This is a genomic window from Pseudomonas sp. ICMP 460 (assembly GCF_002723595.1).
Classification (GTDB): Bacteria; Pseudomonadota; Gammaproteobacteria; order Pseudomonadales; family Pseudomonadaceae; genus Aquipseudomonas; species Aquipseudomonas kitaguniensis.
In genome coordinates, this window is sequence record NZ_LKBR01000033.1 from 1 (window position 1) to 50,964 (window position 50,964).

At 59.6% G+C, this 50,964-nt stretch carries 48 protein-coding genes; 15 read left to right on the forward strand and 33 right to left on the reverse strand.

Annotated features, from left to right (window positions below; all coding sequences use genetic code 11):
* Positions 1 to 950: 950 nt before the first annotated feature.
* The 7 genes from AO240_RS19940 to AO240_RS19970 all read right to left on the reverse strand — a co-directional run bounded on the left by AO240_RS19940 (position 951) and on the right by AO240_RS19970 (position 7,898).
* The gene (locus AO240_RS19940; RefSeq protein WP_099238595.1) at positions 951 to 2,270 is read right to left on the reverse strand and encodes an OprD family porin; all 1,320 of its coding nucleotides are present in this window, start codon (positions 2,268 to 2,270) and stop codon (positions 951 to 953) included.
* Between the two features lie 138 nt (positions 2,271 to 2,408).
* Positions 2,409 to 3,242 carry a phosphodiesterase gene (locus AO240_RS19945; RefSeq protein ID WP_099238669.1) on the reverse strand — a complete coding sequence of 278 codons (834 nt, stop codon included), beginning with the start codon at positions 3,240 to 3,242 and terminating at the stop codon, positions 2,409 to 2,411.
* Between the two features lie 10 nt (positions 3,243 to 3,252).
* Entirely contained in the window at positions 3,253 to 4,284 is a 1,032-nt protein-coding gene (locus tag AO240_RS19950; RefSeq protein ID WP_099238597.1) for an ABC transporter ATP-binding protein, read from the reverse strand.
* Complete coding sequence (locus AO240_RS19955) at positions 4,281 to 5,075, reverse strand: ABC transporter permease (protein ID WP_099238599.1); 795 nt, start codon at positions 5,073 to 5,075, stop codon at positions 4,281 to 4,283. Before AO240_RS19955 ends, AO240_RS19950 begins: the two co-directional genes overlap by 4 nt.
* Positions 5,072 to 5,890 (reverse strand): iron ABC transporter permease, encoded by an 819-nt coding sequence (locus AO240_RS19960; RefSeq protein ID WP_099238601.1) that lies wholly within the window; start codon positions 5,888 to 5,890, stop codon positions 5,072 to 5,074. Before AO240_RS19960 ends, AO240_RS19955 begins: the two co-directional genes overlap by 4 nt.
* A complete protein-coding gene (locus AO240_RS19965; RefSeq protein ID WP_099238603.1) occupies positions 5,891 to 6,895 on the reverse strand; it encodes an ABC transporter substrate-binding protein in 1,005 nt (334 codons plus the stop codon).
* Positions 6,879 to 7,898 (reverse strand): LacI family DNA-binding transcriptional regulator, encoded by a 1,020-nt coding sequence (locus tag AO240_RS19970; protein ID WP_099238605.1) that lies wholly within the window; start codon positions 7,896 to 7,898, stop codon positions 6,879 to 6,881. Before AO240_RS19970 ends, AO240_RS19965 begins: the two co-directional genes overlap by 17 nt.
* Before the next feature lie 222 nt (positions 7,899 to 8,120).
* Here AO240_RS19970 and AO240_RS19975 point away from each other — a divergent pair, with 222 nt between their 5' ends.
* The 5 genes from AO240_RS19975 to AO240_RS20005 all read left to right on the forward strand — a co-directional run bounded on the left by AO240_RS19975 (position 8,121) and on the right by AO240_RS20005 (position 13,690).
* On the forward strand, positions 8,121 to 8,369 hold the full coding sequence (locus AO240_RS19975; RefSeq protein ID WP_099238607.1) for a hypothetical protein: 249 nt from the start codon (positions 8,121 to 8,123) through the stop codon (positions 8,367 to 8,369).
* Positions 8,370 to 9,434: 1,065 nt separating this feature from the next.
* Entirely contained in the window at positions 9,435 to 10,532 is a 1,098-nt protein-coding gene (locus tag AO240_RS19985; RefSeq protein WP_099238611.1) for a carboxynorspermidine decarboxylase, read from the forward strand.
* 28 nt (positions 10,533 to 10,560) lie between these two features.
* Positions 10,561 to 11,805, forward strand: a complete 1,245-nt coding sequence (locus tag AO240_RS19990) for a saccharopine dehydrogenase family protein (protein ID WP_058415438.1) — start codon at positions 10,561 to 10,563, stop codon at positions 11,803 to 11,805.
* A gap of 1,173 nt (positions 11,806 to 12,978) precedes the next feature.
* Entirely contained in the window at positions 12,979 to 13,314 is a 336-nt protein-coding gene (locus AO240_RS20000; RefSeq protein WP_099238614.1) for a DUF6124 family protein, read from the forward strand.
* A gap of 91 nt (positions 13,315 to 13,405) precedes the next feature.
* The gene (locus tag AO240_RS20005; protein ID WP_256586009.1) at positions 13,406 to 13,690 is read left to right on the forward strand and encodes a signal peptidase II; all 285 of its coding nucleotides are present in this window, start codon (positions 13,406 to 13,408) and stop codon (positions 13,688 to 13,690) included.
* A gap of 53 nt (positions 13,691 to 13,743) precedes the next feature.
* Here the strand turns inward: AO240_RS20005 and AO240_RS20010 are convergent, their stop codons facing one another.
* The 3 genes from AO240_RS20010 to glsB all read right to left on the reverse strand — a co-directional run bounded on the left by AO240_RS20010 (position 13,744) and on the right by glsB (position 15,818).
* A complete protein-coding gene (locus AO240_RS20010) occupies positions 13,744 to 14,487 on the reverse strand; it encodes a zeta toxin family protein (protein WP_256586010.1) in 744 nt (247 codons plus the stop codon).
* Positions 14,484 to 14,774 carry a hypothetical protein gene (locus AO240_RS20015; RefSeq protein WP_099238617.1) on the reverse strand — a complete coding sequence of 97 codons (291 nt, stop codon included), beginning with the start codon at positions 14,772 to 14,774 and terminating at the stop codon, positions 14,484 to 14,486. Before AO240_RS20015 ends, AO240_RS20010 begins: the two co-directional genes overlap by 4 nt.
* Before the next feature lie 135 nt (positions 14,775 to 14,909).
* Complete coding sequence (gene glsB / locus AO240_RS20020) at positions 14,910 to 15,818, reverse strand: glutaminase B (RefSeq protein ID WP_099238619.1); 909 nt, start codon at positions 15,816 to 15,818, stop codon at positions 14,910 to 14,912.
* A 158-nt stretch (positions 15,819 to 15,976) separates the two neighbouring features.
* Between glsB and AO240_RS20025 the strand changes: the two genes are divergently transcribed.
* Complete coding sequence (locus AO240_RS20025) at positions 15,977 to 16,330, forward strand: hypothetical protein (RefSeq protein ID WP_099238621.1); 354 nt, start codon at positions 15,977 to 15,979, stop codon at positions 16,328 to 16,330.
* Positions 16,331 to 16,519: 189 nt separating this feature from the next.
* Here the strand turns inward: AO240_RS20025 and AO240_RS20030 are convergent, their stop codons facing one another.
* Positions 16,520 to 17,161, reverse strand: a complete 642-nt coding sequence (locus tag AO240_RS20030) for a ribonuclease T2 (protein ID WP_099238623.1) — start codon at positions 17,159 to 17,161, stop codon at positions 16,520 to 16,522.
* 90 nt (positions 17,162 to 17,251) lie between these two features.
* Positions 17,252 to 18,232 (reverse strand): Gfo/Idh/MocA family protein, encoded by a 981-nt coding sequence (locus AO240_RS20035; protein ID WP_099238625.1) that lies wholly within the window; start codon positions 18,230 to 18,232, stop codon positions 17,252 to 17,254.
* A gap of 128 nt (positions 18,233 to 18,360) precedes the next feature.
* Between AO240_RS20035 and AO240_RS20040 the strand changes: the two genes are divergently transcribed.
* On the forward strand, positions 18,361 to 18,723 hold the full coding sequence (locus AO240_RS20040; protein WP_099238627.1) for an NUDIX hydrolase: 363 nt from the start codon (positions 18,361 to 18,363) through the stop codon (positions 18,721 to 18,723).
* Between the two features lie 277 nt (positions 18,724 to 19,000).
* On the opposite strand, the gene AO240_RS20045 is transcribed toward AO240_RS20040, so the two are convergent.
* The 4 genes from AO240_RS20045 to AO240_RS20060 form a co-directional block, all read right to left on the reverse strand.
* Positions 19,001 to 19,330 carry a hypothetical protein gene (locus AO240_RS20045; protein WP_058411689.1) on the reverse strand — a complete coding sequence of 110 codons (330 nt, stop codon included), beginning with the start codon at positions 19,328 to 19,330 and terminating at the stop codon, positions 19,001 to 19,003.
* A gap of 91 nt (positions 19,331 to 19,421) precedes the next feature.
* Entirely contained in the window at positions 19,422 to 21,914 is a 2,493-nt protein-coding gene (locus tag AO240_RS20050) for a TonB-dependent siderophore receptor (RefSeq protein ID WP_099238629.1), read from the reverse strand.
* Positions 21,915 to 22,080: 166 nt separating this feature from the next.
* Positions 22,081 to 23,097 (reverse strand): ABC transporter substrate-binding protein, encoded by a 1,017-nt coding sequence (locus tag AO240_RS20055; protein ID WP_099238631.1) that lies wholly within the window; start codon positions 23,095 to 23,097, stop codon positions 22,081 to 22,083.
* Positions 23,098 to 23,229: 132 nt separating this feature from the next.
* Positions 23,230 to 23,679: a hypothetical protein gene (locus tag AO240_RS20060; protein ID WP_058411633.1), complete on the reverse strand. Its 450-nt coding sequence runs from the start codon at positions 23,677 to 23,679 to the stop codon at positions 23,230 to 23,232.
* A gap of 408 nt (positions 23,680 to 24,087) precedes the next feature.
* On the opposite strand from AO240_RS20060, the gene AO240_RS20065 reads away from it, so the two are divergent.
* The 3 genes from AO240_RS20065 to AO240_RS20075 all read left to right on the forward strand — a co-directional run bounded on the left by AO240_RS20065 (position 24,088) and on the right by AO240_RS20075 (position 25,057).
* Positions 24,088 to 24,324 carry a hypothetical protein gene (locus AO240_RS20065; RefSeq protein ID WP_099238633.1) on the forward strand — a complete coding sequence of 79 codons (237 nt, stop codon included), beginning with the start codon at positions 24,088 to 24,090 and terminating at the stop codon, positions 24,322 to 24,324.
* 124 nt (positions 24,325 to 24,448) lie between these two features.
* Positions 24,449 to 24,679, forward strand: a complete 231-nt coding sequence (locus tag AO240_RS20070) for a hypothetical protein (RefSeq protein ID WP_099238635.1) — start codon at positions 24,449 to 24,451, stop codon at positions 24,677 to 24,679.
* A gap of 141 nt (positions 24,680 to 24,820) precedes the next feature.
* Positions 24,821 to 25,057 carry a DUF2789 domain-containing protein gene (locus tag AO240_RS20075; RefSeq protein ID WP_058411636.1) on the forward strand — a complete coding sequence of 79 codons (237 nt, stop codon included), beginning with the start codon at positions 24,821 to 24,823 and terminating at the stop codon, positions 25,055 to 25,057.
* Positions 25,058 to 25,063: 6 nt separating this feature from the next.
* Here AO240_RS20075 and AO240_RS20080 read toward each other — a convergent pair whose 3' ends face one another.
* The 15 genes from AO240_RS20080 to iolC all read right to left on the reverse strand — a co-directional run bounded on the left by AO240_RS20080 (position 25,064) and on the right by iolC (position 41,789).
* A complete protein-coding gene (locus AO240_RS20080) occupies positions 25,064 to 25,267 on the reverse strand; it encodes a hypothetical protein (RefSeq protein WP_099238637.1) in 204 nt (67 codons plus the stop codon).
* A gap of 115 nt (positions 25,268 to 25,382) precedes the next feature.
* Positions 25,383 to 27,065: a methyl-accepting chemotaxis protein gene (locus AO240_RS20085; protein WP_371918662.1), complete on the reverse strand. Its 1,683-nt coding sequence runs from the start codon at positions 27,063 to 27,065 to the stop codon at positions 25,383 to 25,385.
* A gap of 96 nt (positions 27,066 to 27,161) precedes the next feature.
* Positions 27,162 to 27,566: a TraR/DksA C4-type zinc finger protein gene (locus AO240_RS20090; RefSeq protein ID WP_058411639.1), complete on the reverse strand. Its 405-nt coding sequence runs from the start codon at positions 27,564 to 27,566 to the stop codon at positions 27,162 to 27,164.
* A gap of 371 nt (positions 27,567 to 27,937) precedes the next feature.
* Complete coding sequence (locus AO240_RS20095) at positions 27,938 to 28,960, reverse strand: ABC transporter permease (protein WP_024076018.1); 1,023 nt, start codon at positions 28,958 to 28,960, stop codon at positions 27,938 to 27,940.
* A gap of 58 nt (positions 28,961 to 29,018) precedes the next feature.
* Positions 29,019 to 30,572 carry a sugar ABC transporter ATP-binding protein gene (locus tag AO240_RS20100; protein WP_099238641.1) on the reverse strand — a complete coding sequence of 518 codons (1,554 nt, stop codon included), beginning with the start codon at positions 30,570 to 30,572 and terminating at the stop codon, positions 29,019 to 29,021.
* 67 nt (positions 30,573 to 30,639) lie between these two features.
* Complete coding sequence (locus AO240_RS20105) at positions 30,640 to 31,575, reverse strand: sugar ABC transporter substrate-binding protein (RefSeq protein ID WP_099238643.1); 936 nt, start codon at positions 31,573 to 31,575, stop codon at positions 30,640 to 30,642.
* Positions 31,576 to 31,623: 48 nt separating this feature from the next.
* Positions 31,624 to 31,809 (reverse strand): hypothetical protein, encoded by a 186-nt coding sequence (locus tag AO240_RS29050; RefSeq protein WP_082648980.1) that lies wholly within the window; start codon positions 31,807 to 31,809, stop codon positions 31,624 to 31,626.
* A gap of 127 nt (positions 31,810 to 31,936) precedes the next feature.
* Complete coding sequence (locus AO240_RS20115; protein ID WP_099238645.1) at positions 31,937 to 32,965, reverse strand: Gfo/Idh/MocA family oxidoreductase; 1,029 nt, start codon at positions 32,963 to 32,965, stop codon at positions 31,937 to 31,939.
* A gap of 26 nt (positions 32,966 to 32,991) precedes the next feature.
* Positions 32,992 to 33,852, reverse strand: a complete 861-nt coding sequence (locus AO240_RS20120; RefSeq protein WP_058411644.1) for a sugar phosphate isomerase/epimerase family protein — start codon at positions 33,850 to 33,852, stop codon at positions 32,992 to 32,994.
* Between the two features lie 301 nt (positions 33,853 to 34,153).
* Positions 34,154 to 35,179 carry a Gfo/Idh/MocA family protein gene (locus AO240_RS20125; protein ID WP_099238647.1) on the reverse strand — a complete coding sequence of 342 codons (1,026 nt, stop codon included), beginning with the start codon at positions 35,177 to 35,179 and terminating at the stop codon, positions 34,154 to 34,156.
* 19 nt (positions 35,180 to 35,198) lie between these two features.
* Positions 35,199 to 37,130 (reverse strand): 3D-(3,5/4)-trihydroxycyclohexane-1,2-dione acylhydrolase (decyclizing), encoded by a 1,932-nt coding sequence (iolD, locus tag AO240_RS20130; RefSeq protein ID WP_099238649.1) that lies wholly within the window; start codon positions 37,128 to 37,130, stop codon positions 35,199 to 35,201.
* Between the two features lie 149 nt (positions 37,131 to 37,279).
* Positions 37,280 to 38,101 carry a TIM barrel protein gene (locus AO240_RS20135; protein ID WP_099238651.1) on the reverse strand — a complete coding sequence of 274 codons (822 nt, stop codon included), beginning with the start codon at positions 38,099 to 38,101 and terminating at the stop codon, positions 37,280 to 37,282.
* A 25-nt stretch (positions 38,102 to 38,126) separates the two neighbouring features.
* The gene (iolB, locus tag AO240_RS20140) at positions 38,127 to 38,915 is read right to left on the reverse strand and encodes a 5-deoxy-glucuronate isomerase (RefSeq protein ID WP_099238653.1); all 789 of its coding nucleotides are present in this window, start codon (positions 38,913 to 38,915) and stop codon (positions 38,127 to 38,129) included.
* Complete coding sequence (gene iolE, locus AO240_RS20145) at positions 38,915 to 39,805, reverse strand: myo-inosose-2 dehydratase (protein WP_099238655.1); 891 nt, start codon at positions 39,803 to 39,805, stop codon at positions 38,915 to 38,917. The genes iolB and iolE overlap by 1 nt, the downstream gene beginning before the upstream one ends.
* 46 nt (positions 39,806 to 39,851) lie before the next feature.
* Entirely contained in the window at positions 39,852 to 41,789 is a 1,938-nt protein-coding gene (gene iolC, locus AO240_RS20150) for a 5-dehydro-2-deoxygluconokinase (protein ID WP_099238657.1), read from the reverse strand.
* Between the two features lie 284 nt (positions 41,790 to 42,073).
* On the opposite strand from iolC, the gene AO240_RS20155 reads away from it, so the two are divergent.
* Entirely contained in the window at positions 42,074 to 42,994 is a 921-nt protein-coding gene (locus tag AO240_RS20155; RefSeq protein ID WP_058411651.1) for a MurR/RpiR family transcriptional regulator, read from the forward strand.
* A gap of 270 nt (positions 42,995 to 43,264) precedes the next feature.
* On the opposite strand, the gene AO240_RS20160 is transcribed toward AO240_RS20155, so the two are convergent.
* Positions 43,265 to 44,170, reverse strand: coding sequence for a hypothetical protein (locus tag AO240_RS20160; protein ID WP_099238659.1), 906 nt, complete (start codon positions 44,168 to 44,170; stop codon positions 43,265 to 43,267).
* Positions 44,171 to 44,579: 409 nt separating this feature from the next.
* On the opposite strand from AO240_RS20160, the gene AO240_RS20165 reads away from it, so the two are divergent.
* Both AO240_RS20165 and AO240_RS20170 read left to right on the forward strand, forming a co-directional pair.
* On the forward strand, positions 44,580 to 45,263 hold the full coding sequence (locus AO240_RS20165) for a response regulator transcription factor (RefSeq protein ID WP_003173528.1): 684 nt from the start codon (positions 44,580 to 44,582) through the stop codon (positions 45,261 to 45,263).
* On the forward strand, positions 45,241 to 46,632 hold the full coding sequence (locus AO240_RS20170; RefSeq protein ID WP_099238661.1) for a HAMP domain-containing sensor histidine kinase: 1,392 nt from the start codon (positions 45,241 to 45,243) through the stop codon (positions 46,630 to 46,632). Before AO240_RS20165 ends, AO240_RS20170 begins: the two co-directional genes overlap by 23 nt.
* Before the next feature lie 219 nt (positions 46,633 to 46,851).
* On the opposite strand, the gene AO240_RS20175 is transcribed toward AO240_RS20170, so the two are convergent.
* Entirely contained in the window at positions 46,852 to 47,268 is a 417-nt protein-coding gene (locus AO240_RS20175) for an SRPBCC family protein (RefSeq protein ID WP_099238663.1), read from the reverse strand.
* Positions 47,269 to 47,518: 250 nt separating this feature from the next.
* Here AO240_RS20175 and AO240_RS20180 point away from each other — a divergent pair, with 250 nt between their 5' ends.
* Both AO240_RS20180 and AO240_RS20185 read left to right on the forward strand, forming a co-directional pair.
* Positions 47,519 to 49,663 carry a TonB-dependent siderophore receptor gene (locus AO240_RS20180; RefSeq protein ID WP_099238665.1) on the forward strand — a complete coding sequence of 715 codons (2,145 nt, stop codon included), beginning with the start codon at positions 47,519 to 47,521 and terminating at the stop codon, positions 49,661 to 49,663.
* Between the two features lie 294 nt (positions 49,664 to 49,957).
* Positions 49,958 to 50,629 carry a LuxR C-terminal-related transcriptional regulator gene (locus AO240_RS20185; RefSeq protein WP_099238667.1) on the forward strand — a complete coding sequence of 224 codons (672 nt, stop codon included), beginning with the start codon at positions 49,958 to 49,960 and terminating at the stop codon, positions 50,627 to 50,629.
* Positions 50,630 to 50,964: the final 335 nt, after the last annotated feature.

Sequence of the window (50,964 nt, forward strand, 5' to 3'; positions counted from 1 at the left end):
CTCCCACATAAGCCCACTCCCACACAAGCCCGGTGCCCACAGTGAACTGCGCAGGTTATTGATCCGCGCGCTGGACAGTCGGCCTGATCCTGCAGGCGAACTCGGCCAACTGTGGGAGCCGGCTTGCTCGCGATGCAGGCGCCTCGGACCATCAGTTACACCGGGTTGAGGCCATCGCGAGCAAGCCCGGCTCCCACATAAGCCCACTCCCACACAAGCCCGGTGCCCACAGTGAACTGCGCAGGTTATTGATCCGCGCGCTGGACAGTCGGCCTGATCCTGCAGGCGAACTCGGCCAACTGTGGGAGCCGGCTTGCTCGCGATGCAGGCGCCTCGGACCATCAGTTACACCGGGTTGAGGCCATCGCGAGCAAGCCCGGCTCCCACATAAGCCCACTCCCACACAAGCCCGGTGCCCACAGTGAACTGCGCAGGTTATTGATCCGCGCGCTGGACAGTCGGCCTGATCCTGCAGGCGAACTCGGCCAACTGTGGGAGCGGGCTTGCTCGCGATGCAGGCGCCTCGGACCATCAGTTACACCGGGTTGAGGCCATCGCGAGCAAGCCCGGCTCCCACATAAGCCCACTCCCACACAAGCCCGGTGCCCACAGTGAACTGCGCAGGTTATTGATCCGCGCGCTGGACAGTCGGCCTGATCCTGCAGGCGAACTCCCACATAAGCCCACTCCCACACAAGCCCGGTGCCCACAGTGAACTGCGCAGGTTATTGATCCGCGCGCTGGACAGTCGGCCTGATCCTGCAGGCGACTCGGCCAACTGTGGGAGCGGGCTTGCTCGCGATGCAGGCACCTCGGTGTGCCTAAGTGATCGGTTGATCGTTCCCACAAAAGCAACTCGGCCAACTGTGGGAGCGGGCTTGCTCGCGATGCAGGCACCTCGGTGTGCCTAAGTGATCGGTTGATCGTTCCCACAAAAGCGCGCTGTGCTTTTACATCAGTGGAATCGAGTAACTCACGAACAGCCGATTCTGGTCCTGGTCGCGTGCCACTTCGCTGCGTGATACGCCGTTGCGCCAGCCGAAACCGAGGTTCTTGAACGTGCCGCTTTGCACCACGTAATCCAGCGAAATATCGCGCTCCCATTCGCTGGCATTGTTGCCGGCGGTGGTGAGGATATGGTCGCCCTTCAGGTACATCACCGACGCTTTCAGGCCCGGCAGGCCGAGTGCAACAAAGTCGTAGGCATATTGCGCGAAGGCCGTGCGTTCACCGGCCTGAATGAATGTTTGCACGGTGCGGTCGGTGTACAGGTACAGGCTGGCACCGCCCTCGCCTTTGTTGACCAGGCCGCCCTGGTTGAGTTGGGCGAAGTTGCTGTCGTCCGAGACTTGCTGGTAACCCGCAGTAATCGCGTGCGGCCCCAGCGAGTAAATGAACGCGGCGCTCCACGTGTTGTTGTCGATTTCGCCATTACCGTTCTTGGTATAACCGCCCAACTTATAACCTTCGGCGCGGCCGGCGACGCTGCTGTTTTTGCCGTCAGACGTGGTTTTGAAGTAACGCAAATCGGTTTTTAATGAACCGTAGTCACCCAGCGGCAGTACATGGATCAAACCGGCAAAGTGCTGCGTGTAATAGTCTTCGAGGTTGGCGTAATAGTACTGGACCATCAGGTCCTTGTTGACTTGATAGTCGCCGCCAGCGTAGTTGAATTTATTGCTTTCCTGGGTGCCGCCCGCCGCTGCCAGGCCACTGCGGTCGCTGGAGCCACGCCCGGTGGTGTGCTGCAATTGGCCGCCGATCAGTGTCAGGTTGTCGATGTCTTTACTGGTGACTTGCGCGCCTTCAAACGACTGCGGCAACAGCCGGCCATCGTTGCTCACCAGAATCGGCAGGTTTGGGCGCAGGTAGCCGTAACGCGCTTCGGTTTTGGCGAAACGCGCCTTGGCCGTCGCCCCTGCACGTGCCCAACTGTCCGCTGCCTTGCCATCGTCGGTGGGGATCATCGAACTGCCGACATGGCGGCCAGTGCCGCTGTCGAGGTTCACGCCGAGCATGCCGATGGCGTCGAGGCCAAAGCCAACCGTGCCGTCGGTAAAACCCGATTGGTAGTTGAGGATAAACGCCTGGCCCCACTCTTCGGTCTTCGACGGCGCAGCGGCGCCATCACGGTTGTCGTTATTAAAGTAGAAGTTGCGCATGTTCAAACTGGCTTTGCTGTCGCTCAAAAAATCAGCCGAGGCCAAGGGGCTCAGGGCAATGCCCACGCCGCCAGTCAGTACGCTTAACACAGTCAAAGTAGCTTTCATCAGGACGAACTCCGGCGCGGAATCCAAGTTCCGGGCGCATAAAACAGACAGCAGGAAGCACACGGCCATCGTTAAGTTGGCCGGTGCGTTAACTAACGTTCAAGTACTCAGTTGTGCGAAGTGAACCTCCGTAAAACTTCAGTCAATCAATCCATGAGCGTCATAAAACGGATACGGCCCCGGGTAGTCTCCGAACACGCCGTTGTGGCTGATCAAACCGTGTTGCGCCTCCCAGCGGTGCAACAAATAACCCGCCGGTTCCAGGTTGAAATGCGCGGGTGCAGCGTTTTGCAGGTCGAGCACAATCTGGTGCGAGGTGCCGGGGCATACGCAACTGAAGCTGCCGCCAAAACGCCGCTGCAGTGGCCGGTGCAAATGCCCACAGAGCAAGCGTTCCACTTGCGGGTGGCGGGCGACGACGTGTTCAAACGCGTCGGCGTTGATAAACGGTTGCAGGTCCATGTGCCCGATGCCGCTGATAAACGGCGGGTGATGCAGCACCAGCAACGTCGGTGCCTCGGGGCGCAGCGCCAACTGTTGGTCGAGCCACTGCAATTGGCTGTGCAACAACTGCCCGCCGTGGCCACCGGGAATGGTCGAGTCGAGGCCGATCAGGCGCAGCGGGTAATCGTCCACCACCCAATCCAGCGGGCCGTCTGCCGATGCCGGCAAGTAAGCGTGATCGGCAAACGCCGCCAGCAACGGCGCGCGCGCATCGTGGTTGCCGGGCACCAGGTAGCACGGCATGTGCAGGCGCGCGAGTTCGGGGTGCAGCACGGCGTATTCATCGGCGCGGCCGAAATCCACCAGGTCGCCGCTGATCACCACGATGTCAGGGCGCGGGTGACTCGCGTTCAAGTGGTCGACGGCGTGGCGCAGCGCGCCCAGCGTATCGACCACGCCATAGGTCAGGCGGTTGCCGGCTTTGAGGTGCAGGTCGCTGATCTGCGCAACCAGAAATGGACGGTTCACAAGCAAAGTCTCACGCATTCAGGGTAAACAACATGTGCGGCGCGATGGCCAAGGCAATCGGCGCGCCCACGGCGTAAAAGTGGTTGTCGCTGCTGTCCACCAGCAGCGGTTGCGGGCCGCCCACGTCCACCAACAAACGGCTTTGCGCGCCCTGAAAAAACTGCGCCAGCAGGTGGCCGTGCAAGTGCCCCTCGCCGTCCATCACGCGCAGGTGTTCGGGGCGGCAGTACACGGTGGCGGGCTGCTCGAACGCCTGCCACGGCAGTTCGCCGCCGCAGACTTTCAGGCCATGCGCGGTGCGTTCAAGCACCGCGAAGGCATTCAGGTTGCCGACAAAACCTGCCACGAACGCGTTAGCCGGTTGCTGGTAGATTTGCCGCGGGCTGGCCAGTTGCGCGACACGCCCCTGCTCCATCACCAGAATGCGGTCGCCCAGCGCCATGGCTTCGCCCTGGTCGTGGGTCACAAACACGGCGGTGATCCCGAGGCTGCGCAACAGTTGGTCCAACTCGCTGCGCAGGCGCTCGCGCAGTTGTGCATCCAGCGCCGCCAGCGGTTCATCCAGCAACAGCACCATGGGGCGCGGCGCCAGGGCACGCGCGAGTGCCACGCGTTGGCGTTGGCCGCCCGACAGCTCATGAATGCTGCGTTTGGCGTGGTTGTGCAGGCCTACCAGTTCGAGTAACTCATCGCAGCGCTGGTTGCGCTCCTGCGCCGCCACACCGCGAACCTTCAAGCCATAGACGATGTTGCCGGCCACATCCAGGTTGGGAAACAGCGCGTAATTCTGGAACACCATGCCCACGTCGCGGCGCTCGATGGGCAGGCGCGTCACGTCCTGGTCACCAAAAAATACCTGGCCGACATCCGGGCGTTCCAGCCCCGCAATCAGGCGCAAGGTGGTGGTTTTGCCACAACCGGACGGGCCAAGAATCGCCAGGGTTTCACCGCCCTTCACGGTCAAGTTCAGGTCATGCACGGCCACAGTGCCGTCGGCGAATGCCTTGCGACAGCCTTGCAGGCGGATAGTGATAGCGGTCATCGACGCTCTCCACGGGACAAACGGGCGCTGATGGCCTGCAACGCAATCAGCAGCGGCACGATCATCAACAAAAAAATAAGGGTGTAGGCGCTGGCAATTTCCAGCCGCGCCGAGGCGTAACTGTCGGCCAGACCCACCGGCAGCGTTTTGGTCATGGGCGTGTGGAGCATCCAGGTCAGGTTGAATTCACCCAGGCTCAGGGTGACCACCATCAACACCCCGGCCAGAATGCCCGCGCGGCAGTTCGGTACCACCACGCTGAAAAAGCGTTTGATCGGCCCCGCGCCAAGGCTGGCCGCCGCCTCTTCCAACAGCGGCAGTTGCTGGCGCTGCATCACCGCCATGACCGGGCGTACCAGAAACGGCAAAGTGAACAGCACATGGCCGACCAGGATGAATAACCAACTGCTGCGAAACGTGCCGAACTGGCCGTAGGTCAGCAGCAACGCCAAGGCGCTGGCCAGGCCCGGCATCGCCACCGGCAGCACCATCAATTCCTCGAAGGCGCGACTGAAACGGTTGTTCATGCGCACCAAGGCATAGGCCGCCGGCACGCCCACCACACACACGCACACCGCGCACGCCAGGGCCAGTTGCAGCGACAGCCAAACGGTCGGCGAATACGCCTGCCACACTTGAATCAACCAGTCGAAGGTCAAGCCGCTGGACACACCGACGAAGAAGTTGCGCGTCAGCCCGGCGAGCAATGACATCAGCACCGGCACCAACATGAAGGCGCACACCAGCAAGGTAAACAGCAGTTGCAGCACAAACAGCGATGAGCGCTTCACAGGACTGTCCCCGCGTTTTTCACCAGGCGCCGGGTCAGCAACAACACGGCCCAGGTCACCGCGCCGAGCACCACCGACAGCGCGGCCGCGACGGCAAAGTTGGCGTAGTTGGTGAACACGTTATAGATGGCCACCGGGGTCACATTCAGCCGTGTGCCCAAGGTAAACGCGGTGCCGAAGGCGCCCATCGAGGTGGCGAAACAGATGGCCCCGCAGGATGCCAACGCCGGCGCCAGGCCCGGCACGATCACGTCGCAAACCACGCGCCAGTGCCCTGCCCCCAACGAATGCGCGGCTTCTTCAAGGCTGCGGTCGAGGCTTTCGCACGCGGCCATCACCGTGAGGATTACCCGCGGAATCGAGAAGTACAGGTAGCCGACAAACAGCCCCGCCAGCGAGTAGGCAAAGATCCAGCGCTCACCCGCCAATTGCAGGCCGAGTGCCGCAAACAAGCCTTGACGCCCGGCCAACAGGATCACCAGAAACCCCACCACCACGCCGGGAAACGCCAGCGGAAACGTGAGCAACGCCACCAGCGCCGAACGCCCGAAAAACTGCTGGCGCGCGAGGAATACGCCGCTGATGCCGCCCACCAATAACGCAGCGAGTGTGACCACCAGCGCGAGTACCAGGGTTTGCCCGAGGCTGCCCAAATACTGCGCGCTGCTGAGTACCTGCCAATAGCCGCTGCCGTGGCTGTCGCGACTTTCAGTGCCGAGTACGATCAGGTGCGCCAACGGCAACAGCCAAAACGCGAGCAGCACTGCAAACGCCGGGGCCAAGGCCCAGGCTGCGTGTTTTGCCGATGCGGCCACTTACTTGACCTCGTTCAGGTAACGGGCGGCGAAGGCTTCCTGCACAGCGGCCATTTTTTGATAATCGACCACACCGGCGCGCGCGTAATCGCTGTCGGGCAAGAACTGCGCGGCGACCTCGGCGGGCATTTTTACCGGGCGCACCGGGCGCAGATACGCTTTGGCCCACAAGGCCTGGCCTTGATCGGAGAGCACAAAATCCAGCACCTTTTCGCCATTCGCGCGGTGCGGCGCGTTGGCCACCAGGCTCATCACGTACGGCACGCTGATGCTGCCTTCCCTGGGGATCACGAAGGCCACGTTGGCGCCGTCTTTATAGCGTGCGCGGTAGGCGTTGAAGTCGTAGTCGACGAGGATCGGCAGCTCGCCGGAGAGCACCCGCGCATAGGCGGTTTGCTTGGGCACGATGGGCGCATTTTTCGCGAGTTTCTGGAAGTACTCGATGGCCGGGGCGAAGTTGTCGAGGTCGCCGCCCATGGCACGGTTGATCGCCACCGCCGAGACGTAACCAACAAACGCGCTGGACGGGTCGAGGTAACCGACCATGCCTTTGTATTCAGGCTTGAGCAGGTCGGCCCAGCTTTGCGGAACCGGCAAACCGCCCAGCGCATCGACGTTGACCATGATGCCCAAGGTGCCGGAGTGGATCGCGAACCAGTGGCCGTCAGGGTCTTTCAAACCGGCGGGGATCTGCTCCCAACCCTTGGGCTTGTAGCCCTCGACCACGCCAGCCTTTTGCGCCTGCAAGCCGAAGGTCACGCCGTAGTACACAACGTCGGCGACCGGTGCGGCTTTTTCGGCAACCAGTTGCGCCAGCGACTGGCCGGAGTTCTTGTTGTCGAGCGGCACTTGCACGCCGGTGTCGGCGCTGATCGCCTTGAGCTGCGCGCCCCAATCGGCCCAATCCGGCGGGCAGTTGTAGCAAATCGCGGTCTCTGCGGCCTGGGCCAAACTGGCCGCGCCGCACAGCAGCACGGCGGCCAGGGTTTTACTGAATGCGCGCATCGAGGGTCTCCTCATGGGGTTGAGTACTTTCGCCGGGCCGGATGTGGCAAGGCAGGCAATGGGAAATCGGAGCGTTGCCGGCGATCTGCGCCAGCAACTGGTCAATCACGGTGCTGGCGAGCAAGGCGATGGGCTGCACCACGCTGCACAGCGTGGGGTGCATCTGGGTGCCGAGGGCGATGCCGTCAAAACCCATGACCGAGAGTTGCTCGGGCACATTCCAGCCGTTACGGCGCAGTTCGGCGATCAGGCTGATCGCCAGAAAATCGTTGGAGCACACCAGCGCGGTGGGTGCGTCGGGGCCACTGAGGTACGGCGCGATGGCGGCGAATTCGGCCTGGGTATGCGCGGGCATTTCGATTACCGCGCGGCTTTTCAGGCCGTATTCCTTCATCGCATCGCAGTAACCTGCGTAGCGCAAACGCGCGCGGTCGGACTGCAAGGCGGGGCCGGCGACCATGCTGATGCGGCGGTGCCCGGCTTCCAGCAAGTAGCGCGTGGCGAGTGCCATACCGGCGCGGTTGTCGACCGACACCGCACTGTAGTTGGGGTTGCTTGGTTGGTGGTAAGCCAGCACGAACGGGGTTTGTTCGGTGTTCAGGCTGCTGAGTACGCTGTTGCTTTCGGCATCGGTGACCGTCAGCACCAGGCCATCGACGCGCTGGCGCAGCAGCTCTTCGACCACAATGCATTCGCGCTCGCTGCTGTAGTCGGTGGTTGCCAGCAACAGGCTGTAACCGCGTAACCGCGCGGCACGTTCCATGGCCTGGAATTGTTCGGCGAACACCGGGTTGAGCAAGTTGGGCACCACCACGCCGATCAGCTGGGTGGTTTGCAGGCGCAGTTGGCGGCCAAGCAAATTCGGCCGAAAGCCCAGCTCCCGCGCGGCGGAAAACACCTGCTCACGGGTGGCCGGTCGCACCTGGTCGGGGGAAGCAAAAGTGCGGGCGGCGGTAGCGCGGGATACGCCGGCCAGCCGCGCAACGTCTTTTAAATCAGTCATTGTTACTCGCTTGAGATCGATCTCATTGGCGAGGACAGTAACGGCGGAATATGGCAGGAAGGTGGTGAGCAGATGACAGTTTGATTGCAGCGCGCTTGATGTACACCGATCAAACTGTGGGAGGGGGCTTGCTGCCGATGGCGGTGTGGCAGTGCCAGAAGTGCTGGCTGACAGACCGCTATCGGGAGCAAGCCCCCTCCCACAGAGACAGTACCCAGTCAGATGTTTGTGCAACTGGCTGAGGCCCTTCTGAATCAGCACTTTTTTATTTGGGTAAACACAAATCCCAAGACTGATGAAGAGCAAGCCCCCACCACAGGGACAGTTCCCAGTCAGATGTTTCTGCAGCTGGCTGAGGCCCTTCTGAATCAGCACTTTTTTATTTGGGCGAACACAAATCCCAAGACTGATGAAGAGCAAGCCCCTTACCACAGGGACAGTGCCCAGTCAGATGTTTCAGCAGCTGGCTGAGGCCCTTCTGAATCAGCATTTTTTTATTGGGCAAACACAAATCCCAAAACTGATGAAGACCAAACTGTGGGAGGGGGCTTGCTCCCGATGGCGGTGTGGCAGTGCCAGATGCGCCGGCTGACAGCCTGCTATCGGGAGCAAGCCCCCTCCCACAGAGACAGTGCCCAGTCAGATGTTTGTGCAGCTGGCTGAGGCCCTTCTGAATCAGCACTTTTTTATTGGGCAAACACAAATCCCAAGACTGATAAAGAGCAAGCCCCCTACCACAGAGACAGTGCCCAGTCAGATGTTTGTGCAACTGGCTGAGGCCCTTCTGAATCAGCACTTTTTTATTTGGGTAAACACAAATCCCAAGACTGATGAAGAGCAAGCCCCCACCACAGGAACAGTGCCCAGTCAGATGTTTGTGCAACTGGCTGAGGCCCTTCTGAATCAGCGCATTTTTTATTGGGTAAACACAAATCCCAAGACTGATGAAGAGCAAGCCCTACCACAGGGACAGTGCCCAGTCAGATTTTTGTGCAACTGGCTGAGGCCCTTCTGAATCAGCGCATTTTTTATTGGGAAAACACAAATCCCAAGACTGATGAAGAGCAAGCCCTACCACAGGGACAGTGCCCAGTCAGATTTTTGTGCAACTGGCTGAGGCCCTTCTGAATCAGCACTTTTTTATTTGGGCAAACACAAATCCCAAAACTGATGAAGAGCAAGCCCCTACCACAGGGACAGTGCCCAGTTAGCTGTTTTTGCAACTGGCTGAGGCCCTTCTGAATCAGCACTTTTTTATTTGGGTAAACACGAATCCCAAGACTGATGAAGACCAAACTGTGGGAGGGGGCTTGCTCCCGATGGCGGTGTGGCAGTGCCAGAGGTGCCGGCTGACAGACCGCTATCGGGAGCAAGCCCCCTCCCACATTGGGTCGGCGTGTATCCAAAGAAAGTCATACTCGGGCGCTACCCTTGGAAACCAGGCGCGCAAATTCCGCCCGCTAACCTTTCGATCTGATCCAAGTGCGGGCACAATGCGTGTCCTTTTTTGGCAGGCACCGCCGCAGGCTCTCAAAAATGATCAAAACGCCGTACTACCTCATCGATAAACAGAAGCTTCTGGTCAACATGCAGAAGATTGCTTACGTGCGCGAGCAGTCCGGCGCCAAGGCCCTGCTGGCGCTGAAGTGCTTTGCTACCTGGTCGGTGTTCGACTTGATGCAGGAATACATGGACGGCACCACCTCGTCGTCGCTGTATGAGTTGAAGCTCGGTCGCCAGAAGTTCGAAGGCGAAGCGCACGCCTACAGCGTGGCCTGGGCCGACGATGAAATCGAAGAAATGCTGGCTAATTGCGACAAGATCATCTTCAACTCGATCAGCCAATTGCAGCGCTTTGCCGAACGTTCCGAAGGCAAGACGCGCGGCCTGCGCGTGAACCCGCAAGTGAGCAGCTCCGACTACCTGCTGGCCGACCCGGCGCGCCCGTTCAGCCGCTTGGGCGAATGGGACCCGGTGAAGATCGAAGGCGTGATCGAACACATCTCCGGCTTCATGTTCCACAACAACTGCGAGAACGGCGATTTCAGCCTGTTCGACAAGATGCTCGGCACCATCGAAGAACGCTTCGGTGAGCTGCTGCACAAGGTCAACTGGGTCAGCCTCGGCGGCGGCATCCATTTCACCGGCGAAGGCTACGCGCTGGATGCGTTCTGCGCGCGCTTGAAAGCCTTCTCGCAAAAGTACGACGTGCAGGTTTACCTTGAACCCGGCGAAGCCGCGATCACCAACAGCGCCTCGCTGGAAGTGACCGTACTCGACACCCTCTACAACGGCAAAAACCTCGCCGTGGTAGACAGCTCCATCGAAGCCCACCTGCTGGACCTGCTGATCTACCGCCTCAACGCCAAGCTGGCGCCGAGCGAGGGCGAACACACCGTCATGGTGTGCGGTAAATCTTGCCTGGCCGGCGACATCTTCGGTGAGTATCAATTTGATCGTCCGCTGGCCATCGGCGATCGGCTGTCGTTTATCGACACGGCAGGCTACACCATGGTGAAGAAAAACTGGTTCAACGGCCTGAAAATGCCGTCCATCGTAGTGAAACAACTCGACGGTACAGTCGAGGTGGTTCGTGAATTTGGTTATGAAGACTACCTGTCCAGCCTTTCGTAAGCTGGCGGATATAGGAGAGCTAAAGCAATTGAAAAAGAACGTTCTTATCATTGGTGCAGGAGGTGTCGCCAAGGTGGTGGCCCACAAGTGCGCGCAGCACAACGACGAACTCGGTCGTATTGCTATCGCGTCGCGCAACATCTCCAAATGCCAGGCCATCATCGACAGCGTCAAGGCCAAGGGTAGCCTCAAGGTACCCGCCGACATTCAGGCCTTTGCGCTGAACGCCCTGGACGTGGAAGCGACCAAGGCCCTGATCCGCGAGACCGAGTCGCAGATCGTCATCAACGTAGGTTCCGCCTTCCTTAACATGTCGGTACTGCGTGCCTGCATCGACACGGGCGTTGCGTACCTCGACACCGCCATCCACGAAGAGCCGGGCAAGGTCTGCGAGACCCCGCCGTGGTACGGCAACTACGAATGGAACCACCTGGAAGAGTGCAAACAGAAGAACATCACCGCCATTCTTGGCGTGGGCTTCGACCCGGGTGTCGTCAACGCGTATGCCGCGCTGGCGCAGCAACAGCATTTCGACCGTATTGATTCGATCGACATTCTCGACGTCAATGCAGGCAGCCATGGCAAATATTTTGCCACCAACTTCGACCCGGAAATCAACTTCCGCGAGTTCACCGGGCAGGTGTGGAGCTGGCAGAACAGCCAGTGGACCAGCAACACCATGTTCGAAGTCAAACGCACCGACGACCTGCCGGTAGTCGGTTCGCAGAACCTGTACCTCACCGGCCACGATGAAGTGCACTCGCTGTCGAAAAATCTCGACGTGCCCAACGTGCGCTTCTGGATGAGCTTCGGTGAGCACTACATCAACGTGTTCACGGTACTGAAAAACCTCGGCCTGCTCTCTGAAAAGCCGGTCAAAACCGCCGAAGGCCTGGAAGTCGTACCGTTGAAAGTGGTCAAGGCCGTACTGCCCGACCCGTCTTCGCTCGCCCCCGGCTACACCGGCAAAACCTGCATCGGCGATTTGGTCAAAGGCAGCAAAAACGGCCAGCCGCGCGAGATGTTCATCTACAACGTGGCGGATCACGAAGAAGCCTTCGCTGAAACCGACAGCCAGGGCATCTCCTACACCGCAGGCGTACCACCGGTAGCCGCCGCGCTGCTGGTTGCGCGTGGCGAGTGGGACGTGAAACACATGGCCAACGTCGAGGAACTGCCGGCTGAGCCGTTCCTGAAAGCGCTGGACGTGATGGGCTTGCCGACTCGAATCAAAGACGAGAACGGCGACCGCGCCTGGGATGCGATTGCCTGACAGGCGATGGCAGACCGAACAAAAACTGTGGGAGGGGGCTTGCTCCCGGTGGCGATGTGTCAGTACCAGAGATGCTGGCTGACAGACTGCTATCGGGAGCAAGCCCCCTCCCACAGGGACAGTGCCCATTCGAATGTTTTTCCAACTGCCCGAATCGGCGCACTTTTATCTGGTCAAACACAGCCCCCCCCCCAAGACTAGTGAAGATCAAACTGTGGGAGGGGGCTTGCTCCCGATGGCGGTGTGTCAGTACCAGAGATACTGGCTGACAGACGGCTATCGGGAGCAAGCCCCACCTCACATGTACAGTGCCCATTCAGATGTTTTTCCAACTGACCGAATCGGTGCACTTTTATTTGGTCAAACACAAACCCCCAAGACTAGTGAAGGTCAAACTGTGGGAGGGGGCTTGCTCCCGATGGCGGTGTGTCATTACCAGAGATGCTGGCTGACAGACTGCTATCGGGAGCAAGCCCCCTCCCACAGGGACAGTGCCCATTCGAATGTTTTTCCAACTGACCGAATCGGCGCACTTTTATCTGGTCAAACACAGCCCCCCCCAAGACTAGTGAAGATCAAACTGTGGGAGGGGGCTTGCTCCCGATGGCGGTGTGTCAGTACCAGAGATGCTGGCTGACAGACTGCTATCGGGAGCAAGCCCCCTCCCACAGGGACAGTGCCCATTCAGATGTTTTTCCAACTGACCGAATCGGCGCACTTTTATTTGGTCAAACACAACCCCCCAAGACTAGTGAAGATCAAACTGTGGGAGGGGGCTTGCTCCCGATGGCGGTGTGTCAGTACCAGAGATACTGGCTGACAGACTGCTATCGGGAGCAAGCCCGCTCCCACAATTGAATGCCGTGCGCGCCCTGCTCTCGGACATTTCCCACGACCGTTTCAGGTTGTGGCTCGGAACTCGGCTGTCTAACCTCTGTGCCGTCGCTGCCAATTCAGCGATCGGATTTGACCGTCCGACCTCCCAACTGCATCTGTGCCATATCGAATCAGACGTTTTTTCTACGCCTGTTGTATCGTGTCGCGGCAGCTGTACGCGGGATACCTTCGGGTATGCCGGGATTCTTTGGGACCGGTCGGTCAACCCGCGTATAGCTGCCACCCTCTTTCGTATGACCGCGAATCGTGGCAGCTCCATTCCCGGAGAGATTCACCATGATTAAAGACAGCCCAAATCCCCCAGGCCAGCAAGACTTCGACACCAGCACCCTGCACGAAGTGGCGTACCGCGCGATCAGCCACTACCTCAACCCCGGCAAACCCCAACCAGAACCCAGCGACGGGCTCTTCACCGTGCGCGCCGACCTCGGCACAGAAACCTTGCTGGTCAACGCGTCCCAGGACCTGGCGTCCATCTGCGACATCGCCAACCATATGGCATTTGAAATCGATGGCTCACAACGCAACGTCGCGCTCGGCATCTGCCGAATGCTCGAAGGCGTGCAACTGCTGGTAGACAAGGCGCTGAACGTAGCCCACCCCGCGGCTTAAAGCTCGTTCCCAAGCAGAGCGTGGGAACGATCATTGGACGCAGTAAAGCGCCTGAGCTATCTTCGGGCGCTCTATTTCAGACGCGGAACAGTTGATTTTTATCGTCGGGGTTGCCGTGGTGGTGGCTTGGGCGATGGGGTGGTCGCTTGCCAACTGGAACCAACCGCTGCGTAAAGTCTTACCGCTGTACGCCATCGCGTTAGGTGGTATCGCCAACTTGATCGACCGCGTGTTCCGCGACGGGCATGTGGTTGATTACGGGGTGCTTAACGTTGGGCCAACGCATACCGGCGTGTTCAATATTGCGGATATTGCGATTACTGCCGGGGCGTTGTGCTTGATGTTCGATGTGTTCGTAAAGCCGCGCAAAAGCTAAAACCCACGCTAAAAAGAACAGTGGGCTCGGATCATAAAACTGCTCCGCGCCCTCTACGTCAATTTATCAATTACGTACTGTTTAAACCAAGCAGGTTGGGTATCAGAAACGATGTCGATGTCTTCACCTTCAGTGATTTCGGCAAGTTGAGCAAAGCTGGGCTCACCGTCCTGAGAGTTATCAAAAATATAGGCCCGATTTGAAAGCAGGATGGCCTCAGACAAGTTTTCCAACGAGCGCGTGTAGCGAGACCGAATCTTGCCTGAGGGAACATCATGCCCGCCTACGGAGGCCCTGTACGCAACGCGTGCAACGTTAATATCGGCATCCGCCGTCGCCACGTAATAAACATATACCCGGTAGCCAGCCTCTTTTGCATGCTTGAGCAATTCAATCTTGCTGGTGTCCGACATGACCGTCTCAAAGGTGAAACTTACATGCTCATCAATCAAAGAAACTCGGATAAAGTCTGAAAGCGCTGAAGCAATGTAAGAGTCGATTTGTCGTGAAGGAAATACTAGCCGATCACCCTCGACCCTCAACTCATTAAGTTTGATCAGGGAATCGGGAAATTTTAAAAGTAGCGAATGGCTGTGTAGAAAGGGAACCGCGAGACTGGCGTAGGAATCAAGGCCAAACGCAGAAAACTCGAATACACCCGTATCACGAATGCCTAGCTCGATAGCGTCGGGATTGATGTAATTAACCAGCAGATGAGCTGGAACTTTCGAATTGAATGTACTCTTACCACTCCCATTCGGTCCTGCAAACATCCTGACGCGAGGCGTCGTACTCAAGCCTGAATCTGCGCGGGGGCAGATCGACGATCCAAAAGGGACTTTTTGGTTTTCAAACGGGTACCGGCCTTGATAGTGCCGTAGGTTTCAACTGGACGGATGACCAACGTCTCTGTATTTGAGACTTTCACCAGTTGGCCAGCACGCACCACGAGTACAGACTCACCCTTGGAGATCGCAACCTCATAAGCATCCCTGAACGCCCTGGCGGCGATAGAAGGGATACTCGATTCTTGAGCAAGAATCTGCGCTTCGGTGATTTGCGGCTTAATTTTCTTACGTGACATGCTGGGCTCCGGCTTAGGACAAGGGAGGATCTATGACAATTAGCATAGATCACCTCTTGCGTCGATCGCAGGGTCAACTGTACCTCAATATATATCCCGATGCCCTCGCGAACAGGGTTTAGGTGGTTACGCGCCTCAAAAAACCGACCACCCAATCCGCTCACTCAACAACTCCAACGCCTTCATCCCCGCCAACGAATTCCCCGCCGCGTTCAACTCCGGTGACCACACGCACACCGTAAACTGCCCTGGCACCACCGCGACAATCCCGCCGCCTACCCCGCTCTTGCCGGGCAACCCGACGCGATAAGCAAAGTTGCCGGCCTCGTCATACAGCCCGCTGGTGGCCATGATCGAGTTGACTTGCTTGGTCTGGCGCGCGGTCAAGACGTGCTCGCCGCTGTGCGCGCTCACGCCCTCGTTGGCCAGGAAGCTGAACGCCCGGGCCAAGTCCAGGCAGCTCATTTGCAGCGCGCAGTAGTTGAAGTAGCTGTGCAACACGGCGTCGACTTCGTTGTGGAAGTTGCCGAAGGATTTCATCAGGTACGCCATGGCCGCGTTGCGCGCGCCGTGCTGGGCTTCGGAGTCGGCGACCACACTGTTGACGAGAATCTGCGGGTTGCCCGACAAGCGCCGCACGAAGTCGCGCATCGACAGAATCGGCACGGCAAAGCGCGACTGGTTGATGTCGCAAATCACCAGCGCACCGGCGTTGATGAAGGGGTTGCGCGGGCGGCCGCGTTCGAATTCGAGCTGCACCATGGAGTTGAACGGTTGCCCTGAAGGCTCGTGACCGAGGCGCTCCCAGATGGTTTCGCCGCCGTGGTCGATGGCTTGCACCAGGCTGAACACTTTGGAGATACTTTGCACCGAGAACAGTGTATCGGCGTCACCCGCGCAGTAGGCCGAGCCGTCGTTGCCGTACACGGCAATGCCGAGTTGGTTGGCAGGTACATCGGCCAGTGCGGGGATGTAGTCGGCGACTTTGCCTTGGCCGATCAGTGGACGAACTTCGTCGAGGATCGACTCTAACAGCGCCTGCATGTCTTGTCCGGTCATGTGTCGTTGAATCAGTGATAGCGGGCCGCGGAGGATACTTCAATGCGCGCGAAAGCCCCAGCCTATCTCGACCATCCTGCGCGCGCACCCCACCCAATAGCCCGTACACTGCAACGCTGTGCTTACTCTTTGAGGACCGCTGCATGAAATTGATGATTGGCTTGACCGCCCTGCTGTTGGTATCGGCGTGCACGACGACCACTCACGCCCCTGCCCCTGCGCCTGCACAGAACGCTGCTGCGTCCACCTGCCTGGCGGGCGGCGGCACGATGAAGCAGGTCGGCAGGTTGCAGAGCTGGAAGTGCATCACGCCGTACAAGGATGCCGGCAAGGCCTGCACCGACTCGAGCCAGTGCGAGGGTGAGTGCCAGACCAGCGTTAACACGCAGTCTGGTAACGGGCCTGTGACGGGCGCGTGCCAGGTGGATAACAGCCACTTCGGGTGTTCGGCGAGGGTTGAAAAAGGCACGCTGGGCCGGGCGATTTGTGTGGATTAAGCGACACGTGGGGTTGTCGCTAAATGTGGGAGGGGGCTTGCTCCCGATGGCGGTGGGTCAGTCAATTCATGTATCAACTGTAAAACTGCTATCGGGAGCAAGCCCCCTCCCACAAAAAGCAAAAAAAGCAGATCTGCCGCGTATGCAAAACCCGCCCTTGATCTGCTTCAACCACTCTGAACCCGCTTTTCAGCGTTGTACCGGAACCCGAATATCTCCCGCACTGCACTGGGTTTTGACACTTCTGGGGCAACCGGCAAAGCGCAGCTCTTTGCTCAGGCACACGCGCACTTCAGACAGCACCTTGCCCTTGCAGATGACCGCCACACCATGGTCACCCATGGCCGGGTTGCTCTCACGAAACAGCTGCTCGATGTCGCGTGCCGCCAGGTAACCCGGTACGTTGAACGGCTGCAGTTGCTGCGGAATTTTTACGGTCGCCAATGCCTCATCGGTCGCGTCCAGATAGCCCGAAGCGCCAAGCCCGCTGCAGGTGCCATGCTTGGCCCACTCATGCTTGAGCAACGCTTGCGTGGGGAACATCAACGCGCCCTTGGCCAGCTCATCCGCTGACAGCCGCGATTGCGCATCACACGACGCCGGCCACCCGCCTTTGGCGTATTGCGGCCACAGCCCGTGCAACACAAAACCGTAGCCTTTGCCCGAGCACTGTTGGTTGTTCGGGTGCGTCAGGCAGAACGTCGGCGACCACGACAGCGACAGCACATAAAAATCAAAATCGCCTGCCGGGCGCTGCTCGCGTGGTGCCGCCTGCGTCACCATACAGGCCAGCACCAGCCAAAGTGCACTCCAGGCTGCCGTGTGTTTCATCCGCGTGTTCCTTGAAAAAAATAAGCCTGCATTGTCGAGAACAGTGGCCGTGCCCGCCAGCAGCCAACTGCAACACACCGGTGTGGAAAGCTACCCGGGAAGGTTCGGATTGCGCAGCAGCACCTTGTCCAGAATCCGGTCGGTCTTCAACGCCTCGATCGCCAGTGAAGGATGCTCGGCGTCCCCACGTATGTGCGCGTTCATGGCCAACACGTGGTGCCACTGGATATGGGCATGGCAAGGCACTTCAAGTACCTCGTCAACCTCGCCTTCAAGGCGCAGCGGCTGGTCGTCGAACACCGCGAAGGTAATGCGCCCGCGGCTGCCGATCAGTTCGACGCGGTCTTCGCGGCGGTCCGCCACAAAGTTCCAGCAGCCCATGCCGAGCGCGCCGGAACCGAAGGTCCAGCACGCCGTTACCGCATCCTCCGCCGCATAGTGCCCAACCTGTCGCGCGGTAAACCCGGTGACTTCAACGATGTCGCCGGCAAGGAACTGGAACAGGTCAAAGCCGTGGCTGGCGAGGTCGGCGAAGTAGCCGCCGCCGGCGATCGTGGGGTCTGTGCGCCAATTGGCGGCACTCGCGTCTGCGGTGCCCGGCGGCTTGCACAGGGTCCAGCTCACCTGACGCAATTCACCGATGCGCCCTTCGCGCAGCCAGTCGCGCACTTGCTGGAAGCGCGGTAACGAACGGCGGTAGTAGGACACAAACAAATGCAGCCCGGCGCGTTCAAATGTGCGCTGCATCAACGCGCTTTGCTCGGCGTTGAGCGACATGGGTTTCTCGACGCAGCAATGCTTGCCCGCCGCCGCCACCATCAGGCTGTATTCAAGGTGGCTGTCGGGCGGTGTGGCGATGTACACCGCGTCTACTTCGGGGTCGTTGATCAATGCCTGGGCGTCAGTGTAGAAGCGCGCGATGCCGTGGCGTGCCGCATAATCGCGCACAGCCTCCTCACGGCGCCCCATCACCGCAACCAGCGCCGAACCTGGCGCTTTGTAGAATGCGGGTCCACTCTTGATTTCAGTGACACTGCCACAGCCGATCATGCCCCAACGTACGGTGTTCATCTGTTGTCCTCGTCCGTTTTCTATCAATCGGTCAGTATCCACATCCAAACGGGGGTACGCCAGCCGCATCAAGCATGACAATTGCATTACACTTTTATGACAGTCATGCCGTTGTGAGGGTACACACGATGAAAATTAGGGCAACGGTGATTTGCGAACACGAGGGGCATATCCTGTTTGTGCGCAAGGCCAGATCAAAATGGGCGTTGCCGGGCGGCAAGGTCGAGCGCAACGAGCGCCCGGTCGGCGCGGCTGAACGCGAGCTTGAAGAAGAAACCGGGTTGAACGTGGACGGCCTGCTGTACTTGCAGGAGTTGAAAGCACGCGACACCGTGCACCATGTGTTTGAAGCCTCGGTGGTCAATATTGCTGACGCGAGGCCGTGCAACGAGATCGTTGATTGCCGCTGGCACGCCTACGGCGCCATAGACGAGCTGGACACGACTGATGCCACGCGGCACGCCGTCAAAGCGTTTGTACGGCGCCTGTGAACCGCTCGCGCCAAGGCCAAATCGCAGGCAAAAAAAATCCCAAGTAGCTGATGGAAACCTGGGATTCAAAATGCATAAACCGTGGGAGGTAAACGCCCGGCTATAGTACGCAGCCAAAAAACCCGTAACAAGATTATTTCATTCCTTTCGTCGGATCAAAAACCCGTAACTCATTCAATAACCACATATTTATTGTGGCAAAAAGCACTGGTCATGCCTCTTTTTAGTGCGACACGGCGCAATCCCCCTCACAGCTGCATGCCGTTCAGGCAGTCGATTATTTGCGCGCCACCTTGTAGCGCAGGCAGTCCTGATAAAAGCTTGTACGAATCGCCTCGGGTTTAAGCCGCGAGCTACTGTCATAGGTCTGTTCGGTGATGCCCATGGCCATCATGCGCATCCACGACTTGTTAAATTTTATGGTTTGAATCTTCTGCCGCGCCGCGTACAGCGACACGCCCGACAACTTGAGTTCCTGCGCCCTCGCGGCAGTGCCTGCGCCCCAGCTGCACATGTACTTGTCGCCCTCGCGCAACTCGCGCGCTTGCACGGCAGCCGCGCCGCCGGCCAGGGAACAAGCAATCAGCATGATTCCAACATTGCGCATCAGCATCCCCGCCTAACCACCTGAAAATAAAAGTGATTCTGGCGAGAATTTAGTCACAAAGGGGCCATTAAATTGCCTTATCCGCGGCGTGTCACCACTGGTAGGTCGCGCTCGCCTGCACGGTGCGCTGCGAGCCATACCAGCACCACGAATACGAGTAGCACGACGCGACATACTCTTTATTCGCCAGGTTGGTGGCGTTCAGCGCCAGGCGCAGATTGTCTTTGGGGTTGGCGATATTCGGGATGTCGTAGTGCACGGCCGCATCGACCAAGGTGTAGCCCGGCACCTTCAAGGTATTGGCGGTATCGCCCCAGGACGAACCGACATAGCGCGCACCCGCGCCAACGCCGAAGCCTTTGAGCTGGCCGTCGTGGAAGGTGTAGTCGGCCCACGCCGACGCCGTGTGGCGCGGCACGCCGTAGGTGGTAGTGCCTTGAACGGGAATGGCCGGGCCGGTGCCGATGTCGCTGATGGGCGCATATTGCACGGTGCTGTTGGACTTGCTGGCGCGGTTGTCCAGGTAGGCGTAGGCCGCCGTAATGTCGAGGTTATCGTTGAGCCTGGCTTTGCCTTCCAGCTCAAAGCCACGCGACTGTTGCTCGCCGTCCTGGATGCTGCAACGGCCGTTGCCGCACAGGTGGCTTGGGTCCGGGTCCAGGGTCGGCACATTGCTCTGGCGCAGGTCAAAAATCGCCGCGGTAATAAAGCTGTTGCTGCCCGGCGGCTGGTACTTGATGCCTATTTCGTACTGCTTGCCTTCGGTGGGTTTGAACACCGAACCGCCGTAACCGGTGCCCGATTGCGGGTTGAACGATTCGGCATAGCTGGCGTACGGCGCCAGGCCATTGTCGAACAGGTAAACCAGGCCCACACGGCCGGTAAACGCCTTGCTGTCCAGCGACGACTTGCTCTTGGCGCCGGATTTTATAGTCTTGGTGGTGCTGTCGGTGCTGGCCCAGTCATAACGACCGCCCAGCAGCAGCACCCATTGGTTCCACTTCATTTGCTCTTGCAGGTAAGCGCCGGTCTGCTCGCTGCGCGACGTGGCGTCGGTGGCGAAATCCGGTGTGGTAACGGGCGCGCCGTAGACCGGATCGAAGATGTCCAGGTCAGGCCCATCGCCGTAACCGGCTTTGGTGTCGGTGCTGGTGTTCTGGTAATCGAGGCCCATCAACAGCGTGTGCTGCAACGGCCCGGTGTCGAATTTGGCTTGTAGCTGGTTGTCGAGGGTGTAGGCGTCCATGTCGACATCGGTGGAGATGGTCGAACGCTTGGAGGTGCGGTAATCCGCCTTCAGGTTGCTGTTGTAAATGCTCCGGTAAACGCCCTCGGCGCGCAGGTAGCGCGCGTTCTGGCGCACGGTCCACACATCGTTGAAGTGATGTTCGAACGCGTAGCCGACCGAATAATACTCACGGTTACTTTTTTCAAAGTTCTTTTCACCGTCGTAAAAATCCACGTCGATCTTGCGCCCGGTGGGGCTGTGCAACACCGAACCCCAGGCGGGCACCGAGCCGTAGGACGCGCCTTTGGGGTCCTTCTGATAATGCCCGAGCAGGGTCAGCGAGGTGGCATCGTCCGGGCGCCAGGTGAAGGCGCTCGACAGCGATTGGCGACGGGTCTCGGTGTGTTCGACCTGACCATCGGCATCATCAAACAGCCCCGCCAGGCGGTAGGAATAAACGCCCTGGTCGTCCATCGGGCCGCTCAGGTCGAAGGTGGTGCGCTTTTTGTTGAAGGTGCCGTATTCAACGCCGACTTCATGAAACGGTGTATCCAGCGGCCGCTTGGTGACCATGTTGATCACCCCGCTGGGCGTGCCTTGCCCGTAGAGCACCGACGCCGGGCCGCGCAGCACTTCAACGCGCTCCAGGTCGAAGGCGTCTTTTTGTGGCAAGGCGTCACGGCTTGAAGGCATACGCAGGCCATCCAGGTAGGTGGCTGGCGCAAAGCCACGGATGGTTAGCTGGTCGAGGCGCGATGCTGTGGCGCCTCGGGTCTCCGGCACGACAGCGGCGCTGTAACGCAGGATCTGGTTGAGGCTTTCGGCGTTCTGCGCGCGCATCTGGTCCTTGGTGACGATAGAGATAGACTGCGGAGTTTCGATCAGCGCGGTATCGGTCTTGGTGCCCGACAGGCTGCGGGTCGCGACATAACCGGCGACCGGCCCGGTGGGGCTTTCGCTCGCGTACGCAGCGCTGATGTTGGTGGCCTGCAACTCCATGGCGCCGCCGTTATCCGGCAGCGCTTCGAGGCGGTAGCGGTCGGTGCCGATTTTCAGCGCCTGCAAACCGCTGCCGGCGAGCAACTGGGTCAACGCTGCGTGGGTGTCGTATTGCCCGCTCAACGCCTGGCTGCGCTTGCCGCGCGTCAAGCTTGCATCGAACGCCAGGACCAGCCCGGCCTGCTCGGCCAGGCTATTGAGGGCTTGGCTCAAATCACCGGCAGGAATCGAGAAACCGCGCAACGCGCTGCTGCTTTCTTCAGCGAAGGACGACTGGACGGTCAACAACGGCACGGCGGCAAATGCCATCGCCACCGAAAGGGCCAGCGGATGCAAGGGACGAGCAAGGCGCGACATGGGAAATCCTGCGTAATAAAGGTTCTATTAACGAAGACGGCCAAGTGCGCAAATCGGGCAAGCATGCGAGTCATTTTTATTTAAGAAACTTTCTCGCCATGAGATTTTTCGTGGGTAATTTCGACTGGAGTGCAAACAAATGTGGGAGCGCGCTCGCTCCCACATTTTACTTGAGGCTTGCCTCGACTTTTTGCGCCACGTCGGCGGTCAGCCAGGCTTTCCACACCTCTGGATGCTCCTTGAGGAACACCTGTGCAACCTCACGCGGCGCGGTGTGATGCTCGCTCATCGAAGCCAGGGCTTTATTAAGCGGTTCGATGGGAAACTGCACCTTGGTGAAAAAGTCGGCAATCTGCGGATGTTCCTGCTGGAACGGCGTCGACACGCCAATGCTCAACTTCGATGCCAGCGACCGGGTCGGCCTGGGGTTGGGGTTATCCGCGTCGGTCAGGGTCTTCCAGGCATCGGCGTCAAACGGCGGCTCTTCAAGCTGGATCAGTTTGTAGCGGCCCATCAGCGGCGTCGGCGACCAGTAGTAGAACAACACCGGTTTGCCGCGACGGATCGACGACGCGATTTCGGCATCCAGGGCCGCGCCCGAGCCGCTGCGAAAATTCACATAGCTGTCGTCCAGGCCGTAAGCCTTGAGCTTCTGTTTGTTGACCACTTCGGAGGTCCAGCCAATGGGGCTGTTGAGAAAGCGCCCCTTGCCTGGGGACTCGGGGTCTTTGAACACGTCCTTGTAGCGCACCAGGTCTTGCACGCTTTTGAGGTCGGGGGCCAACGGTTTGAGGCCTTTGGCGGGGTCGCCCTTGATCACGTATTCCGGTACCCACCAGCCTTCGGTGGCACCCTTGACCGTGTCGCCCAGGCCCACCACTTTGCCCTCGGCCTCGGCCTTGATCCATACCGGGCTGCGGCCGGCCCATTCTTCGCCGATTACCTGGATGTCATTTTTCGCCAGGGCGGTTTCCAGGGTGATAGTGGTGCCGGGCAAGGTATCGGTGGGCAGGCCATAGCCCTTCTCGACGATAAAGCGCAACACCTCGGTAATCAGGCTGCCGCTTTCCCAGTTCAGGTCGGCGAAATGCACCGGGGCCTGGGCGGCCGATACCGGCAATGAGGCCACCGACAACCCCCAGGTCGTCAGCGACGCGGCCAACAGCAATCTCAATCCTTTCATGCCTTTGCACCTCGCGTTTTCACAGCACTGGCGGACGGCTTTGCTGCTGATGCGCGAAACCCCGCATTGGTTAAGTCAACTCAACTGTAGTAGAGGTTCCGGGAGAGCAAACACACACAACGGGTTCATCGATTACTCGCTGGCCTTGAAGGTCACCAGCTCACCCTTGCGCCACTTGGCGGCCTTGCCGGTGACAGCTTTGAGGGTTTTGGTCAGGCCTTCCTGCAATTGTTCGTTGGCGGCAAACACCAGCATCACGCTGTGGCCTTCCTTGAACACGATGCCCTGGCCTTCGGTCGAAGAGACAAAGGCGTAATCGCCCAGACCGTACACCGTCAACTTGATATCGCGGAACTTCAGTTCGAACTTGCCGCCTTCACGGCTGGGCAACACGGCGGCGCGAAAATGGTCGCCGACCTTGAGCTCCAGGCGCGGCTTGTCATCCACAACCAACGACGTTTCGGTATCGATCTCGGCGATGTAGATGCCTTCCGGCGTCTGTTCAGTGATGTAAACGAAGCGAGATTGAAACTGTTTGACCAACTTTGCGCGCAAATCACCCAGCACGAATAACGCGTGCATATCCAGATTACTGACTGCCAAGGAAACGCCCCCACATCAAAAAAAGCACTGACCGCCTGAGCGGACAGCACAAAAAAACGGCCTTAACGGCACGATCACACATTCGTTAAAAAACTGAATAGAACCCACTGTTGCGCTGTAAGACCCGTGCAGACCCGCGCGATGGGCGTGTTGCAGGTCATCCGGCGTTACAGGAAAACACAGGTTCAACGGCCCGAGAATACGGACCGATGAGCTTCAGAGAATAACCCAAATAAAAACGCAGTTTCCGACAACCAACACATAACAAAATACCTGGGCATGGAACCAGGCTTCGACTGCCGACGACAATACTAAAACAGCAACAGGGTTCAAAACCACCCGAAACGCTGCTGATGGGTCAACCGGATCAATCGACAGGAGCTGAGCATGCAACCACGTCAACACGAGCGCCAATACTACTGCGTGCCCCGCCTGAACGGGTACTCCAATTCAGTTCTTTACCAAGTGGTACCCGCCGGGCGCAATTTTTTTCATATCCTGGAAGTGACCAGCGGCAGGATCAAAGGTTTTCGCAGCAATCATAACCGCGCCTGCGAATTGGCCAAAATGCTCGAAGCCAGCCTGCACGGCCAGTACGGCGGGATGGTTTCGGCTGCCGAATAACTTTACTGCGCCACCGCCCCTCAACTACTGCCATACTGAACCGTCGATTGAAGGTTGCCCCGCTGTGGGTCAGGTTTCATCAGTGCAGTTACCTTGAGCAGTTACCTTGAAGGGAAGGCTATACGTGACGGAATTTGATATTGGCGAATATTTCATCCATGGCGATGCGAGGGAAGTAGACGGCGAGTTTCAAGCGGTCATCATCATGCGGGCCAAGCCACCGCTGACCAAAATCATCACCCATCAGGTAGAAAAAGATCGGTGGTTCAAAACTGCCGAGGCCGCCGCCATCGCTGCAAAAGATTCGGCCAAAGCCCTGAAAACCGAAGTGGACGCTGGTGCGCTCAATTCCTGACAAGCCGATTGCACGCTCAATCCGATAGAACACTTCATCCGATCGAACACTTAACCCAATAGAACACTTAATCCAATAGAACTATGCCGTGCCCCAAGCCTCACATGCACAAGACCCATCAACCTGCATGGAGAACCCAATATGGACGCGCCAATCCCTACGCTTGAAACCCTGTTCGAACAGCTCGGCCTGGACTCGACACCCGAGGCAATCGACGCATTCATCGGCGCCCACCCGTTGACTGAAGACGTGAAGTTGATCGATGCGCCGTTCTGGACGCCGCAACAAGCGGCGTTTTTGAAAGAAGAACTGCGTGACGACGCCGAATGGGCGATCCCCGTCGATGAGCTGAACCAGCGCCTGCATCAGCCACACTAAGCCGATTTAATGCAGGCTGTCTGACTGCTCCAGTTGCATCATGGATTCCCAGGCCGTTCTGCACTCCTCTGCTTCATCGCGGCTGGCGAAAGCCGTGCCGCGTTGCTCGCCATTCAGCAGCACTACCCAGCAAGCCTTCTGCCCAAGCGCACGCAACGCTTGCGGTACGCCACTGCCGATCATCACCGCCACATCGACTTTGTTTTGCATGGAGCCTCTCCGAAAATTTAGTTAGCCTGCTAACAATAATTGCCATGTTACGGTTTTCCAGCCCTCGGAAAAAGCTATCGGCTGAATAGCTCCATTGCATAAACAGCAACAATCCCTAGCGTGCACTCCTTGCTTCTTCCGGTTTATAGCCCAGGCGCAACCCGCCCCAATGCCGCCCCTTGACCATGATCGGCACTGACAAATCGTGCATCAGCTCGCCGGTGTCGCGGGTGTAGGTTTGCAATAACACCGCTTGCTGATGGCTGCCGCAACGAATACCGGTGCGGTCGTCAAACTTGCGCTTGGTGCGGTTCTGTAACGCGTCGGTTTGCGCATCACCGGTCAGCGCATGAGAGAACGCCTTGTTGTGCGTCGGCACGTAGCCCTGCGGCGTGCAGGCAATCGCAAACACCAGCCCTTCGTGACGCGGCAGCAGCGCCTCCTGGATCGCCGGCAACACTTGGTCGGTGTAGCCATCAAACCGTGTGTGATATTTGCTCGGGCGAGTATTCGGGATCAGCGTGTAGCTGCGGTCGAACAAGTCATCCAGGCTGATACGGTTTTGCAGTACATCGGCCTCGAACTGTTCGGCAATACGGCTGGCCCCTTCGCGGGCCAGGTCGTAGATGCGCTGGTGATAATCATCCAGCCCGACTTCCGCCAGGCGTTCGCTGATGGTTTCTGCCTGCGCTTCCATTTGCACCGCGACGTCAGCAAGTTGGCGGGTCTGCTGGTCGCTCACCGACAAATCGCTGCGCATCTGCTCTACGGCATGGAACAGGCTATCGAGCTGCGCACGGTTGGTGTCGGTGCCCTGCGCAATTTCATGCATCTGCCCTTCCACATCCGCCGCCAGGCTGGCAATGCTCTCCAGGTGCTCGCCGGCGTGTTCGACCTGCTCGACGCCGAGGTGCAGGTCCGTCGACAGTTGGCGAATTTGCTCCACCACTTGCGCGGTGCGTTGCTGAATGTCGGCGACCATCACCCCGACTTCATCGGTGGCCGTCGCCGTACGGCCGGCCAGGCCACGCACTTCATCGGCGACCACCGCAAACCCGCGCCCGTGCTCACCGGCGCGCGCCGCCTCGATGGCGGCGTTCAGCGCAAGCAAGTTGGTCTGGCTGGCGATGGACTGGATCACCAGGGTCACGCGCTGGATTTCTTCGCTGCGCTGGCTCAAGGCCTCGATCAACTGGCGGCTGGCATTGGCGCGCTCGCTGAGCTGGTGCATGCGGGTGATCGACTGGGCCAGTACTTCACGCCCCTGCGTGCTGCGCTGATGGGCTTGGCTGGCCGCGCCCAAGGCTTGGCGGCCAAGCTGCGAATTGATCTTTTCGGTGCCAATCATGACTTCGGCGCTGCTGACGATTTGCTTGGCCGCACTCAGTTGCGACTGCAACCGGGCCGCCAACTGCTTGACCGAATAAGCCACGCCCGCAGCGGACAGCGCGTTGTGACTGGTGGTGTAAGAAAGGTCGCGGGTCAGTTCGCCAATCGCATCGACGGCCGGGGATGGCACGGCGCGAGGCGTTCGAGACCTGAGGGAAGGGAGCCAGATCACCAGCAAGGCCAGTGGCAGGCAGAGGTACATCGGCAAGCCGGCAAACGTCAGGCCCGGCAGTAAAACCGCCAAGGCGATGCTCTGCACAAGCGGCGTCAGCCAGCCGGGCAGCACGCGCACCACCGTTTGCGGCGGCACTGCTGCGCCCATCAGAGGTCCGTCTCCAGCCATTGTCGTCACCCCACTGCTTGTCGTTATTGTTCCTGCATTAAACGCCACTATTGGGCCATTATCCATGGGCCTTTAGTGGGGTAACGTGCAACGAACAATAAACAGGCGGGGTAAACGGTATTTCTTTGAGCGCCGTCTGCACGGCGCTCAATTTTTACGGCATCACGCTTGACGCTGGTGCTTGTCGATCTGCTCGTGGCGCTCTTGCGCTTCGATGCAGTACTTGGTGGTCGGGCTGATCAGCAGGCGCTTGAGGCCGATAGGCTCGCCGCTGTCGTCGCACCAGCCGAAGGAATCTTCCTTGATGCGTTCCAGTGCACGCTCAAGCTGCGGCAGCATACGCTGGTCGCGGTCGATGGCATTTACCAGCCAAGTGCGTTCTTCTTCCACGGAAGCAGCGTCAGCCGGGTCAGCCGGGGTGTCCAGGCTTTCAATGGCGATGCGGTTCTGTTCAATGCGGGCGTGGTGTTCCACTTTCATGTCTTGCAGCAACTGCTCGAAAAAAGCGTGCTGTTCGGCATTCATGTAGTCATCCGCCGGCATGGCCAGCAACTTTTCCTTTGTCATTTATATCTCTTAAAAAATACGTGCATTAAGGCGAATAAGGGAGCGTTCCGGCAGGCCTTTGCTGGTCTCGGAAGGGCGCCGTCCATTTCAAGCGCCACTCGGCACTCAATTTACGAGGGGCGGCAGTCTAAGGCCGACTTGAGGGCTCAGCAACTGAAATGACAGGCATTTTTCCCAATTAACCCCCAAAAGCACCAGGACGGGCTTGGCGAATGGTTATCGGAGTGTGTTTATAGCAGGAAAGTTCGGAAAGCAGATATAAGCGGCAAGCTGCAAGCGACAAGCTGCAAGCCAGTTTTGCTTTACGGCTTGAGGCTTGTAGCTTGTAGCTTGTAGCTTGTAGCTTGAGGCTTGCAGCTTAAAGCTGCGCTTTAGCGCTTAAGCTTGCGCTTGTTGCGATACTGGTCGATCACTACCGCGACCACGATGATCAAGCCTTTGATGATGTCCTGGATGTACGCGTCCACACCGACAAAGGTAAACCCGCTGGCCATCACGCCGAGGATCAGTGCACCGATCACCGTACCGGTGATGCGCCCTACTCCGCCGGCCAGGCTGGTGCCGCCGATCACCGCGGCGGCAATCGCATCCAGTTCATACGACATGCCCATGCCGGCCTGGCCGGTGGCGGCGCGTGCCGATGCCACCACACCGGCGAGGCCCGCGAGCAAGCCTGCGATGCTGTAAACGATGATCAGGTGGCGCTTGACGTTGATGCCCGAGGTGCGCGCCGCCTGCATGTTGCCGCCGATGGCGTAGGTGTACTTGCCGTATTTGGTGTAGCGCAGGGCAATGTGGAAGATCACCGCCACCACCAGGAAGATGATCACCGGCATCGCGCCGTGGCCGATCGCCGTGTAGGAGTCCGAGAGCATGCTCACCGGCTGGCCTTCGGTGTAGTAACGCGCCAGGCCACGCGCCGAGACCATCATGCCCAGCGTTGCGATAAACGGCGGGATGCCGGTGACGGCGATGATGCTGCCGTTGATCGCCCCCGCCAGCAGCCCGACGCCAAGGCCCATCGCCACCGGAATCCACACCGGCAAGTCAGTCAGGCTGGGAAACACCGCCCGCGAAAAATCGGAAGTCTGTGCCAGGCTCGCAGCGATCATCGCCGATAACGCGAGTACCGAACCGGATGACAGGTCGATACCGGTGGTGATGATCACTTGCGTCACGCCGATTGCCAGCAGGCCGATGATCGACACTTGCAGGATCATCAGCACCAGCCGCTGCGAGTTCATCAAAAAGCTCTGGTCACGCACGATCCAGCCGAACAGTTCAAACACCAGGCCGATGCCGATCAGTACCAAAAAGATGCTCAGTTCGGTCGGCAAGCGCCGACGGTGCTTGACCGGTGCCGTGGCCGGCTTGTTGTCTGTTATTGCGTTCATAGCCAATCACCTTCTTATTCTGTGGCACGGGCCAACCGCAGGCCCGCGCGGCGGTTCGTCAGTGGACTGCGGACATACCGGACGCCAACTGCATGACTTTTTCCTGGGTCGCCTGCGCACGGTCGAGGGTGCCCATCAGCTCACCCTCGTGCATCACCATCACCCGGTCACTCATGCCCAGCACTTCGGGCAGCTCGGAGGAAATCATGATCACCGCCATGCCTTCGCTGGCGAGGAAGGCAATCAAACGGTAAATCTCGGCCTTGGCGCCCACGTCGATGCCACGGGTCGGCTCGTCGAGGATCAGCAAGCGTGGGTTGGTCATCAGCCAGCGCGCCAACAGGGCTTTTTGCTGGTTACCACCGGACAAGGTGTCGATGCACTGCTCAAGCGAAGGGGTTTTCACCCGCAGCTTCTTGCACATGTCTTCGCACAGCGCGCGCAGGGCTTTCTGCTGGATAAAGCCATTGCCGGAGTAATGCGGCAGCACCGCCATTTCCATGTTTTCGAGTACCGACAGGCACGGGAACAGCCCGCTGAGCTTGCGGTCTTCGGTCAACAGGGCAAAACCCTTCTCGATGGCCATGTGCGGGTCGCTGATGCGTACCGGTGTACCGTCGAGGGTGATATGCCCGCTGCTGCTGGGGGTGATGCCAAAAATGGTTTCCGCGACGTTGGTGCGGCCCGAGCCCATCAAGCCTGCAATGCCAAGAATTTCACCGGCATGCAGGTCAAACGACACGTCCTTGAACACGCCGTCCAGGCACAGGTCGCGCACCGACAGCAACAGCTCGCCGATGGGCGTCTCGCGCACCGGGAACAACTGGCTCAGTTCACGCCCCACCATCATTGAAATCAGGCTGTCGCTGTTCATGCTGTCGGCGCGCTGCAAGCCGATATAGTGACCGTCCCGAAACACCGCCACTTCATCGGCGATGGCGAACACTTCATTCATTTTGTGGGTGATGTAAACGATGCCTTTGCCTTGCGCCTTGAGGTCGGCAATGATCGAAAACAGGTGGGCCACTTCCTTTTCGGTGATGGCCGAGGTCGGCTCATCCATGATCAGGATGTCAGAGTCGTAGGACACCGCCTTGGCAATCTCGACCATCTGCCGCTCGGCGATGCTCAGGTTGCCGACGTGTTCCTCGGGGTCCAGGTTGATGCGCAAGCGCGCCAGCAACTCGGCGGTGCAGCGGTGCATTTCGCGGTGGTTGACCATGTGCAAGCTGTTGAGCTGCTCGCGGCCGATCCAGATATTTTCGGCGATGCTCATGTGCGGCATCAGGTTGAGTTCCTGGTGGATCATCGCGATCCCGGCCTTTTGTGCCGCCAGCGGTGTTTCAAATACGATGGGCTTGCCACGCAGGCGAATTTCCCCGGCGTCGGGCTGGTAGATACCGGCGATGATTTTCATCAGCGTCGACTTGCCCGCACCGTTCTCGCCCATCAGCGCCAGCACTGAACCTGGGCGCACGCGCAGTTGCACGTCGGCGAGGGCCACGACGCCGGGAAAGCCTTTGCTGATGTTGACGATTTCCAGCAGGTAGGGTTCTTCCAGCGGCATCGGCTGCACACCGGGCGGCTGCGAGACAGTGGCTTGCGCAAGCATAGGAGGTACTCCATCAGCAGAGCGACCGTGCGTGGCCGCCCTGCCCGTTTATTGTTGTTATGAAAGGCTATTTGAAGTCTTTGACGTTGTCCGGGGTGATCAGCCGGAACGGAATAATCACGTTCTGCTCAACCGGCTCGTGCCTGGCCATCTTGCGCGCGGCTTCAACCGAACCGATCGCTTGGCCCTTGGCGTCCTGGAAGGCCGACACGGCCATGTCGCCCTTGGTAATCGCGTTCAAACCGTCGGGCGTGCCATCCACCCCCGCAATCAATACGCTGCCAGGCTTGGTGCCTGCCGACTTCAGGGCCATTGACGCGCCGATAGCCATCTCATCGTTGTTGGCCACCACCGCATTAAATTCACGCCCCTGGGTCAGCCAATCGTTGACCAGGGTCATGCCTTTGTCACGCAGCCAAACGCCGGTCTGCTCCTGCTCGATGGTGATGCCGGGGTATTTGGCCAGCACCTCCTTCACGCCCTTGGTGCGGTTGGTGGTGGCGTTGTTGGCGAGGTCACCGAGCAGGATCACAATCTTGCCCTTGCCGTCGAGTTTTTCGGCGATGTACTGCATTTGCAGGCGACCGGCTTCAATATCATCCGAGGTCACGGCGACCACGCCCTTGGGCAAATCTTTCTGATCGGGGCGGCGGTTGACGAACACCAATGGAATGCCGGCCTTGGTCGCGGCATTGATGATGTTCTTGGTCGAGGCGGTATCGACCGGGTTAATGATGATGGCGTCGACTTTTTGGCTGATAAAGTTCTCGACCTGGCTCAGTTGCTTGACCACGTCGGCGCGGGCATCTTCAAACTGCAGTTGCACACCATCGCCTTTGGGATAGGACTTGGCTTGCTTGTCCATGTCCTCGCGCAAGTAGGTCAAAAAGGTGTCATCGAAAGCGGACATGCTCACGCCCACCTTGATGTCGGCGGCGCCGGCAACGCCGCTGGCAAGCAGCATGGACAAGGCCAGCGCGGTAAAACGGATCGGGGTCTTCATGAACGGTCTGTCTCCACATTATTGTTGGTTTTTTCGACGTTGCGTTTATCAGAGCGGGGCGTGCGAAGACGGTAATCGAACGATCGGTGCGCCTGGAATGCAGCAGACCAGCGCGCCCTGGTTTTCGACGCACAGCACATTAAGGAAGGAGAAGTAGAACGGCCGGGCGCGGGGGAGACCGCGTGGCGCTTGGGCAGGGCGTAAAACTCGCAGTACAGCGTTGAAGATTTTCATCTGACGGTACCTGGTTGTTTTTGATCTTGTTTTTGTTGAGTCGCGCGAATCGAGTTCGAACGTACTTTATGCAACCTGGAAAAGACTTTATTGGAAAATAATTTCCATATCAACCTATTTTAGAATTTTATTCTATTTTTGTAGAAACCACCTGCTGGCGCTCATTACTGAGGCGTGCGGCGTCCAATATACGGGTGGTTTCCAGCGCATCACAGGCGTCTACCGGCAGCGCGCCTTGCCCGTGTACAGCACTTTGCAACTGGCGATAGAACTGCGTCCAGCAACCTTTCTCGGACGGTATGCGCTCGCGCTCTGCGCCTTGCTCAAACCAGCCCCAGCGCCGATGTTCTTCTGCGCCCCAGTGCTCGCCCTCGGTTTTCGGCGACTTGCCGGCCATCAGCGCGTCTTCCTGACCGTCGAGGCCCTCCACCGTGTAGCACCCCAGCGTGCCGCTCACGCGAAAGCGCGGGCCCTGGCTGTTTTGCAGCGCACTGCCCCACAGGTGCGAAATCACCCCGTTGGCGTGGGTCAGCGAGACGAAAAAAGCGTGGTCGAGGGTCGGGTGTTCGGCGCTGAAGTGCAATTGCGCGAACACCCGGTCTACCGGGCCGAACAGTTGCAATGCCTGGTCCACCAAGTGGCTGCCGAGGTCGCGCAGCCAGCCGCCACCGCTGGCATTACCCACCGCTTGCGGGTTGAAGCGTTCGACACGTGACTCAAAACGCGTGACGGCGCCCAAGGCACCGGCGTCGATCAGTTTGCGCAAGGTCAAAAAATCCGAGTCCCAGCGCCGGTTCTGGTAGACGCTGAGCAGCACGCCCTGGCGCTCGGCGGCGGTGATCAAGGCTTGGGCCTGCTCGGCGTTGCTGGCGAAAGGTTTGTCGCTGACCACCGCAACCCCATGCTCGATGGCTTCCAGCACCAGCGCCGGGCGGCCTTTAAGGGTGGTGGAAATCACCAGGGCATCGACACCCGCCGCGACGATCTGGGCGATTGAATCAAAAGCCTTGAGGCCTGGGTGATCAGTCGCCAGTTGTTGACGCCGCTCGGGCGAGCGCGTTACCACGCCAACAAACGTTGCGCCTGCCAGGGTGGCTATCAACGGTGCGTGAAAAAACCGGCCACCGTGGCCGTAGCCGACTAGTCCGATTCGCATACATTCCCCTTATTTGAATTAGAGCCTTACTGGCACAGCTCACGGGTAACCCGCTCCAGCATCATTCGGCTGGATTGGTCCGGCCGGTCTTCCCAGGCGAACACCGAGACGGTGGCGATGCCGTCGAACTTGATCTCGCGCAGGGTGCCGAAAAACGCGTCCCAGTTGACCTCGCCCTGGCCGATGTCCAAGTGCTGGTGCACGGTCGCAGTCACGCCCGGCGGGTTGACGATATAACGCAGATTGGACGACGCGCGATGGTTATACGTGTCGGCGATGATCAGATGGCTTAGCTTGGAACCGGCGTACTTGAGCATTGCGGCAATATCGCCTTTGCCATCGTCATAAAAGAACGTGTGCGGCGCGGCGTAGAGGTAGTTGATCCAGTCACGGTCGAGGCCGCGAATAATGTCCACCGACTCGTTGTTACGCTCGCAAAAGTCGTAGGGGTGCGCCTGAATATCCAGCTTGACGCCCTCGCGTTCGAACTCCGGCATCAGCTCGTCCATCGAGCGCATGAACTGGTTTTCGCAGACCAGCGGGTTGTCGGACTGGCCGGTGAATTCGGTATTGACCAACTCGCAGTCCATTTCCACGGCGATCTGGATCGCGCGTTTCCAGTTGCGCACGGCGGCCACACGCAGCCCCTCGTCGGCAGCGGCCCAGTGGTACATCGGCAGCAGCGAGGAGAGTTGCACGCCGGCATCGCTCAAGGCCTTGCGAAATTCCTTGATGCGCGCACGGTCGACGCGCGCCGCCTTGTAGAACGGCAGGAAGTCTTCGCGCGGTGACAGCTCGATATGCTGGTAGCCAAGCTCGGCGGCCTTGTCGACCATTTGGCCGAGCGGCAAGTGACGGTACATATAAGGATCAAGTGCGATACGCATGTTCAGAACCTCCCGGATCTGCTGTTGGAATGCAATCAACTCTGGGAGAGGCTTGCTCCCGATAGCGGTGGGTCAGTCGAAAAATGTGTGACTGTTATGCCGCCATCGGGAGCAAGCCCCCTCCCACACTGACCGAGTTCCGTCAGTGGGTTGGGTGTTACGTCGTGGCAAGTGACGGTTAAGGGTCAAGTGCGATACGCATGTTCAAAACCTCCCGGATCTGCTGTTGGAAGCAATCAACTGTGGGAGGGGGCTTGCTGCCCCCTCCCACACTGACCGCGTTCCGTCAGTGGCTTGGGCGTTAGCCGTAGAAGTGCGGGCGTGGTGGCAGGCTGACTTTTACGATCTGCTCGCTGCTTTGCGCTTCAATGCACGCGTCCGCCGCCACCGCTGCGGCAAACCCGTCCCAGGCGGATGGCCCACCGACCTGGCCGGCGCGCACGGTGTCGATAAACGCCTGCAACTCAACGTCATACGCGCCGATAAAGCGGTCTTTCCAATCCATCAAAATCGCATTCGACAGCTTCGCCTCGCTGCGCAATTGCACTTGCGAAGGCTCCGGCAACTTGGCGATGCCTGTCTCGCCGACCACCTCGCACTGAATGTCGTAGCCGTATTGGCAGTTCACAAACACTTCCACATCGATGCGCGTGCCCTTGGCGGTTTCCAGCAGCACGATCTGCGGATCACGCAGGTGCGCCAGGGCTTTGCTGGTCTTGCGCGGGAACACCACTTGCACCGATACATAATCGTCGTTGAGCAACCAGCGCAACACATCCAATTCGTGGATAAGCGTGTCGGTGATCGCCATGTCGGTCTTGTAGTTCTCGCCCACGGTCGGGTTGCGGTGCGCGCAGTGCAGCATCAGCGGCTCGCCGATCTGGCCACTGTCGATCACCGCTTTGAGCGCGCGATAACCGTGGTCATACGGGCGCATGAAGCCTACTTGCACCAGGCGCTTGCCGTGCGCCACCTCGGCGTCGACGATCTTGCGGCAGCCCTCAGCCGTCACCGCCAGCGGCTTTTCGCAGAACACCGGCTTGCCGGCGGCAATGGCGGCGAGCACGAATTCTTCGTGGCTCGGCCCCCAGGAGGTGACCAGAATCGCATCCACCTGCGGCGAATTGATCAGCGCGTGGCCGTCTGCATATACCTCCGCGCTGAGCTGCAAATCGGCAACCACCTTGGCCGCTTGCTCAAGGTTGATGTCGGTCACCGCCACCACCTGGCTATTGAGCAGGGTCTGGCTGCAACGTCGAATATGGTCACGGCCGATAGCGCCCGTACCGATGACGCCCAGGCGCAACGAACTTGATTGAAAAGACATACAAACACTCCTCTTGTTATTAGTACTGCCGAGCCTTGGCCAGGCGTTCATTGAGTTGTTTGGCCACCGCGTCAGTCCGCGCGCTGGTAGAGACTTGCGCCACACCGACCCGCCACCACGACAGGTATTTGTGGATCATGGTTTTGGGCAGCACTTTGATATCGATCAGCGTCGACACCGTTTGCGTGCGCGCATCGGCCAGCGCCGCGCGCAGTTGCTCGACGTTGCTGACTTTATAGGTCTTGCAGCCATACGCCGCCGCGCTCATGGCGAAATCCACCGGCACGAAACCACCGTCAAGCTTGCCGGTTTGCGGGTTACGGAAGCGGAACTCGGTGCCGAAGCTGTCCATGCCGTGTTCCATCTGCAGGTTGTTGATGCAGCCAAACGTCATGTTGTCGAGCAGCACCACATTGATCTTGCGCCGCTCCTGAATAGACGTGGCCAGCTCCGAGTGCAGCATCATGTAGGAGCCGTCACCGACCAGCGCGTAGACCTCACGCGCAGGTTCGGCGAGCTTCACGCCCAGTGCGGCGTTGACCTCGTAGCCCATGCACGAATAACCGTACTCGACGTGGTAGGTATTCACGCCTTTGCTGCGCCAGCTGCGCTGCAGATCACCCGGCAGGCTGCCCGCAGCGGCGACAATGATCGCGTCATCCGCCAGGGTTTCGTTCAGCACGCCGAGCACGCGGCTTTGGGTCAGGCACGAACCGGTCAGCTCGATGAATTCGCGCAGCACGGCCGGGTCCATGTGGTCGTTGATTTCCGGTACAAAATTCTCGGCCTGGTAATCGGCCTGGTAGATGCGGTCCACCTCGGCATCCAGTTGCGCCTTGGCGTTACGTGGCTGGTCGCCCCAGCCCGAGCGATAGTCACCCAACACGTTCGCCAGCGCTTCCAGGCCCACTTTGGCATCGGCGAGTAACTGCACGCCGTCGAGTTTCAGCGCGTCGCACGGGCTGATATTAAGGTTGAGAAACTGCACCTCAGGGTGTTTGAAGAGTGACTTGGACGAGGTGGTGAAGTCGGTGTAACGCGTGCCGATGCCGATAATCAGGTCGGCCTCGGGCGCCAGCAGGTTCGCGGCCAGGCAACCGGTTTCGCCGATACCGCCGAGGTTTAGCGGGTGGCTGGAGACCAGCGCACTTTTGCCCGCCTGGGTTTCTGCAAAAGGAATCTCAAAACGCTCGGCGAAGGCTTGCAGGGCGGCATTCGCACCGGCGTACTTGACCCCGCCGCCGCAGATAATCAGCGGCTTGCGCTTGCCCTTGAAGGCTGCCAACGCATCGCCGAGCATCGCTTCGGTGGGCGGGCGCCGGTCGATACGGTGCACACGTTTTTGCAGGAAGTAGTCGGGATAGTCCCAGGCTTCGGCCTGCACGTCCTGCGGCAACGCCAGGGTTACCGCGCCGGTTTCCGCTGGGTCGGTCAGCACGCGCATGGCGTGGATCGCAGCGGTCATCAACTGCTCGGGGCGGTTGATGCGGTCCCAGTATTTGCTCACGGCGCGGAAGGCATCGTTGGTGCTGATGCTGAGGTCGTGGAACTGTTCGATCTGCTGCAGCACCGGGTCGGGCTGGCGGCTGGCGTAGACATCGCCCGGCAACAGCAATAACGGAATGCGGTTAGCCGTGGCGGTCGCCGCCGCGGTCAGCATGTTCGCCGCACCCGGGCCAACCGACGAGGTGCACGCATAGATTTTGCGGCGCAGGTGCTGCTTGGCAAAACCAATCGCGGCGTGGGCCATGCCCTGCTCGTTACGGCCCTGATGCACCACCAGGTCGCCACTGTCCTGTTCCAGCGCCTGGCCCAGCCCCAGCACATTGCCGTGGCCGAAAATCGTGAATATGCCGGCGACAAACTTGCTCTGCACGCCATCCACTTCGATGTATTGATTATCCAAAAACTTCACCAGGGCCTGGGCCATGGTCAATCTTGTCGTGGTCATGTTCGCACCTTGTATGAATGCAAATCCGTCGATCAACAGTAATCCAATGTGGGAGCGGGCTTGCTCGCGATTGCGCTGTATCAGTCACCTGATTTATTTACTGATGCACCGCTATCGCGAGCAAGCCCGCTCCCACAGGTTGGGCGACGTCAGGTTCGGGAGCGTTGCAGGTGGGCGATACTTGCGCCAATGGCCTGCTGAATATCGGGCAGCGCGTGCACGCTTTCGGCAAACGGTTCGAACGACAGGTAGCCGTTGTAGCCGGTGCTGAGCAAGGTGTCGATTTGCGCTGCATTGCCGAGAATATCGCCCTCGCCCACCAGCACGCGGTGGCCGTCGCGAATCGAATTCAGCGGCGCGGCGGCATCCTCGACGCCGGAGATATGCACCAGCCCGGTCAGTTCCGGGAAGAACTCATGCTCGCTGGCCAGGTGATGGTGGAAGGTGTCATGCACCAGGCGGAACACGTCCAGGCCGCCAATCGACTGGATCGCGTCGACCGCCACGCGCTTGCGGCGCAGCGCACATTCTTCAAAGCCCAAAGGCTCGATAAACCCCAGAATGCCGTGCTCACGCAGGATCGGCGCCAACTCGCTCAACGCGGTGCGCAAACCGGCGGCGCGCTGGGCTTCGGTGCGCGTATCACCACGCTCGTTCAGCGGGCACATCACCAGGCCTTGCGCGCCGCATTCACGCGCATAGCTGGCGAGGTTGACCGCTTGCGCGCGGCGTTCGTCGTTCCATACATCAAACGGGTACAGCGCGTTGATCGACAGCACGCTGATACCCTGCACCGCGCACAACTCACGCACGCGGCTGGCCGGGGTGCCGTATTCGATTTGGTTGCCTTTGAGATCATTGCGGATCTCGATGGCGTCGCATTTGAGGGCCACCGCCAACTCGATGAAATCCGGCAAGGACAGGTTGGGCGCGACCATACGGTTAAGGGCAAAACGTAGCGGCGACTTCATTGTTATTGTTCTCCGTTCAAACCAGTTAGAGGTCCAGCAGCCAGCTATGCTGCGGGTCGTTATGGAAATGCCAGGCGCGCGTTGGCCCGGCCATCACGTTCAGGTAATAAGACTCGTAGCCGTACGGCACGCTGACCGGGTGGTAGCCCTTGGGCACGACCACCAGGTCGCTGTGTTCCACGGCCATGGCCTGGTCGATGCTGCGGTCGTCGGTGTACACGCGCTGGAACACGAAGCCCTGCGGCGGGTTGACCTGGTGGTAGTAGGTCTCTTCAAGAAAGCTTTGATGCGGCAAATCGTCGGTGTCGTGCTTGTGCGGCGGGTAGCTCGACGAATGCCCGGACGGCGTGCGCACTTCCACCACCAACAGCGAATGCGCGGGCTCGCTGTCGGGCAAAATGTCGCACACATAGCGGGTGTTGGCGCCTTTGCCGCGCACGCTGCGCTTGCAGTCTTGCGGGCGAATCAAGCGGGGTTCGTAGCCCGCTGCACCGGGCGCGGCGCACACGGCTATTTGCACGTCGCTCAAGGCCGTAACCTCGGCATCGGTGCCCTGCGGCAGGTAGGCGGCGAAGGGTGATTTATCTTCGAACACCGACTGGCGATCACCGAGGTTTTGCCAGTTGAAGCCCTCGCCCTGAATATTCACCCGGCCGCTGAGCAGCACCAGGCACAGCTCTTGATCGCCTGCGGTGACCGGCAAGGTTTCGCCGAGGCTCAAGCGGTAGGCGGCAAAACCCACGTACTCCAGGCGCCCGGCTTCAAGCGCGACCATGGTTTGCCCGCGTTTGCTGCTTTTTACCAACAAGCTCATCACTTAGTCCTCTGGTTGAGCAGCGCCCGCAAAGTCTCATAGCCTTTTTTCGCATAGGCATAGCTGGGCGCCACGGCAGGGTCTTGCTCGGCTTCGACCACCAGCCAGCCGCTGTAATTGGCGGCCAGCAATACGTCGAGCAACGCGGCAAAGTCGATGTCGCCATCACCGGGCACGGTGAAGGTGCCGTTGACGATGCAGTCGGGAAAGCTCCACATCTGGTTGCGCGCGAGCTGCACCACAGGTTTGCGCACGTCCTTGAAATGCACGTGGCAGATGCGCTCGATATGCCGGCGCAGCACCTCGATAGGTTCGCCGCCGCCCATGTAGCAGTGGCCCGAGTCAAACAACAAGCCAACTTCCGGGCCGGTACGGCGCATCAGTTGGTCGATGTCTTCCGGGGACTCAACGTAGGCGCCCATATGGTGGTGATAGGCCAAACGCACGCCTTGCGACAGCGTGAAGCGCGCCAGTTCGGTGAGTTTGTCGGCGTAGTCCTGCCAGGCGTGTTCGCTGTGAAAGCGCGGGCGTTCGATCAGGCGAACGTGTGAACCCTGGATCGAGTCGGCGACTTCACCGTACACCAGCACGTTGGCGCCGTTGTGTTTGAGCAGCTCGACGTGGCCGGCGATGGCCTCGATTTCTTCGGCCACCGAGCGCTGCGCGAGGCGGCTGGAGTACCAGCCGGAGACCAGCGCGAGGTCGTAGGGGCGCAACACATCCCCAACGCCTTTGGCGTCTTTGGGGAATTTGCCGTTGAGTTCAAAACCTTCGTAGCCGATGTCCTTGCCTTCGCTCAGGGCGGTGCTCAGCGGCGTCTCACCGCCCAGTGCCGGCAGGTCGTCGTTACTCCAGGAGATCGGGTTGATGCCAATTCGGATTGCGGGCATGGCTGCACCTTTTTGTTTTTATCTGACTTAAGATGTGGACCGGTGTCTAGCTTCGAGCGCTGCGCCAGGCACTGATGAGCTGTTCAAAGGTAGCCTGCACGTGCTGAATCAGCCGCTCATCATCGATCTCCCCGGCCATCCACGCGCGGCTCGGTTCGTGGAAGATCGTGCGGCCCACGGCAAACCCTCGGCAGGTACTGCTCTGGCTGGCTTGGCGAAACCCTTCGGCGAGGCATTCAGCCGAAGCGTTCAGGCCCAGCAACACCACGCCACGGCAATACGGGTCGCGCGCGTGGATCAGCGCGTCGAGTTTTTCCCACGCCTCAGCCGACTGCGCTTCGATCTTCCACCACGCCGGGTAGATGCCCAGGTTGTACAACCGCTTGAGGCTGCGATAGAGCACGTCGGGATAAGTCGACGGGTGATCCTTGGGCGGGATGACTTCCAGCAGCAGTTCATGCCCGCTGACCAGCGAGGCCTCGTACACCGCCTTCAGTTGCGCTTCTTGTTCCAGGCGCAGCATCGGCTCATCGTCCGGGTGAAATTGCACCAGGCACTTGATGATCTGCTCCTGCGGCCAGGCGATCAGGTTGCTGCCAATCGAACGGCCGTGTTCAAACGCCAGCGGCCGAGAGTTCTGCACTTCTACCGGGCGCGCGATCCACCAGCCACGACCGCTGGCGGCATTCAGCGCGTCCTGACCAAAACGCTGGTCGGCCAGCAGGCCCACATCGGCTTCAACACCCTGCTCGCGCAGCTTGCTTTCAACACGTTCGATGGCCTGAATAAACAACTGCTTGATGTCGCTGATGCGCGCCGGGGCCTGGCCGCCCTTTTGCGCCAGCTCCACCAGTTGCCAGCGGTGGTCGAAGGCAAACACAAACAACTGCTTCCAGCTTTTGCGCGGCACCGTGACGCGGTGCAGGCGCTGCAGGGTTGCGTCCTGGTCAGGCCGGGTGATCGGCACCGGGCTGTTGAACAGGTAATCCAGTTCGGCAGGCGTGGGCATGGCCGGCGCACACGCATGGCGCGACACCACCAGGCCGCCGCAGGCATTCGCCAGTTGGCTGCAGCGCTCATCGTCGGCGTCATTCAGCCAGCCACTGAGAAAACCCGACATGAATGCATCGCCGGCACCCAGCACGTTGAGCACTTCAACGCGCACGCCGGGGTACATCGCGCCGTCTTCCAACCGCGCGGGAATCGCGCCGTGGAGCACCGTGCAACCCTGCGGGCCGAGCTTGACCACCAGCGTGGCCGGGGTCAGTTCGCGCACGGTGCGCAACGCGGTGAGCAAGTCTTCACTGCCGCCGGCGATCAAAAACTCTTCTTCGGTGCCGACGATCAGGTCGAAGCGCGGCAGGATTTTCTGCACATGCTGGCTGACGTTCTGGTCGGCGACGAACCGCGTTTCGCCATCCGCCTTGCCCGCGAGGCCCCACAGTACCGGGCGGTAATCAATATCCAGCACGCGTTTAACGTTGTGCTTGGCGGCGTAGTCCAGCGCCTTGATGCTCGCGGCGTAGACGACGTCGGTGGAGAAATGCGTGCCGGTGATCAGCAAGGCTTTGCTGGAGGCGATAAAGGCTTCGCTGATGTCTTCGGCGCGCAACGCCATGTCGGCGCAGTTTTCGCGATAGAACACCAAGGGGAAAGTTTCGCGGTCTTTGAGGCCCAGCAGCACCAACGCGGTGAGGCGTTCCGGGTCGACCTTGATGGCGCTGACATCGCAGCCTTCGCGGGCCAGCGATTCCACCAGGAAGCGGCCCATATGGTCGTCGCCCACGCGGCTCAACATCGCCGACTTAAGCCCCAGCCGCGCGGTGCCGAAGGCGATGTTGGCGGAGGACCCGCCGAGGTATTTGGCAAAGCTGGTCACGTCCTCAAGCCGCGCACCCACTTGTTGTGCGTAGAGGTCGACGCCCAGGCGCCCGAGGCAAATCAGATCCAATTGACGCCCACTGGCAAAACGAGTCTGGCCCATGCTGGCTCCTGTTATTTTTATCAGCCTGCGTGGTGCCACCGTGGTGACGGCACACGCTCTTGGTGACAGCAGACTAGAACGTTCAGCGGCGCCAATCAATATTTATTCCATAATTATTTTTAGTGGAATATTTTTTCCAATACCTCGGCATAATGGCAGGCCAGCCCGGGTGGATCGTTTCAGCAGGCCACCCGCGCCGTGATGCCGGGGTATTTTTTTGCGCCTACCCTGTAGACTTGCGCCCATTATCAGCGCACCAGAACAACCCGTCAGAAGGATTGCCCATGCCCAGCACCGATCAGCCGGCCACGCCCGAGACCACCCAGCAGGACGCTCTCGCCAGCCCCCCGATCAATGCCGAGCGCTTGTTGCAGCTGATCACCGACGAATACGAAAGCCTGCCGCGACAGCTCAAACGCATTGCCAGCTACATGAGCCAGCAAAGCGACCGGATCATGGTCGACCGCATCAGCGATATCGCCCGCGAATGCGAAGTGCACCCGTCAGCCATCGTGCGGTTCTCGCAGCGTTTCGGCTTCAGCGGTTTCAGTGAAATGCAGGCGCTGTTTCGCGAGGCCTACACCCACAAAACCACGCCGGTGCAGAACTACCAGCAGCGTATTCGCAGCATGATCGCCAACAAATCGCAGAAGGCCAGTGGCGGCGACCTCGCGCGCGAGTGCGTCAACGCGACCCTCTCGGGCATCGAACGCCTAGGGCTGGAGCTGGATGACGTAGCCTTTGAGAAAGCCGTGGACCTGGTGGTCAACGCCGACAATATCTACGTGGTCGGCGTGCGCCGTTCGTTTGCGGTGGCCGACTACCTGGTCTACAACCTGCAACACACCAACAAGCGTATCCACCTGATCTCGGGCCTGGGCGGCAGCTACCGCGAGCAGATGCGCAGCGTGCGCGCGAATGACCTGGTGATTGCGATCAGCTTTACGCCCTACGGCAAAGAGACCCAGCACTGCCTGCGCATCGCCCAGCACCATCAGGCTAAAACTTTAATCATTACCGACAGCAACTTGTCGCCACTGGCCAAGCGCGCGAATGCGGTGTTGTTGGTGAATGAGGGATCATCGTTTGCCTTCCGCTCGTTGAGCGCCACCTTGTGCCTGTGCCAGGCGCTGTTTATTGCGGTGGCGTACCGGTTGGAATTGAAGGTGGATGAGATTCACGAGCAGGTCGGGTTTGACGATTGATGCTGTGCCAGTTTTGGGGCCGCTGCGCAGCCCAACGCGAGCAAGCCCGCTCGCCACAATAGCCAGCCCGCTGCGGGGGCAAAAAAAAGTGGGAGGGGGCTTGCTCCCGATAGCCGTTGCTATCGGGGGCAGCCCCCTCCCACATTGGACCGAGCGAGGCCCGGGTTTAGTGCATGAAGATCGCGATCAGGATGATCAGCGGGATTGGTATGCCGAGGAACCAAAGCAGTAATGAGCGCATGATGTTTTCCTTAAATTAGGGGCTTGGAATTAACGGGTAAAGTGTTCGGTTTCGACATACACCACGGCATCGCGGCGGCGACCGCCGAAGGTCGCAGCGAAGCTTGCGAAGAACGCACCGATCAACAGCGCAACGAAGGTCCACAGCGAGGTGTAAGCAGCGACTTTCGCAGCGGTATCGGCGGCTTGCTTGGCTTTAAGCTTGGCGTCTTCGATGGCTTTTTTGGCATCGCCGTACACCTTGTCAATCCGCGCTTCGGCATCCGCCTGGCTCAGGTTGGTGCGCTGGCTGATCAACTGGGCCAGGTAGGTACGGTCTTCAGCGGCCAGTTGGCCATCGTTGCTCAGGGTGCGCGTGAAGATACGCGCCACTACACCGTGCACAGCGTCATCGCTGACGGCGGCTGGGCGGTCATCACGGAACAGGCTGTCGACGTAGTAGCCGAAGTCGCCACTGTTGGCGCCTTGAGCGGCACTGCCGGCGGCTTGAGTGAGGCCACTGGCGGCGCTTGAAGCAACGCCGGCACCGGCTTTGACGCCGCCGCTGACCACACTGCTGACCGAACCGACTACCAGTACTGCCGTAACCAGCGTGGCGACGGCCCAGGCGAGGAAACCGTGCGCAGTGTCGCGAAAGTACACTTCATCGCCGTGCATATTGGCCCATTTCACGCGCAGACGACCGGCGATGTAACCGCCCAAGCCGGATGCAACGATCTGGGTGAATGCCAGCCAGATAATCGTGGAAATGCCAAGGCCCTTGGCGCTGATGCCGCTGTCGGCCCATGGCGATACCGCGGAAAAGCCCAGGCCGAAGCCGAGCAATACCAGAATAAGCGACAATGCGGCGGCCGCTGCGGCGCCAGCAAAAATCGCCCCCCAGAAAACCCCGGAGTGCGTGCTCGACTCTTGTAGCGTGGATGATGAGGTGATCATTGTTGTTTTGCTCCCGGCAGGAAAAATAGTGTTACAAGTCTCAAAAAGGACAGTGCAGGCGGCGTGCCAGCCGGGATCAAAAATAAAATCGTTGTATTTCAATAAGTTAAGTAAATTGAACTTAGTTGAACCATGCAAGATGCAAGAAATGCCTGATCGGAGCGGGCGTTATGCAATCTCGCTGCGTCGGTAAATAGAACATCAGATCGTTCCCACGCTCTGCGTGGGTAACGCTCCGCGTCAGCCTCTATCATTGGACGCAGAGCGTCCGGGGCGGCATCCCCAGGCAGAGCGTGGGGACGATCCTGTGTAGCGGTTTTGCCAAGATGAAGTTTAATTTAGGAAGCGTTCAGGGATTTATTGGCAAAATGCACTCACTTCTAGTGTGAATCGCTCACCAGGTAATCCTATGACCCGTATTTTGACCATCGAGGATGACGCCGTAACGGCCCGCGAGATCGTCGCGGAGCTGAGCAGCCATGGACTGGACGTAGACTGGGTAGACAACGGCCGTGAAGGCCTGGTCCGCGCCGTGAGTGGTGATTACGACCTCATCACCCTCGACCGCATGCTGCCCGAACTCGATGGCTTGGCCATCGTCACCACCCTGCGCACCATTGGTGTGTCGACGCCGATCCTGATGATCAGCGCCCTCTCCGACGTCGACGAGCGCGTACGCGGCCTGCGCGCCGGCGGTGACGACTACCTGACCAAGCCGTTCGCCTCGGATGAAATGGCCGCACGTGTCGAAGTGCTGTTGCGGCGCAAAAGCACGGTCAAGGAATTCGAAACCGCCTTGCGTGTGGCCGACCTCGAACTGAACCTGATCAGCCGCGAAGCCAGCCGCGCCGACCAACCGCTGACCTTGCTGCCCACCGAATACAAACTGCTCGAATTCTTGATGCGCAACACCGGGCAGATCCTCTCGCGGATGATGATATTCGAGGAGGTCTGGGGGTATCACTTTGACCCCGGCACCAACTTGATCGACGTGCACATCGGCCGCCTGCGCAAAAAAATCGACCCGCCGGGCCTCACGCCGCTGATTCGCACGGTACGAGGTTCCGGTTATGTCATTGCTGAACCCCTCTAAAGGCTGGCGTTCCTCCAGTAGCCGCTTGCTGGCGCTGTACAGTTCGCTGTTTGTAGCGTGGAGCTGCATCCTCATGGGGGTGCTGTACTACGAAGTATCCGGCTACTTGAGCGACTTGTCGCGCCACTCGCTGCTGCAGCGCCAGCACTTGTTCCAGCGTTTCGACGGCGAAGAACTGGTGGAAGCGCTGACCACCAGCATGACCTTCGACATGAAGGGCGTAGACGCTTACGGCCTGTTCGACGAGCAATTTCGCCCCATCAGCGGGCCGATCCGCGCGGTGCCGCCCGATTTGCCGCTGGACGGCAAGATCCACGCGCTGGCCAACTGCGTCGACTCCGACGACCCCAAACTGCCCAAGGACAGCTGCGACGCCGTGGCCACTCACACCGAAGACGGCCGCTGGCTGGTACTGGTGCGCGCCAACGGCTCATTGTTCGGTGTGACCCGCATTATCTGGCACGCGCTGTTGTGGGCACTGTCGCTGACGATTATTCCGGGCGCTGCTGGCTGGCATTTATTACGCCGCCGCCCGCTGCGGCGTATTCGCGGGATACAAGCCAGCGCCGAGGCAATCGTCGCCGGCGACCTGACTCACCGCCTGCCGCTGTCGGACCGGCGTGACGAACTGGACATGCTGGCGGCGATCGTCAACGCCATGCTCGACCGCATCGAGAAGCTGATGAACGAGGTCAAGGGTGTGTGCGACAACATCGCCCATGACCTGCGCACACCGCTTACGCGTTTGCGTGCGCAGTTGTATCGCATCAAGCAACAGGCCGAGGAAAACTCGGTATACGCGGTAAAACTCGACGATGCGATTGCCGAAACCGACACGCTGATGGCGCGCTTTCGCGGGCTGTTGCGCATCTCGGAACTGGAAGACCATCAGCGCCGCTCAGGCTTTTTGGTGATGGACCCGCTGCCGCTGTTGCGCGAGCTGCATGACTTCTACCTGCCTTTGGCGGAAGAAGGCGAATTGCAGTTGCTGCTCGAAGTGCCCGAGTCGCTGCCATGGATCACCGGCGACCGCGCGCTGTTATTTGAAGCGCTGTCGAACCTGTTGAGCAACTCGATCAAGTTTTCGCCAGCGGGCGGTGAAGTGATCTTGCGCGGGGTCAATGATGCCGGCAGCACGCGCATCGAAGTGCACGACTCCGGCCCGGGCATTCCGGCGGCGGAGCGCGATGCGGTGTTCCAGCGTTTTTATCGCGTGGATGAAAGCGACCAGCAAGGCGGCTTCGGTTTGGGGTTGTCGATTGTGGCGGCGATCATCAATTTGCACGGTTTCAAGCTGGTGGTCGGCAGCAGCCAGCGCGGCGGTGCGCGCCTGGTGCTGGAATGCCGGCAGCAATTGATGCCCGAATAGACCAGGCTTGAGTGGTTAAAGCAGATCAAAAAGGGCTTTTGTGGGAGCGGGCTTGCTCGCGATTACGGTGTGTCAGTTGAAAATACTTATCTGACACACCGTAATCGCGAGCAAGCCCGCTCCCACAGTTTGAATGCATTCTACTGGGGAGATTGGGTCGACTTTCAGGCCGCCTCAACACCCAAGGCACACACCTGAGCCTCCTCCCACACCGGCCTGTCAAGCCGGGAAGTTGGCGCGCAATGCTTCAAGCCCGTCGCTGTACACGCCGGTAAACAGCGTTTCTACCTGCTCATCAGTGGTGCCCGGCGCCGGGCTGAACACGCCGGACCAGGTGACTTTCGCCGACGCATCGGTCAAGGCTTCAACCTGCACCGTCGCAAGGTAGGCACTGACCGGAAACGGTGACTGCTCAATCGTGTAGCTGTAGCTGCGCAACACGTTATCAAAGCTCTGCAAACGCTCGACGATCACACTGCCATCCGCGGTTTCCAAATGGCGCACGCGGCCACCGTCGCCCGCCTCGCTTTTGACGATTAACGGCAGCCAGTCCGGCAGCGCGTTGAAGCCGCCGATCAATTGCCAGGCCTGTTCGGCCGACACCGGGATTTCAATCACAGCAGATGCTTTTGGCACGGTAAATCTCCAGAAACCGAAGGAAAACGTTGCCCAGCCTGCCACGCTCAGCGCATCAATGCATCAACTCTGTGGGCGGCGGCGTGCTGCCGCTGGCGGCGCCACCGTCGATAATCCTGGCGGCTGACACACGGCTATCGGGAGCAAGCGCCCTGCCACATTAGCCCGAGCCGTGATTCAAGACCTTGTAAAACCGCACCGTTATGCCTAGCTTATGCGCCCCCTGCCCTGCGCTTTAAGGCCTTGCCCCATGGTTTTGCGTTTTCGTCCCGTCGTCACGTCACGTTTCGCCCTCGGCTTGCTGCTCAGCGGCGGCATCGGCAGCAGCCTGGCGGCTGAAATTGAACTGCCGGCGGTGCAGGTCCAGGGTCAGGATGACGCAGGTTACCGCGCAGGCAGCGCCTCGGTCGGCGGCTTCAATGAAGCGCCGCTGTTGGACACGCCAGCCTCGATCACGGTGCTCAACGCGGCGCTGATCAAGGACCAGCAAGCCCGGTTGCTGAGTGAAGTGCTGCGCAACGATGCCTCGGTGGGCGACAGTTACGCGCCCATCGGCTATTACGAAAATTTTGTAGTGCGCGGCTTCTCGCTGAACGCCGCCAGCAGCTACAAGATCAACGGGCGCACCATCACCGGCGAACAGAACGTCGCCCTCGAAAACAAACAGCAGGTCGAAGTGCTCAAGGGCCTGGCCGGTTTGCAAAGCGGTATTTCCGAGCCGAGCGGCGTGATCAACTACGTGACCAAGCGCCCGGAAGACGTACGCTCGGTGACGGTGTCGAGCGATGCTCGCGGCAGCGCCTACATCGCCACCGATGTCGGCGGCTGGTTCGGCAGTGAGCAGCAGTTTGGCCTGCGCGCCAACGTGGCGCATGAAGACCTTAACGCGTATGTAGAACATGCCAACGGCCAGCGCGACTTCGTGTCGCTGGCGTTCGACTGGAACATCAGCCCGGATGCCGTGCTGCAACTGGATGCGGAGTACCAGACACGGCAGCAGCGCTCGGTGCCGGGTTATCAGTTGCTCGGTGGCACCGACGTACCGCATGACGCGTCGCCGAAAAAACTCTTGGGCCACCAGAGCGGCACGCATCAGGTCGGCATCGATTCGCTGAACCTCAACGGCACGTTTGAATACCGCTTCAGCGATCAGTGGAAAGGCAGCGTGAGCGCGGCCCGCAGCAAAGTGGTGATCGACGACTACAGCGCGTTCGCCTGGGGTGGCGACACCCGCGGTGTCGGCAACTACTTCAGCCCCGAAGGCAACTACGACATCTACGATTACCGCAGCCCCGACGACACCCGCCGCGACGATGAAGTGCAAGCGGCCATGACCGGCGTGTTCGATAGCGCAGGCCTGGGCCACGAATTAACCTTCGGCACCAGCGCGTTTCGCCGGGTGATCGACAAGCGCCTGGCGCTGAATGAGTGGGTCGGCAGCGGCAATATCGATACCGACGCGCCGACCTTCACCCCCACCGACAAGCCGCTGAACGACAGCCACCGCAACCTCGACAGCCGCCAGTACGGGGTGTTTGTCACCGACCGCATCCGCTTCAACGAGCAATGGCAAACCATCCTCGGTGGGCGCGAAGTGCGCCTGGATGAGCAAGCCTTCGACAGCGATGGCAATCAGGCACGGCACACCCGGCAATACGCGTTTTTGCCGCAGGCGGCACTGATCTATAAACCGCTTGAAAATATCTCGCTGTACACCCGTTACAGCAAGGGCTTGTCCTTGGGTGGCACGGCGCCGTGGTACGCCAGCAACCCCAATGAAACGCTGGCGCCGACCACATCACGACAGCTCGAAGCCGGCGTGAAGTACGACTGGCGCCGCATGAGCTTCGCCGCCGCCGTGTTCCAGACCCGCCAGGCCTATCAGTACGCCAAGCCGGACGGCGCCGGTAATTTCACCTACGTGCAACAAGGTGAGCAAAAAAACACCGGGCTCGAAGTGTCGGCCAACGGCTGGGCCACTGACCGCCTGCAAATCTCAACCAGCGCGGCGGCGATTCGTGCGCGGGTCAGCGACAGCGGTACGCCCGCGTACGAAGGCCATCAGACGATCAACGTGCCGACCTTTCGCGCCAGCGTGTACGCCGACTATGCGTTGCCGTGGGTGAATGGGTTAGCGGTGCTGGGTGGGGTGCAATACAGCGCCAAAAAGTACGCCAACCGCACCGGCAATGTGCAGGTGGGCGATTATGCCGTGGTGAACCTCGGTGGTCGCTATACGACCAGGTTTGACGGCCATGAAACGGTGTTTCGCCTGAGCGTCGACAACCTGTTCGACACACGCTACTGGCGCGATGCGGGTGAGTATATGGGCGATGACTATTTGTTCCAGGGCGCGCCGTTGACAGCGCGATTGAGTGCGTCGGTCAACTTCTGAACCTGGGCTATGCGCACACCGTCAACCAGGCCACCAAACTGCAACACACCGTGTGAGATAAGACCTGGGCCGCGCCTTGAGCATGGCCAAACCAGCGGTAAGACCGGTCCGACCACCTTTACACGTTTGTTTATATGATTTATTTCCAGATTGGATCCCCCTCACCCCCCAATGCTGTACTAGCATACGTCTCAGCGGGAGAGATCACCTCTCCAGGTTATTACCCTGGTGACCCATGTCAAATCCCGTTGCCACAGGCTTGAACACTCACACTCGAATTTCATGGATGAAACGATGAACTCACACCTGTTCCCTCATATAGGGAAGGTCATTGCCAGCACCGGAAGTCGCCATTTTCCGCGCATGCTGCATGACCTGATCCTCACCCAACTGGCAGTGGACGCCACCCATATCACGCAAATGCGAGTGAACGCCAAAGGGCACACCCGACGCCGCATCAGCCCGGTCTACACCGATTCGGCGGTGGCGCTGGGCGAAGAACAACCCGCCGCACAATTGCACCTTACCCGCCGCAAAGACGACCTGCGCTACGTGCTGTCGGTGTACCGCTCGCACCAGTCACAAAGCTTTTCGCCGCAGGAACGCAGCATGCTGCAGGACTTTTCCACGCTGTTGCTGCCGATGGTCGAAAAACACATCACCGCGATCCAGCCGTCCCGCCAGAACAGCGACGCGGCGATAGCCAAAAGCCAAGGCATCGAAACCCTGCGTCGGCGCATTGAAGAACGCCTGGTGCAGTCGGGGCTGACCCTGTCCACCCGTGAATTTGAGGTGTGCGTAGGCCTGCTGGGCGGGCTCACCGGGCCGCAGTTGGCGGAGCAACTGGCGCTGAAGGTCAATACCGTCGAGAGTTACCTCAAGCGCGCGGCGATCAAGCTGGGGATCAGCGGAAGGCATTCGTTGTTGCGGTGGATGTATGCCACGCAAGAACCGCTGAATCTGTAAAACCGTATTTGATAGAGGCGGAAGCCGGCCCAATCCCACAGGCAGAATCTGGTCAACCTGTGGGAGCAGGCTTGCTCGCGATTACGGTGTGTCAGTTGAAAACTACTTATCTGACATACCGCAATCGCGAGCAAGCCCGCTCCCACAAAAAGCAAAAGCAGGTCTGCTGTGTATGCAAAAGCCGCCTTTGATAGAGCGCAAGCCGGCCCAATCCCACGGGCAGAATCTGGTCAAACTGTGGGAGCGGGCTGAACTGGCCTAATGATCCCGGACACCTCTTAAGGGCGATATGATTCGCCCAATCAGGAGGTTCCATGCAAGAACGAAAGACCTAC

Bases quoted from the DNA above. Each gene is read 5' to 3' on its own strand.
- AO240_RS19940 (WP_099238595.1), bottom strand. From the start codon at position 2,270: ATGAAAGCTACTTTGACTGTGTTAAGCGTACTGACTGGCGGCGTGGGC.
- AO240_RS19950 (WP_099238597.1), bottom strand. From the start codon at position 4,284: ATGACCGCTATCACTATCCGCCTGCAAGGCTGTCGCAAGGCATTCGCC.
- AO240_RS19965 (WP_099238603.1), bottom strand. From the start codon at position 6,895: ATGCGCGCATTCAGTAAAACCCTGGCCGCCGTGCTGCTGTGCGGCGCG.
- AO240_RS19970 (WP_099238605.1), bottom strand. From the start codon at position 7,898: ATGACTGATTTAAAAGACGTTGCGCGGCTGGCCGGCGTATCCCGCGCT.
- AO240_RS19975 (WP_099238607.1), top strand. From the start codon at position 8,121: ATGTTTGTGCAACTGGCTGAGGCCCTTCTGAATCAGCACTTTTTTATT.
- AO240_RS19985 (WP_099238611.1), top strand. From the start codon at position 9,435: ATGATCAAAACGCCGTACTACCTCATCGATAAACAGAAGCTTCTGGTC.
- AO240_RS20000 (WP_099238614.1), top strand. From the start codon at position 12,979: ATGATTAAAGACAGCCCAAATCCCCCAGGCCAGCAAGACTTCGACACC.
- AO240_RS20015 (WP_099238617.1), bottom strand. From the start codon at position 14,774: ATGTCACGTAAGAAAATTAAGCCGCAAATCACCGAAGCGCAGATTCTT.
- glsB (WP_099238619.1), bottom strand. From the start codon at position 15,818: ATGCAGGCGCTGTTAGAGTCGATCCTCGACGAAGTTCGTCCACTGATC.
- AO240_RS20025 (WP_099238621.1), top strand. From the start codon at position 15,977: ATGAAATTGATGATTGGCTTGACCGCCCTGCTGTTGGTATCGGCGTGC.
- AO240_RS20030 (WP_099238623.1), bottom strand. From the start codon at position 17,161: ATGAAACACACGGCAGCCTGGAGTGCACTTTGGCTGGTGCTGGCCTGT.
- AO240_RS20035 (WP_099238625.1), bottom strand. From the start codon at position 18,232: ATGAACACCGTACGTTGGGGCATGATCGGCTGTGGCAGTGTCACTGAA.
- AO240_RS20040 (WP_099238627.1), top strand. From the start codon at position 18,361: ATGAAAATTAGGGCAACGGTGATTTGCGAACACGAGGGGCATATCCTG.
- AO240_RS20045 (WP_058411689.1), bottom strand. From the start codon at position 19,330: ATGCGCAATGTTGGAATCATGCTGATTGCTTGTTCCCTGGCCGGCGGC.
- AO240_RS20050 (WP_099238629.1), bottom strand. From the start codon at position 21,914: ATGTCGCGCCTTGCTCGTCCCTTGCATCCGCTGGCCCTTTCGGTGGCG.
- AO240_RS20055 (WP_099238631.1), bottom strand. From the start codon at position 23,097: ATGAAAGGATTGAGATTGCTGTTGGCCGCGTCGCTGACGACCTGGGGG.
- AO240_RS20060 (WP_058411633.1), bottom strand. From the start codon at position 23,679: ATGCACGCGTTATTCGTGCTGGGTGATTTGCGCGCAAAGTTGGTCAAA.
- AO240_RS20065 (WP_099238633.1), top strand. From the start codon at position 24,088: ATGCAACCACGTCAACACGAGCGCCAATACTACTGCGTGCCCCGCCTG.
- AO240_RS20075 (WP_058411636.1), top strand. From the start codon at position 24,821: ATGGACGCGCCAATCCCTACGCTTGAAACCCTGTTCGAACAGCTCGGC.
- AO240_RS20080 (WP_099238637.1), bottom strand. From the start codon at position 25,267: ATGCAAAACAAAGTCGATGTGGCGGTGATGATCGGCAGTGGCGTACCG.
- AO240_RS20085 (WP_371918662.1), bottom strand. From the start codon at position 27,065: ATGGATAATGGCCCAATAGTGGCGTTTAATGCAGGAACAATAACGACA.
- AO240_RS20090 (WP_058411639.1), bottom strand. From the start codon at position 27,566: ATGACAAAGGAAAAGTTGCTGGCCATGCCGGCGGATGACTACATGAAT.
- AO240_RS20095 (WP_024076018.1), bottom strand. From the start codon at position 28,960: ATGAACGCAATAACAGACAACAAGCCGGCCACGGCACCGGTCAAGCAC.
- AO240_RS20100 (WP_099238641.1), bottom strand. From the start codon at position 30,572: ATGCTTGCGCAAGCCACTGTCTCGCAGCCGCCCGGTGTGCAGCCGATG.
- AO240_RS20105 (WP_099238643.1), bottom strand. From the start codon at position 31,575: ATGAAGACCCCGATCCGTTTTACCGCGCTGGCCTTGTCCATGCTGCTT.
- AO240_RS29050 (WP_082648980.1), bottom strand. From the start codon at position 31,809: ATGAAAATCTTCAACGCTGTACTGCGAGTTTTACGCCCTGCCCAAGCG.
- AO240_RS20115 (WP_099238645.1), bottom strand. From the start codon at position 32,965: ATGCGAATCGGACTAGTCGGCTACGGCCACGGTGGCCGGTTTTTTCAC.
- AO240_RS20120 (WP_058411644.1), bottom strand. From the start codon at position 33,852: ATGCGTATCGCACTTGATCCTTATATGTACCGTCACTTGCCGCTCGGC.
- AO240_RS20125 (WP_099238647.1), bottom strand. From the start codon at position 35,179: ATGTCTTTTCAATCAAGTTCGTTGCGCCTGGGCGTCATCGGTACGGGC.
- iolD (WP_099238649.1), bottom strand. From the start codon at position 37,130: ATGACCACGACAAGATTGACCATGGCCCAGGCCCTGGTGAAGTTTTTG.
- AO240_RS20135 (WP_099238651.1), bottom strand. From the start codon at position 38,101: ATGAAGTCGCCGCTACGTTTTGCCCTTAACCGTATGGTCGCGCCCAAC.
- iolB (WP_099238653.1), bottom strand. From the start codon at position 38,915: ATGAGCTTGTTGGTAAAAAGCAGCAAACGCGGGCAAACCATGGTCGCG.
- iolE (WP_099238655.1), bottom strand. From the start codon at position 39,805: ATGCCCGCAATCCGAATTGGCATCAACCCGATCTCCTGGAGTAACGAC.
- iolC (WP_099238657.1), bottom strand. From the start codon at position 41,789: ATGGGCCAGACTCGTTTTGCCAGTGGGCGTCAATTGGATCTGATTTGC.
- AO240_RS20155 (WP_058411651.1), top strand. From the start codon at position 42,074: ATGCCCAGCACCGATCAGCCGGCCACGCCCGAGACCACCCAGCAGGAC.
- AO240_RS20160 (WP_099238659.1), bottom strand. From the start codon at position 44,170: ATGATCACCTCATCATCCACGCTACAAGAGTCGAGCACGCACTCCGGG.
- AO240_RS20165 (WP_003173528.1), top strand. From the start codon at position 44,580: ATGACCCGTATTTTGACCATCGAGGATGACGCCGTAACGGCCCGCGAG.
- AO240_RS20170 (WP_099238661.1), top strand. From the start codon at position 45,241: ATGTCATTGCTGAACCCCTCTAAAGGCTGGCGTTCCTCCAGTAGCCGC.
- AO240_RS20180 (WP_099238665.1), top strand. From the start codon at position 47,519: ATGGTTTTGCGTTTTCGTCCCGTCGTCACGTCACGTTTCGCCCTCGGC.
- AO240_RS20185 (WP_099238667.1), top strand. From the start codon at position 49,958: ATGAACTCACACCTGTTCCCTCATATAGGGAAGGTCATTGCCAGCACC.